The sequence below is a fragment of the Staphylococcus sp. CWZ226 genome, assembly GCF_018986355.1.
Taxonomy (GTDB): domain Bacteria; phylum Bacillota; class Bacilli; order Staphylococcales; family Staphylococcaceae; genus Staphylococcus; species Staphylococcus simulans.
On the sequence record NZ_JAHMSB010000004.1, the window covers coordinates 173,015 to 230,685 of the forward strand.

The 57,671-nt window shown below is 36.2% G+C and carries 56 protein-coding genes and 1 riboswitch (1 of these 57 cut by a window edge); of the genes, 15 read left to right on the top strand and 41 right to left on the bottom strand.

Annotated features, from left to right (window positions below):
* A protein-coding gene (locus tag KRR19_RS05060; RefSeq protein ID WP_002481518.1) for a peptide MFS transporter crosses the window boundary here: on the top strand, positions 1 to 1,398 show its 3' portion. It extends 105 nt beyond the left edge of the window; the window shows 1,398 of its 1,503 coding nt (coding positions 106-1,503); its start codon lies off the left edge, out of view; its stop codon occupies positions 1,396 to 1,398.
* A gap of 125 nt (positions 1,399 to 1,523) precedes the next feature.
* Here the strand turns inward: KRR19_RS05060 and KRR19_RS05065 are convergent, their stop codons facing one another.
* The 13 genes from KRR19_RS05065 to KRR19_RS05125 all read right to left on the bottom strand — a co-directional run bounded on the left by KRR19_RS05065 (position 1,524) and on the right by KRR19_RS05125 (position 16,696).
* Positions 1,524 to 2,060 (bottom strand): 5' nucleotidase, NT5C type, encoded by a 537-nt coding sequence (locus tag KRR19_RS05065; RefSeq protein ID WP_002481517.1) that lies wholly within the window; start codon positions 2,058 to 2,060, stop codon positions 1,524 to 1,526.
* A 141-nt stretch (positions 2,061 to 2,201) separates the two neighbouring features.
* Positions 2,202 to 3,266, bottom strand: a complete 1,065-nt coding sequence (gene hisC, locus KRR19_RS05070; protein ID WP_060804120.1) for a histidinol-phosphate transaminase — start codon at positions 3,264 to 3,266, stop codon at positions 2,202 to 2,204.
* 163 nt (positions 3,267 to 3,429) lie between these two features.
* Positions 3,430 to 4,944, bottom strand: coding sequence for an ABC transporter permease/substrate-binding protein (locus tag KRR19_RS05075; RefSeq protein ID WP_105978140.1), 1,515 nt, complete (start codon positions 4,942 to 4,944; stop codon positions 3,430 to 3,432).
* Complete coding sequence (locus tag KRR19_RS05080) at positions 4,941 to 5,897, bottom strand: ABC transporter ATP-binding protein (RefSeq protein ID WP_002481514.1); 957 nt, start codon at positions 5,895 to 5,897, stop codon at positions 4,941 to 4,943. The genes KRR19_RS05075 and KRR19_RS05080 overlap by 4 nt, the downstream gene beginning before the upstream one ends.
* A 97-nt stretch (positions 5,898 to 5,994) precedes the next feature.
* Positions 5,995 to 7,773, bottom strand: a complete 1,779-nt coding sequence (gene recQ / locus KRR19_RS05085) for a DNA helicase RecQ (RefSeq protein ID WP_156666933.1) — start codon at positions 7,771 to 7,773, stop codon at positions 5,995 to 5,997.
* Between the two features lie 12 nt (positions 7,774 to 7,785).
* A complete protein-coding gene (locus KRR19_RS05090) occupies positions 7,786 to 9,657 on the bottom strand; it encodes an ABC-F family ATP-binding cassette domain-containing protein (protein WP_216733503.1) in 1,872 nt (623 codons plus the stop codon).
* Between the two features lie 222 nt (positions 9,658 to 9,879).
* Entirely contained in the window at positions 9,880 to 11,826 is a 1,947-nt protein-coding gene (ltaS, locus tag KRR19_RS05095) for a polyglycerol-phosphate lipoteichoic acid synthase LtaS (protein WP_002481511.1), read from the bottom strand.
* Between the two features lie 566 nt (positions 11,827 to 12,392).
* On the bottom strand, positions 12,393 to 13,397 hold the full coding sequence (locus KRR19_RS05100; protein WP_002481510.1) for a 5-oxoprolinase subunit C family protein: 1,005 nt from the start codon (positions 13,395 to 13,397) through the stop codon (positions 12,393 to 12,395).
* Entirely contained in the window at positions 13,385 to 14,092 is a 708-nt protein-coding gene (gene pxpB / locus KRR19_RS05105) for a 5-oxoprolinase subunit PxpB (protein ID WP_002481509.1), read from the bottom strand. The genes KRR19_RS05100 and pxpB overlap by 13 nt, the downstream gene beginning before the upstream one ends.
* Before the next feature lie 16 nt (positions 14,093 to 14,108).
* Positions 14,109 to 14,315, bottom strand: coding sequence for a hypothetical protein (locus KRR19_RS05110; protein ID WP_023015399.1), 207 nt, complete (start codon positions 14,313 to 14,315; stop codon positions 14,109 to 14,111).
* A 53-nt stretch (positions 14,316 to 14,368) separates the two neighbouring features.
* A complete protein-coding gene (locus KRR19_RS05115) occupies positions 14,369 to 14,977 on the bottom strand; it encodes an aminotransferase class IV (protein ID WP_023015400.1) in 609 nt (202 codons plus the stop codon).
* A 5-nt stretch (positions 14,978 to 14,982) separates the two neighbouring features.
* Complete coding sequence (locus KRR19_RS05120) at positions 14,983 to 16,119, bottom strand: chorismate-binding protein (RefSeq protein WP_105978137.1); 1,137 nt, start codon at positions 16,117 to 16,119, stop codon at positions 14,983 to 14,985.
* Positions 16,103 to 16,696 carry an anthranilate synthase component II gene (locus tag KRR19_RS05125; RefSeq protein ID WP_070864102.1) on the bottom strand — a complete coding sequence of 198 codons (594 nt, stop codon included), beginning with the start codon at positions 16,694 to 16,696 and terminating at the stop codon, positions 16,103 to 16,105. The genes KRR19_RS05120 and KRR19_RS05125 overlap by 17 nt, the downstream gene beginning before the upstream one ends.
* Positions 16,697 to 17,061: 365 nt before the next feature.
* Between KRR19_RS05125 and queC the strand changes: the two genes are divergently transcribed.
* The 5 genes from queC (at position 17,062) to KRR19_RS05150 (ending at position 20,955) form a co-directional block, all read left to right on the top strand.
* On the top strand, positions 17,062 to 17,733 hold the full coding sequence (gene queC / locus KRR19_RS05130) for a 7-cyano-7-deazaguanine synthase QueC (RefSeq protein ID WP_002481505.1): 672 nt from the start codon (positions 17,062 to 17,064) through the stop codon (positions 17,731 to 17,733).
* A gap of 2 nt (positions 17,734 to 17,735) precedes the next feature.
* On the top strand, positions 17,736 to 18,161 hold the full coding sequence (queD, locus tag KRR19_RS05135; RefSeq protein WP_156666935.1) for a 6-carboxytetrahydropterin synthase QueD: 426 nt from the start codon (positions 17,736 to 17,738) through the stop codon (positions 18,159 to 18,161).
* The gene (gene queE / locus KRR19_RS05140; protein WP_105978136.1) at positions 18,154 to 18,867 is read left to right on the top strand and encodes a 7-carboxy-7-deazaguanine synthase QueE; all 714 of its coding nucleotides are present in this window, start codon (positions 18,154 to 18,156) and stop codon (positions 18,865 to 18,867) included. The genes queD and queE overlap by 8 nt, the downstream gene beginning before the upstream one ends.
* Before the next feature lie 801 nt (positions 18,868 to 19,668).
* The gene (locus tag KRR19_RS05145) at positions 19,669 to 19,932 is read left to right on the top strand and encodes a GlsB/YeaQ/YmgE family stress response membrane protein (protein WP_105978134.1); all 264 of its coding nucleotides are present in this window, start codon (positions 19,669 to 19,671) and stop codon (positions 19,930 to 19,932) included.
* A 183-nt stretch (positions 19,933 to 20,115) separates the two neighbouring features.
* On the top strand, positions 20,116 to 20,955 hold the full coding sequence (locus KRR19_RS05150; RefSeq protein WP_372510758.1) for an aldo/keto reductase: 840 nt from the start codon (positions 20,116 to 20,118) through the stop codon (positions 20,953 to 20,955).
* A 104-nt stretch (positions 20,956 to 21,059) separates the two neighbouring features.
* Here KRR19_RS05150 and KRR19_RS05155 read toward each other — a convergent pair whose 3' ends face one another.
* Positions 21,060 to 23,363, bottom strand: coding sequence for a nitric-oxide reductase large subunit (locus tag KRR19_RS05155; protein ID WP_216733516.1), 2,304 nt, complete (start codon positions 23,361 to 23,363; stop codon positions 21,060 to 21,062).
* A 512-nt stretch (positions 23,364 to 23,875) separates the two neighbouring features.
* Between KRR19_RS05155 and scdA the strand changes: the two genes are divergently transcribed.
* The gene (gene scdA / locus KRR19_RS05160) at positions 23,876 to 24,571 is read left to right on the top strand and encodes an iron-sulfur cluster repair di-iron protein ScdA (RefSeq protein WP_216733505.1); all 696 of its coding nucleotides are present in this window, start codon (positions 23,876 to 23,878) and stop codon (positions 24,569 to 24,571) included.
* A 171-nt stretch (positions 24,572 to 24,742) separates the two neighbouring features.
* On the opposite strand, the gene KRR19_RS05165 is transcribed toward scdA, so the two are convergent.
* The 13 genes from KRR19_RS05165 to norA form a co-directional block, all read right to left on the bottom strand.
* Positions 24,743 to 25,777 (bottom strand): HAMP domain-containing sensor histidine kinase, encoded by a 1,035-nt coding sequence (locus KRR19_RS05165; protein WP_070462504.1) that lies wholly within the window; start codon positions 25,775 to 25,777, stop codon positions 24,743 to 24,745.
* Positions 25,778 to 26,428 (bottom strand): response regulator transcription factor, encoded by a 651-nt coding sequence (locus KRR19_RS05170; RefSeq protein WP_253901111.1) that lies wholly within the window; start codon positions 26,426 to 26,428, stop codon positions 25,778 to 25,780.
* A 13-nt stretch (positions 26,429 to 26,441) separates the two neighbouring features.
* Positions 26,442 to 26,915 carry a DoxX family membrane protein gene (locus KRR19_RS05175; RefSeq protein ID WP_105978131.1) on the bottom strand — a complete coding sequence of 158 codons (474 nt, stop codon included), beginning with the start codon at positions 26,913 to 26,915 and terminating at the stop codon, positions 26,442 to 26,444.
* Positions 26,916 to 26,955: 40 nt separating this feature from the next.
* Positions 26,956 to 27,384, bottom strand: coding sequence for a DM13 domain-containing protein (locus KRR19_RS05180; RefSeq protein WP_002481494.1), 429 nt, complete (start codon positions 27,382 to 27,384; stop codon positions 26,956 to 26,958).
* 193 nt (positions 27,385 to 27,577) lie between these two features.
* Complete coding sequence (locus KRR19_RS05185) at positions 27,578 to 28,966, bottom strand: hemolysin family protein (protein ID WP_002481493.1); 1,389 nt, start codon at positions 28,964 to 28,966, stop codon at positions 27,578 to 27,580.
* 413 nt (positions 28,967 to 29,379) lie between these two features.
* On the bottom strand, positions 29,380 to 31,323 hold the full coding sequence (locus tag KRR19_RS05190) for a PTS fructose transporter subunit IIABC (protein WP_070848291.1): 1,944 nt from the start codon (positions 31,321 to 31,323) through the stop codon (positions 29,380 to 29,382).
* Between the two features lie 13 nt (positions 31,324 to 31,336).
* A complete protein-coding gene (pfkB, locus tag KRR19_RS05195; protein ID WP_105978130.1) occupies positions 31,337 to 32,251 on the bottom strand; it encodes a 1-phosphofructokinase in 915 nt (304 codons plus the stop codon).
* Between the two features lie 4 nt (positions 32,252 to 32,255).
* Positions 32,256 to 33,014, bottom strand: coding sequence for a DeoR/GlpR family DNA-binding transcription regulator (locus KRR19_RS05200; RefSeq protein ID WP_002481490.1), 759 nt, complete (start codon positions 33,012 to 33,014; stop codon positions 32,256 to 32,258).
* A 130-nt stretch (positions 33,015 to 33,144) separates the two neighbouring features.
* Complete coding sequence (ybaK, locus tag KRR19_RS05205; protein ID WP_002481489.1) at positions 33,145 to 33,633, bottom strand: Cys-tRNA(Pro) deacylase; 489 nt, start codon at positions 33,631 to 33,633, stop codon at positions 33,145 to 33,147.
* A gap of 93 nt (positions 33,634 to 33,726) precedes the next feature.
* Positions 33,727 to 34,068, bottom strand: a complete 342-nt coding sequence (locus KRR19_RS05210; RefSeq protein ID WP_002481488.1) for a hypothetical protein — start codon at positions 34,066 to 34,068, stop codon at positions 33,727 to 33,729.
* A 343-nt stretch (positions 34,069 to 34,411) separates the two neighbouring features.
* Positions 34,412 to 35,365, bottom strand: a complete 954-nt coding sequence (locus KRR19_RS05215) for a lactate/malate family dehydrogenase (protein WP_002481487.1) — start codon at positions 35,363 to 35,365, stop codon at positions 34,412 to 34,414.
* Between the two features lie 15 nt (positions 35,366 to 35,380).
* Positions 35,381 to 36,193, bottom strand: coding sequence for a MetQ/NlpA family ABC transporter substrate-binding protein (locus KRR19_RS05220; RefSeq protein ID WP_002481486.1), 813 nt, complete (start codon positions 36,191 to 36,193; stop codon positions 35,381 to 35,383).
* A 94-nt stretch (positions 36,194 to 36,287) separates the two neighbouring features.
* Positions 36,288 to 36,393: riboswitch (SAM riboswitch) on the bottom strand.
* Between the two features lie 133 nt (positions 36,394 to 36,526).
* Positions 36,527 to 37,696 carry a multidrug efflux MFS transporter NorA gene (norA, locus tag KRR19_RS05225; protein ID WP_156666942.1) on the bottom strand — a complete coding sequence of 390 codons (1,170 nt, stop codon included), beginning with the start codon at positions 37,694 to 37,696 and terminating at the stop codon, positions 36,527 to 36,529.
* 286 nt (positions 37,697 to 37,982) lie between these two features.
* On the opposite strand from norA, the gene KRR19_RS05230 reads away from it, so the two are divergent.
* Both KRR19_RS05230 and KRR19_RS05235 read left to right on the top strand, forming a co-directional pair.
* Positions 37,983 to 38,600, top strand: coding sequence for a DUF1361 domain-containing protein (locus tag KRR19_RS05230; protein ID WP_002481484.1), 618 nt, complete (start codon positions 37,983 to 37,985; stop codon positions 38,598 to 38,600).
* On the top strand, positions 38,597 to 38,872 hold the full coding sequence (locus tag KRR19_RS05235) for a hypothetical protein (protein WP_023015416.1): 276 nt from the start codon (positions 38,597 to 38,599) through the stop codon (positions 38,870 to 38,872). The genes KRR19_RS05230 and KRR19_RS05235 overlap by 4 nt, the downstream gene beginning before the upstream one ends.
* 76 nt (positions 38,873 to 38,948) lie before the next feature.
* On the opposite strand, the gene KRR19_RS05240 is transcribed toward KRR19_RS05235, so the two are convergent.
* The 5 genes from KRR19_RS05240 to KRR19_RS05260 form a co-directional block, all read right to left on the bottom strand.
* Entirely contained in the window at positions 38,949 to 40,484 is a 1,536-nt protein-coding gene (locus tag KRR19_RS05240; protein WP_023015417.1) for an SLC13 family permease, read from the bottom strand.
* Between the two features lie 281 nt (positions 40,485 to 40,765).
* The gene (gene mdh / locus KRR19_RS05245) at positions 40,766 to 41,704 is read right to left on the bottom strand and encodes a malate dehydrogenase (protein ID WP_002481481.1); all 939 of its coding nucleotides are present in this window, start codon (positions 41,702 to 41,704) and stop codon (positions 40,766 to 40,768) included.
* 190 nt (positions 41,705 to 41,894) lie between these two features.
* Positions 41,895 to 42,182: a hypothetical protein gene (locus tag KRR19_RS05250; protein WP_216733511.1), complete on the bottom strand. Its 288-nt coding sequence runs from the start codon at positions 42,180 to 42,182 to the stop codon at positions 41,895 to 41,897.
* 25 nt (positions 42,183 to 42,207) lie between these two features.
* Positions 42,208 to 43,116, bottom strand: a complete 909-nt coding sequence (locus KRR19_RS05255) for an aldo/keto reductase (protein WP_070625979.1) — start codon at positions 43,114 to 43,116, stop codon at positions 42,208 to 42,210.
* Between the two features lie 196 nt (positions 43,117 to 43,312).
* A complete protein-coding gene (locus tag KRR19_RS05260) occupies positions 43,313 to 44,242 on the bottom strand; it encodes a CobW family GTP-binding protein (RefSeq protein ID WP_023015419.1) in 930 nt (309 codons plus the stop codon).
* Between the two features lie 248 nt (positions 44,243 to 44,490).
* Between KRR19_RS05260 and KRR19_RS05265 the strand changes: the two genes are divergently transcribed.
* Positions 44,491 to 44,931: a MarR family winged helix-turn-helix transcriptional regulator gene (locus KRR19_RS05265; RefSeq protein ID WP_023015420.1), complete on the top strand. Its 441-nt coding sequence runs from the start codon at positions 44,491 to 44,493 to the stop codon at positions 44,929 to 44,931.
* A gap of 180 nt (positions 44,932 to 45,111) precedes the next feature.
* Here KRR19_RS05265 and cydC read toward each other — a convergent pair whose 3' ends face one another.
* A complete protein-coding gene (gene cydC / locus KRR19_RS05270; RefSeq protein WP_156666943.1) occupies positions 45,112 to 46,779 on the bottom strand; it encodes a thiol reductant ABC exporter subunit CydC in 1,668 nt (555 codons plus the stop codon).
* Positions 46,776 to 48,416, bottom strand: coding sequence for an ABC transporter ATP-binding protein/permease (locus KRR19_RS05275; protein ID WP_156666944.1), 1,641 nt, complete (start codon positions 48,414 to 48,416; stop codon positions 46,776 to 46,778). The genes cydC and KRR19_RS05275 overlap by 4 nt, the downstream gene beginning before the upstream one ends.
* Positions 48,417 to 48,835: 419 nt before the next feature.
* On the opposite strand from KRR19_RS05275, the gene KRR19_RS05280 reads away from it, so the two are divergent.
* From KRR19_RS05280 to KRR19_RS05295, 4 genes are all read left to right on the top strand, one after another.
* On the top strand, positions 48,836 to 49,735 hold the full coding sequence (locus tag KRR19_RS05280) for an undecaprenyl-diphosphate phosphatase (protein ID WP_002481473.1): 900 nt from the start codon (positions 48,836 to 48,838) through the stop codon (positions 49,733 to 49,735).
* 166 nt (positions 49,736 to 49,901) lie between these two features.
* Entirely contained in the window at positions 49,902 to 50,603 is a 702-nt protein-coding gene (locus tag KRR19_RS05285; RefSeq protein ID WP_057510181.1) for a hypothetical protein, read from the top strand.
* Positions 50,604 to 51,056: a YaiI/YqxD family protein gene (locus KRR19_RS05290; RefSeq protein WP_002481471.1), complete on the top strand. Its 453-nt coding sequence runs from the start codon at positions 50,604 to 50,606 to the stop codon at positions 51,054 to 51,056. It begins immediately after the preceding gene.
* Positions 51,057 to 51,068: 12 nt separating this feature from the next.
* Complete coding sequence (locus KRR19_RS05295; RefSeq protein WP_002481470.1) at positions 51,069 to 51,644, top strand: LOG family protein; 576 nt, start codon at positions 51,069 to 51,071, stop codon at positions 51,642 to 51,644.
* 75 nt (positions 51,645 to 51,719) lie between these two features.
* Here KRR19_RS05295 and KRR19_RS05300 read toward each other — a convergent pair whose 3' ends face one another.
* The 3 genes from KRR19_RS05300 to KRR19_RS05310 all read right to left on the bottom strand — a co-directional run bounded on the left by KRR19_RS05300 (position 51,720) and on the right by KRR19_RS05310 (position 53,207).
* A complete protein-coding gene (locus KRR19_RS05300; RefSeq protein ID WP_002481469.1) occupies positions 51,720 to 52,265 on the bottom strand; it encodes a GNAT family N-acetyltransferase in 546 nt (181 codons plus the stop codon).
* 178 nt (positions 52,266 to 52,443) lie between these two features.
* Positions 52,444 to 52,755 (bottom strand): hypothetical protein, encoded by a 312-nt coding sequence (locus KRR19_RS05305; RefSeq protein WP_023015425.1) that lies wholly within the window; start codon positions 52,753 to 52,755, stop codon positions 52,444 to 52,446.
* Positions 52,756 to 52,826: 71 nt separating this feature from the next.
* Positions 52,827 to 53,207 carry an SA0632 family lipoprotein gene (locus tag KRR19_RS05310; RefSeq protein ID WP_002481467.1) on the bottom strand — a complete coding sequence of 127 codons (381 nt, stop codon included), beginning with the start codon at positions 53,205 to 53,207 and terminating at the stop codon, positions 52,827 to 52,829.
* Positions 53,208 to 53,411: 204 nt separating this feature from the next.
* Between KRR19_RS05310 and KRR19_RS05315 the strand changes: the two genes are divergently transcribed.
* A complete protein-coding gene (locus KRR19_RS05315; protein ID WP_002481466.1) occupies positions 53,412 to 54,098 on the top strand; it encodes a DUF1129 family protein in 687 nt (228 codons plus the stop codon).
* A 77-nt stretch (positions 54,099 to 54,175) separates the two neighbouring features.
* Here KRR19_RS05315 and KRR19_RS05320 read toward each other — a convergent pair whose 3' ends face one another.
* From KRR19_RS05320 to KRR19_RS05335, 4 genes are all read right to left on the bottom strand, one after another.
* Positions 54,176 to 54,664, bottom strand: a complete 489-nt coding sequence (locus KRR19_RS05320) for a DUF456 domain-containing protein (protein WP_002481465.1) — start codon at positions 54,662 to 54,664, stop codon at positions 54,176 to 54,178.
* Between the two features lie 14 nt (positions 54,665 to 54,678).
* Positions 54,679 to 55,875, bottom strand: a complete 1,197-nt coding sequence (locus KRR19_RS05325) for a sugar efflux transporter (RefSeq protein ID WP_156666945.1) — start codon at positions 55,873 to 55,875, stop codon at positions 54,679 to 54,681.
* 185 nt (positions 55,876 to 56,060) lie between these two features.
* Positions 56,061 to 56,930, bottom strand: coding sequence for a LysR family transcriptional regulator (locus KRR19_RS05330; protein WP_023015426.1), 870 nt, complete (start codon positions 56,928 to 56,930; stop codon positions 56,061 to 56,063).
* 132 nt (positions 56,931 to 57,062) lie between these two features.
* A complete protein-coding gene (locus tag KRR19_RS05335; protein ID WP_002481462.1) occupies positions 57,063 to 57,635 on the bottom strand; it encodes a ribonuclease FAU-1 family protein in 573 nt (190 codons plus the stop codon).
* Between the last annotated feature and the right edge of the window lie 36 nt (positions 57,636 to 57,671).

The following is a 57,671-nucleotide window of genomic DNA, read 5'->3' on the forward strand; positions in this document are numbered from 1 at the left end:
AGATTCAGCTATTACGGAATGCGTGCACTCTTAATCTTCTACATGTTCTTCGCTATTAAAGATGGCGGATTAGGCATGGATAAAACGACTGCACAGTCAGTCATGTCAGTATATGGGTCACTGATCTTTATGACCAGTGTACTTGGCGGCTGGGTCGCAGATAGAATCACAGGTACACGCAGAGCGACAATGTATGGTGCTATTTTAATTATTATCGGTCACGTTTTCTTAAGCTTGCCGTTAGCACAAACAGGACTATTCATTTCAATGTTCTTTATCATCGTAGGTTCAGGACTTATGAAACCGAATATCTCTAATATTGTAGGTCGCTTGTATCCTGAAAACGATAAACGTATCGATTCAGGGTTTGTTATTTTCTACATGTCCGTAAACATGGGTGCCCTTGCTGCGCCATTAATTTTAGATCAATTCTCTAAAGGTCATATGTTCCACCAAGGTTTCTTAATCGCAGCAATCGGTATGACACTCGCATTGGTTATTTATCTTTTATTCAACAGACGTAACTTAGGTAACGTTGGTTCAGCGCCGACAAACCCATTAAACGCAGTTGAAAAGAAGCGTTATTCAATGATTACAGGTATTGTAGTCGTAGTCATCGCACTTGTATTAATCATCACTGGTTTAACTGGTACATTATCATTCAACTTAGTCAGCACAACTGTCTTAATCTTAGGTATTGCCTTACCAGTCTCTTACTTTACAACTATGATTAGAAGTAAAGAGGTTACAGATGATGAACGCTCACGTGTTATTTCATTTATTCCGTTATTCATTATTGGGGTAATTTTCTGGTCTATCCAGGAACAAGGTTCTAACGTTTTAAACATCTACGCATTTACAGGCACAGATATGAAATTGAATTTATTCGGTTGGACAACTGATTTTGGTAAAACATACTTCCAATCAATCAACCCATTATTCATTGTATTATTTGCGCCAGTATTGTCTTATGTTTGGAAGAAAATGGGAGATCGCCAACCAAGCCTTGCGACTAAATTTATTTGGGGTGCTTGGTTAGCAGGTATTTCATACATCTTAGTAGCGGTAGTCATGATGACTTCTGGCGGCAGCACAGTATCCGTAAACTGGGTTATTCTGTCATACATCATTTGCGTAGTCGGTGAGCTTTGCTTATCACCAACAGGCAGCAGTGCTGCAGTAAAATTAGCACCAAAAGCTTTCAACTCTCAAATGATGAGCTTATGGTTATTAACAAACGCTACTGCACAAGCCATTAACGGAACACTTGTTAAATTAATCGAACCGTTAGGCTATCAAAACTACTTCTTATTCCTAGGAGTTCTAGCAGTAGTTATCGGCTTAATCGCATTTATGTTTGTACCAAAGATTATTAAAGGTATGCGTGGCATACGTTAACACATAAAAGAAGCATCAAACGCTATTCAAAATAGTGGTTTGATGCTTCTTTTTTATGTCATTACTTAATTCAACTATAAATGTAGAAGAAGAAAAAGACGGGCGACCCCGTCTGTAAAATTTGCTTATTTATTTCCTAAGAAATATTGTTCAACTTCTTTCCAGTTATTGACACGATCGAAGTCTTTATTGTGGATGTTATGTTGTGCTGTATACATCACTGGTTTCCCTGTAAAGCGTGCAAGTTGTCTTGGATTGTCATCGATTAAATAATCTGCTTTGACAATATTCTTTCTACCGCAGAAGACAAATTGTTGCGGATCTAAGAATGGGAAGTGTACTCTTAACCATTCATATTTTTCATGGAATGAAGTCGGCACATCCATTGCGGCTGTCGCAATATAAATATCATAGTGTTCAGCTAACTTCTTCACCACTTCTTGTGAATCTTTAATAACTTCTAAATTCTTAAAGAATCCTGGTTGTTTTAATACTTCATCAAGTACCCCTTCATGTTCAGGCATAAAGTGACGTAGTTTATTCCCATCTAATAATGCCTCTTTAATACCTAAATCTGTGCGTTTATTCACTTCTTCAATCAATGCTTTGATTGTATCTGCTAAAACTTCATCCATATCAATCGCTATTGATTCTCTCTTCATTACTGATAGCAACTTCCTTTCCTTTTCTTCTCTTCGAGTATAGCATATTTATTTTATAGAGTTGTGAAGTCTGATTTGAAAATATGTAAAGTAAAAACAAGTATCAACACGGAATTATGTTGATACTTGTTTTGTTATCGGTTATGCTTCAAAATCAAAGTCTTTAAGCACTTCGATCATTTTATCATTTTGTTCTGGGAAGCCAATGGTAATACGTACACCAATTGGGAACTCACGCGTAATACATCCGACTTTTAATAACGCTTTATATAAGTCATGCGGACGTTTCGTATTCACAAAGACAAAGTTCGTTTGGCTGTCAAAGAAATGTTTGCTTTCTGGAATTTCAAAGAATTTTGCACGTTCCTCAGCATTTTTTTGTTGAATGTCTTTTAAGTAATCTTGATCTTGATATGCTGCGACTGCCGCATATTCTGATAAGCGCCCTACGTTAAACGGTGGACGAATAATATTATAGTTATGAATTGCTTCTTCAGTCGCAATGATATAACCGACTCTTAGACCTGCTAGACCATATGCTTTAGAGAACGTACGCATTAAGAACGCATTTGGGAAACGTTCTTGTAACTTTAATGTATCTGGAAAATCTTCCGCAGTCACAAATTCAAAGTATGCTTCATCAACTAAAACTGGAATATGACTTGGCACTTTTTCTAAGAACGCTTCTAAATCATCATGTGTGACATATGTGCCTGTCGGGTTGTTTGGATTACAAATCCATACTAATGCAGTGTCTTCATCAATCGCTTCTAAAATACCATCTAAATCGAATTGACCATTAGATTTTAAAGGTACTTGTACGACCTCTGCCGCTTCCACAATCGCATTATGATAATACTGACCAAATGTCGCTTGGCTTGTCACAATCTTGTCTCCAGGCGTTAATACCGCACGAGAAATCATTAAGATAACCTCATCTAAGCCAGCTCCAAATAAAATACGATTTTCATCAATGCCTAACCCTTCCGCAATTTCCTTGCGTAATGTCGGTGCACCTGTTTCAGGATAATACAACACTTCATCTACATGCGCTTTAATCGCTTCTTTCGCTTTAGGTGAAGGACCATATAAGTTTTCATTTGATGCTAGTTTATGTAATTCAATGTCTAAACCGAATTCTTCTTTTAACGCTCTTGGTGATAAGCCTGGTTGATACGCTGAGAGCTGTTTAATTTGTTCTTTCATAGATACATCTGCCTCCTCAAAATGTTGTTTCTAATAATTTTAAATTTACTGACAATTATATACCTTTAAGCAACCCTTTGGCAACGACAAATTTATTGTACCTCGATTATGTTAAAACTAAAAAGAAAGCCTGAGTTACAATACCCAGACTTTCTTATTCATATTACTTAACTAAATTGTGTTTCTCTAAATACTCTTTCGCCACATGATACGGATCTTCATCTTTCACTGTGACTTTGTAGTTCATTTCTTGCATTTCTTCATCAGTGATTTTACCTGCTAATTTATTGAGCGGTTTGATGATTTCAGGATGTTCTTTGAGATATTTCTCTTTAAACATCGGTGCACCTTGATATGGTGGGAAGACGTGTTTGTCATCTTCTAAAATGACCATATCGTATTGTTTCAACTCTGCATCTGTTGAATAAGCATCAATTAAATTGATGTCACCTTTTTCAACAGCTTGATAACGTAATTTCGGTTCCATTGTACGAACTTTATTAAAGTTTAAATCATATGCTTTAGAAATAGCTTTATAACCGTCAGGACGGTCATTAAATTCTAAAGTGAAACCAGGTTTGATATCATCTTCAACTTTTTGTAAATCACCAATTGTTTTCAATCCGTGTTTCTTCGCAAAGTCACGCTTCACAGCTAATGTGTAAGTGTTGTTGTATTTCATCGGTTTCAACATCGTCATGTTTTCTTTTTTCTCTAGACTTTGTTTTGCCTGTTCGTACACTTTAGCTTCTTCTTTGGATTTCAGTGGTTCTTTAGTTAATTCACCTAAAACTGTTCCTGTAAATTCTAAATAGCCATCAATATCGCCAGATTTTAAAGCATTGAATAAGAATGATGTTTTACCCATGCCATCTTTAACATCCACTGTGTTGTCTGTTTCTTCTTCGATTAAAATCTTATACATATTCGTAATGATTGATGGTTCTGAACCAAGCTTGCCGGCAATCGTGATTTTATCGCCTTTGCCGCCTAACATTGGGATAACAATGACAAGTGCTACAACTAACACGATAGTGCCTAAAGTAATCAACAATTTCTTATATGATAGTTTCTGCAAGAAACGTAAGGCTAAGTCAAAGACAATCGCCAAAATAGCAGCTGGAATCGCACCTAATAAAATTAACGAACTGTTGTTACGGTCGATACCTAATAGGATTAAATCACCCAGGCCGCCTGCACCGATTAATGCTGCAAGTGTTGCAGTACCAATGATTAACACCATTGCAGTACGAATACCTGCCATAATAATCGGCATCGCAATCGGCAACTCAACTTTCGTCAAACGACGTCCAGGTTTCATTCCGATACCTTTCGCTGCTTCAACAAGAGACGGATCAACTTCCTTAATACCAGTATATGTATTGCGGAGAATTGGCAGTAACGCATATACAACTAATGCAATAATCGCTGGCACTGTTCCAATACCAAACAATGGAATCATTAGTCCTAATAAAGCTAGTGAAGGAATCGTCTGCATCACAGCGGCAACGTTGATGACCGCTTCAGAAAAATGCTTTGTTTTCGTCAGTAAGATACCAAGCGGTACTCCGATTAAACAAGCAATTAACAATGCGATAAAGGAAATTTGCATATGTTCTAACAGCGTGCTCAGCAATTCCTCTTTTCGCTCTGAGAATGTTTGAAAGAATGCATTCATGATACGTCACCTCTCTTACTTTGAGCTAAAAACTTAAAGACATCTTCTCGTGTTAAGAGATGGTGTTGATCATGTTGTTTAATTACGACACTAGGATAGTGTGTTAAATCTTCATATACCTTGTTTAAAGGTGTATCTGGCAACAACACCGGTAAATCATTTGGTGTATCAACTGTTTTAAGTTGTTTGCCTTGCAGAAGTTTTTCAAGCGTTAAGTGAGACGTATCCGCATGGTCATATTGATTAATAAATTGTCTCACAAAATCATTCTTAGGATGTTGCATAAAGCCATCAGGTGTATCGATTTGTTCTACACGTCCATCATTAAATAAACAAATGCGATCTGCTAATTTCATCGCTTCATTAATATCATGTGTCACAAAGACAATGGTTTTTCTGATTTTAGCTTGCAGCTCAATCAAATCTTCTTGTAAATTCGTACGACTGATTGGATCTAAGGCACTAAATGGTTCGTCCATTAAAATCACTGGCGGATCTGCAGCTAATGCACGTACAACACCGACACGTTGACGTTGTCCGCCTGATAATTCATCTGGTTTGCGATCGCGATATGTATCAGGATCTAGATTCACCATCTCAAGCAACTCATCAATACGCTTGTCTATCTTAGCTTTGTCCCAACCTTTCATTTGCGGTACTTGCGCAATGTTTTCCTTAACCGTCATATGCGGAAATAACGCGATTTGTTGAAGGACATAACCCATATCCCATCGCATTTCATAAACAGGAAAATCACTGATTGGTTTACCTTTGAAATAAATATAGCCTTTCGTTAAGGGAATCAATCTGTTAATCATCTTTAACGTTGTTGTTTTACCACTGCCGGAAGGACCAATTAAAACGAAGAACTCACCTTCTTCAATGTTAAAACTGACATCTTCGACAGCCATTTTATTACCGTATTGCTTCGAAACGTTTTTTAACTCAATCATGCATAGGTCACCCACATTCTATTTCTATTTTAAAAAAGAACAGCAAGCTCACACTATCGTTAGCACAGTGAAACTTGCTGTTCTGTATTTAAATCTATTAAACTTGCGCTTTATAATTATGAATCGTTTCAATAAATTGAGGACAGTAATGTTTCAATTTATAACTACCGACACCGTCAATCGCAATCATTTCTTGTTTAGATTCAGGTTTACGTTTGGCGAATTCTTCAAGTGTAAAATCAGTAAAAATACTAATCGGTGCTACATTTAATTTCTCGCTGAGTTCTTGTCTGACTTGTACTAATGCGTCAAACAATGCTCTATCGACACCTTCAATAGTATTGATATTGACTTTTTCACGAGATTTTTTCTTGAATGGTACAGTATAAATTTTTAAATCCTCACTTAGTATTTGCTTAACCTTTTTATCACAAGTTAAAACCTCATCATTTTCGTTTAAGAAGCCTTTGAAGCGCAATTCATCAATTAAATGACTACATTCTGATGTCGTATACTCTTTCATAATACCGAAAGTTGATAATTTGTCATATTGGTTATACTTGATGTAATCAGACAACTCGCCTCTCAGCACTTGAATAATCACACCATAAGTCTCTTGTTGACCCATACGCACCACACAACTGATGATTTTCTTCGCTTCATTCGTCATATCATACGTTTTATTTTCATTACGACAATTACTGCAGCGGCCACATTCTTCTAATTTTTCATTTGGCTCGAAATAATGAACCAATGTAGCTTCTAGACACTTTTTTGTTTTGGTATATTGAATCATTTTATTGAGCTTCTCACCCATTTTTTCTTTATAGTCATCATCACCCTTAGAAGATGAAATAAAGAATTGATGCAGATTAATATCACGTTCACTAAACAGTAAGATACATTCACTTGTTAAGCCATCACGTCCTGCACGTCCAGCTTCTTGATAATAAGATTCTAAATCTCCTGGCATATTGTAATGAATGACATATCTCACGTTAGATTTATCAATCCCCATACCAAACGCATTCGTCGCAATTACAACTTTAATGCGATCAAAGACAAAATCATTTTGTGCTTCATCACGCTCTTTATTCGTTAAACCTGCATGATAAATGGCACTGCTGATATTTTGATCTTCAAATACTTGTTGAAGTTCTTCAACTTGTTTTCTTGTTGAACAATAAATAATCCCTGCTTGTTGTTTGTGTGCCTTTACATAATCCATCACAAATTTTTGCCTCTGATATGTCGGATTGACTTTAAAGACTAAATTAGGACGTTTGATACTTGTTTTTACTCGGTTCACACCTGAGATATGCAGGCGTTCCATAATATCTTTTTGTACTTCAACAGTAGCTGTTGCGGTTAAAGCAGCAATCGCAAAGTCTTGCGGCAAGCAAAGGACTTTATCAATGACTTGTTGGTAACTTGGTCTGAAATCATGTCCCCACTTAGAAATACAGTGTGCTTCATCAAAAGCAACTAAGTGAATATCTAATCCGAATAACAACTGCATAAATTGACGATTCTCAAAACGTTCAGGCGCCGCGTATAAGAATTGAATCTTACCTTGACGTAAATCTTCTTCAATCGCTCGTTGTTCTTTTTGCGATAAGCTGCTGTTTAAAAATGCAGCGTTAATGCCCATCGCTTTTAATTGATCGACTTGGTCTTTCATTAATGAAATTAATGGGCTGATCACAATTGTCACGCCGCCCATTATCAATCCAGGCACTTGATAACATAATGATTTACCGCCGCCAGTAGGTAATACCCCTAGCACATTCTTTTTGTCTAGTATTTTGGAAATAATTTCCCTTTGTCCTGGACGGAAATCTTTATATCCAAAATAATGCGATAATGTCGTTTCCATAAAATTGACCCCTTATTGTTCTTTTAATTCTTCTAATTCGCTCCATCGTGTCATATCTTCTTCATATTGTGATTCTAATGCTTCTTTTTCAGTATTCAGTTCTTGAATTTTCGCATAATCATCACTTGCGTCTACCATCTCTTGTTCAATCACTTCTAGACGCGCTTCAGTCTCTTCAATACGTTCCATAATCGTATCGTATTCACGTTTTTCTTTATAAGACAATCCCTTACGTTGTCTTTCTTTTTGAACTTTTGGTTGAGCTTTAGCAACTGCTTGTTGTTTCTCTTGTTCTTGCTTATAAGCTTCATAGTCTTCAAAGCTTCCAATAACACGCTCAATTTGACCGTCATGCACATACCAATATTCTTGTGCAACTTTATTTAAGAAATAGCGATCATGGCTGACAGTAATAACTGTGCCGCCGAAAGTTGCGATATAGTCCTCAAGAATAGTTAGCGTTTCAGTATCTAAGTCATTTGTCGGCTCATCAAGCAACAATACATTCGGTTGATGAACCAATAATCTTAGTAAATATAAGCGTTTTTGTTCGCCACCGGAAAGTTTATATACTTTTTTACCGTGTGTAGCACTTGGGAATAAGAAACGCTCTAACAATTGTGTTACTGACACCGTCGTACCATCTTTTTCTTTCGCAACTTCACTTTCTTCTCTTAAGAAATCTATCACACGGATATCTCTATCTAAACGTTCATCCGTTTGTTTAAAGTAAGCTGTTTTGACTGTTTGGCCGATTTTCAGTTCTCCACTGAAGTCAGTATCTTCACCAGCAAGAATATTTAACAACGTCGTTTTGCCTGCACCGTTAGGTCCGACAATCCCGATTCGTTGACCGTTTTGTATGATTTGCGTCACATGTTCAAATAACGTTTTATCCGCAATGCTTTTAGATACATCATCTAGTTCAAAGACTTGTTTACCTATACGAGAATGCGCTAGGTTCAATTGTCCGCTTTCACGTGTTGTTTGATTTTTTACTTGTGATTCTAAATCACTAAAGCGATTAATACGTGCTTGTTGTTTTGTTGTTCTTGCTTTTGCACCTGCACGCATCCAAGCAAGTTCTTGTTTATATAAAGCACGTGCTTTTTGGTTTTGTTGCTGCTCTATTTGTTCGTTCTCCGCACGCATCGCAATATAGTCTTCATAGTTACCTGGATAGGTCGTTAATTTACCTCTATCTAATTCAATAATACGTGTTGAAACTTCATTTAAGAAATAACGATCATGCGTTACAAACAACACAGTATGTGGATATTGTTTTACGTAGTTGATCAACCATTTAATTGAATCGAAATCTAAGTGGTTGGTCGGTTCATCGAGTAATAATAAGTCTGGTTGTTCAATCAATGTTTTAGCCAAAATAACACGCTTTTGTTGACCGCCTGATAAAGATTTAACCGATACAGACGTATCATGAATACCAAGCTTTGATAAAATCGTTTTAACTTCTGCACTATAGTCCCATGCTTCTGCTTGGTCCATCGCCTCTTGCATTTTCATCATATGATTCAAGTTTTGGTCATTTTGCGTTTGGCTATACTGTTGTACCGCTTTTTCATAGTCTCTGATTAACTTCACAGTATCTGTGTCCGCACTCAAGACTTCTTCAAGTACTGTTCTGTCTTTAGTTAAATCTTGCTTCTGAGAAGAATAACGAATGCGATAGTCATTCGGACAATTCACTTCTGCTTCAAAGTCATCATCCAGCCCTGCGATAACTTTCAATAATGTACTTTTACCTGTACCGTTAATCCCTACAAGTCCGATACGCTCATGCGCTGAAACAGATAAGTGCAAGTCATCAAAAATCACTTTATCTGCATAAGATTTATGTAAATGTTCAATTTTATACGCTTCCATGTTATGCCTCCACTTATGTTCAGTCCGTTCATTCAATTGAGTTTTCAACCTTTATCTCAATTTTCAGTTCTATATATTATACACCCTTTGCGCGTCAAAAGATACTGTTACAGGTTCATCTTCAGCGGATAATTGTATAAGTTTTGTAAAGGCGTAAATTCCAAAAAAAGCGGGCAAATCCTTAAGAGGATTCACCCGCTGTTGAAATGACTAAGTCATTGTTTATTTTTTCTGAGAACCTTTAGGTCCTGTTTTATATTGATATTTAGATGGATTTACTTTATCGAAATCCGGATTTTTGTAGAATCTGAATAAGTCACCATTAAGAACACTGTCGCTCATTTCTAAGTCTTTTTCAACTTGTTGTTTATTTTTCTCTAAGTCAGCAGGTTCTTTTTCTAATGGTTCATTTGTTTTATTATCAAATGCTCTACCATTCACATATTTATATTCAGGTGTAATAAAGTCACCGTTTCTGAATGGTACGACTTGTTTATGATCCTTAGATAATAAATCTGTACCTAACATTAAGAAGTTCTTAGTATCGATACCTTCTAAGTGAAGTAATGTCGGCATTACGTCGATTTGTCCACCGTAAGTGTTGTCAACGCCGCCTTCTTTACCAGGAACTTTCATCCATAAACCAGTACGGTTCAAGTCCATAAATTTCGCTGGTGTAATTTCTTCACCTAATAATTTTTCCATTGCTTTATTATGGTTTTCAGAAATACCATAGTGGTCACCGTAGATGACAATCACTGAGTCATCATAGATACCTTTTTTCTTCAATTCGTTGATATATTCTTCTAAAGCACTATCCATGTAGTTCGCTGTTTGAACATAGCCATCTACTGTCGCATCGCCAGTGTTAGGTTTTTCAATTCCCGCTTCATCTGGTGATAATGTGAATGGATAATGGTTTGTCAATGTAATCAAGTGTGAATAGAATGGTTTTTTCATTTTAGATTGATATTCTGCTGATTCTTTAAAGAACGGTTTATCTTTCAATCCTAAGTTTTCAATGTTTTCAGGACTCATATCGTAGTAAGTCGCATCGTAGAATTTATCAATACCGAAATGTTTGTAAACTTGATCACGGTTCCAGAATGTTTTGTAGTCACCGTGCATAACGTTGCTTGTGTAGCCGCGTTTTTGATCAAGAATTGCTGGTAATGATTGATACGTATTAGAACCTTTCAATGAGTACGCTGAACCTTGTGGTAAACCATACAAGCTGTTATCCATTGTGAATTCCGCATCTGATGTTTTACCTTGTCCAGTTTGGTGGAAGAAGTTTGGATAATATTTATAACCTTCTTGTCCTGAAGACAATTTGTTAAGGAAAGGTGTCACTTCTTTACCATTGACTTTTTTGTTAATCAAGAAAGTTTGGAAACTTTCTAAATGAATTTTAATAATATTTTTCTTTTTACCTGCACCGTAATATTCCGGATTAGGTTCTACTTCTGCTTGTCTTTGTTTTGTGTAGTTCAATACTTTTGTTAAATCATCTTCAGAAGCCATTGCTTTCTCTTGATGGTTTTGAATTGATTTCACACCATCATAAACTGTGAAGTTATATGGTCCAAGATATTTAACTAGGTATTTATGGTCGAATGTACGAGTTAATAATTCAGGACGATCTGTTTCTGCAAATGCTAAGTTCAAGAAGAACAAAGCAACTGAAACTGCCATTACGACTGGAACAAATTTCTTGCTGAAAGTACGTGTATCTAACCATTTTGATTTAAAGATCAAAATAAACAGATAGATAATTGTATCTAAGAAATACACGAAATCATACCATTTGAATGACGCAGATACTGCGCCTCCCATAGACTCAACGTTACCTACTTGGTTTAAAGTACTGAATGTTAAAAAGTCTGAGAAGAATCTAAAGTAAACAACGTTTGCATAAAGCAAGAAAGTTAATAAGAATCCGCCGATGAGCATAAACCAAAACGCCTTCTTACCTTTAAAGAACAAGAATACGCTAAGTATTAATGCGAGTAAGCTGTATGGATTCATTAACAAAATTAAATTTTGGACTAATCCCTTAACTCCTAAAGAAAAATCAACATAATAAGCAAAATAGGTCTTCAAACTAACTGTTAAAACAGTGAGTAAGAAAAAGACAAAAATGCTTATTTTCTTTTTCTGCAGACTCATGTGTGTCTCCCCCGTTATTGTTATTTAGTATTCAATCAATCATCAAACAGTACCATTTCCCGTCTACTTTTTAATGTTTCTTATAGAAAAGATTGCTGCTCAATGGCCAATCAATTAAAAGCGAAGCAGTCTCGTGCTGCTTCTTATCTCTGTATTTTCAATAATTGCGTCATGTTTCATTTAAATTGCTCTAATTTATATTCATCAAAAATTTACATTGCCTACTTCTTTGTAACACTATTGTAACAAAAATTACGTAGTACAGTAACTAAATATAGAACATTTCACACGACATTTCAAGCGAAAACCTATCCAAAATTGACATATTACACTATATTTTTTCTATGTTAATTTATTGCTAAGAAAAGATAAAATGCTTTCATCATGCATGTTAAGCTTGTTCACTTTTATTTTGAATTCGCGTTAATATTATAAAATTATACAGGAAATCACACACGATTAAATCAGACTCCAGCCTTAGAATGTAATTGTGCATTTTGCACATTAAAAAAACTGAGAAAGTAACCAGCTTTCTCAGTTGAATTCATTTAAATTAATGTGTCATGTTATTTATTCATTTCTTGCATCATACGATATTCAATACCATGGAATAGCTGTTGTAACCAACTGCTGTATTTCATTAAGTTATTTTCTGCAGTATAAATATCAATATATTGGAACTTTAAGCGCGCACCTTGTGGTTTTTGCGCAAGTTTTGTTAAATGATAGCTCGCAATTGTACCTAATTGCGGATAGCTTCCTAATGTATAGTGGTCATTTAATAAGATGATTGGTGAACCATCACGTTTCACTTGAATCGTGCCACGTTTTACAGATTGATGTGGCGGCATGTCTTCATAAAAGGCCTTTACTGGATCGCCTTCTAGAATCATCCCTGCACGGTTCGCTTTGCTGGTTACTTTGTATTCACCATATGTAAAGCGATTTAAAGTTTCTTCATCAAAGTCCTCTGCTCCTTTATTTAACACTACATGGAACATATCAGACATATAGTTGAAAGAAAGTGCATAACCATCAATACCCCAATCCGTTTTATGTGTAACCTTCAAGTTATCAAATAATTTCAGATGACGTTTAGTATAGTTACGTTTCATATTAATCGCATCACCTGCTTGCAATGCGCGTCCTTCGTAACCACCTATTTTAGATAGGAAGTCTGTTGAAGTTGAACCTAGCCACTCTTCAAGTTCTACTCCGCCGCCGATTGCTAAGTAAACACGAGATGTACGGTTAGATTCAGAGAACTGTAGGACATCTCCTTTTTCTACTAAATACAATTTGTTCGGCAAAATGCGCATGTTTTGTGTCCATGCTTTGAAGTTGCCGCCAGAAAGTGCAATTAAAGTCGGCTCAGTGAAGCGAATACGCGCCATTTTTGTCGTCATCTCTAACGTTGCTTCATTTTTATCATTCGCAACCAAGCGATTCGCAATTTCATGTGCTAAGAAATCAATTGCACCGCCAGGAATAACGCCATCATGCTCGTAACCTTGTCGTCCAAAGTCTTGGAAGCTTGAAAAAAGTCCTGGATTTTCTATTATGATTGACATGATTCACTGCCTCCTTCACTTTCATTTTCAGGTTCAGCTGGTTTGAACCGTACAGTATCACCTAACTTCAATAAAGTGAAGTCTTCTTTTTCTGGGTTGAATAAACGGACAGGTGTATAACCGATAACAAGCCAGTCACCGTATGTATCAGTTGTGACTACACCACATTTCTTTCCTTCAAGGATGACAGATCCTGCTGGAATAAATTTTTGTTCATCTCCTGTATGGTTAACATAAATACGTTCATTTAATCCTGTTAGATACGGGAATCCTGGTGAATAGCCCATCATCGATACGAAGTATGTTTTATTCGCATGCAATGAAATAAATTCTTCTTCACTCATTCCGAAGTATTCTACCAACTCTGCTAAATCCGGACCGTATTCGCCACCATAGTAGACAGGTAATTCTACAGGCATTTTTACAGCATCCCCATGTCTGACTTCGATTTTGATAGAGTGCAGTAAATCCGTCATATATTGGAATGGTGATGTAATATGATGATGTTTCATCATATCTCGCGCATTATAGACAATCATCATATCAGATTCAGTCGGCACGATTTCTGTAATAAATGGATAGTTTTGTTCTAATAAATACGAACGTAATGCTAACAGGTCTTCTGTTGTATGTTGCGTGACTTCTTTCTCCACAGAAACCACAATTGCTTTGTCACCTTGACTATAAATTTTCATAATGCACCTCTGGTCTTCATTGATTATAAAAGATATTTAGTAACCTTAAAATATACGTCATCATCATCTTCATAAAGTAATATACGAGCACGAGTTGGATAAGCAGCATTATACCTACGACGGCTTTTGCTGCTAAAGGTTTCTGCTGTTGTAGGAAATAGCGTGCCAGCCGCTTCGCAACCCAAATTACCACAATGATTAATATCAGGACTATTCCAATCATGCTGCCACCTTTTTAAACCCTTCTGCTACTTATAAGTTTAATCATACTTAATTTTAAAGATTAATCTGTATCTCGGCAACCTCTCGCAAGCTATTTATCAAGAAAAGCTCCGCTTCATGTGCCTCCAATTTTTCTCTCAACTCATCTATTGTATAATCTCTTTCTTCTGCTTTACCTTCATCTAATAACTGTGCACGCATGCACCCTTTTAAGAAATCATTATTAAAACAAGGTGTGTAGTATTTACCTTGTTCTTTGATCAGCACATTACCGATATCAAACTCTAAAATTTTACCTTGCAGATTATAAAAAAGAACAACATCTGTCTCATGAAGATGTTCTACATGTTCACGATGAGACGTTTTATTGACATATTGCCACTTTGGGTAATCCGAACGCATCAATTGCGCTTGAGCAGTGAAACTACTTTTTTCAGGTAAGTCGACACATTGATAAGTCAATTCGCCAGATTCATCTGCCATGACTTTCAAACGATAAGTGCCTGTTGGATATTCCTTTTTAATATCTGCGATAAATGCTTCCCACTGAATTTCAGGTAATGGAATAGAAAGCTCCTTAGCTGACTGTAAAATACGTGCTTTGTGATAATCTCGACGTGGAATTTTACCTTCTGATAAACGCATTGTCTCAAATAAGTACATCATTATCACTCCAATATTTTAGTTTTCGCTTCAAACTCTGCGACTTCTGCTTCTGGATCTGAATCAATCGTAATACCTGCACCTACACCATAGACTGCTTCGTCTTCAATATATTGCACCGTACGTATCGGTACATTAAATATTGAGGGACCGTTTGGAATCATTAACCCGATGGTACCACAATATACATGTCGCGGTGTGCCTTCTAATGCTTTAATATAGCGCATCGTATTTAATTTAGGTGCACCAGTAATCGAACCGCATGGAAAGAGTGCAGTCAAAATACGTTGTAATGACGTTGCTTGCGGTAATTGTCCTGTGACCATACTCGTCATTTGAAAGACAGTTTGATAACGTTCAATATGAAACGGTTGATACACTTTCACACTGCCTGGTTTTGAAATACGTGCAATATCATTACGTAATAAATCTACTATCATCACATTTTCAGCTTGATCTTTTTTAGATTGTGCGAGTTGTTGATAATAATAGTCATCCTCTGCTTTATCTTTCCCTCTTGGCATAGTGCCTTTCATCGGTTTACTTAATACCACGTCCTCCATCGTTTTAAAAGAACCTCTTTGAAAGAACAATTCAGGTGAAATCGAGGCGATTTGTAATTCATTTGTATCAAGCAACGCTGTATAGTTACCGTGACTGCTTTGTGTTAAATAATCATACATTTCGCTAATAGGCATACGGATACGATCATACATACGTGTTGTATAGTTCACTTGATATGTATTCCCTTCTACAATCGCATCTTGAACTTGTTGGATATGTTGAATCATAGTTGGCTTCGACAAACGAAAATGAAAGTGCGGACGTGCTGATACAGCCTTATCTTTTACTTCTTCCCTTGTTTCAGGTGCTTCAAATATATAGGCTGCCGCATAAACATAATTGGAAGTTTCTGGTAGATGTACTGCCATTTCAGAATTAAAGGCAGGTGCCGCTTCGTAAGGTAAATACAGACAAACAAAATGACTTGCCTGATGTGCTTGTTCAGCAAAATCAATGACTTCATGTACCTCATTTAAATCATAAGCAATCTTTTGATCAAGAATTGTCTTGAAACAATATTGGTACTGCTTATAATCTGTTTCATCTGTGTAATATCGATAATTAAAGTGCGCGCGCAATGTTTTCACCTGCCTGTTGAAGAAATAGTCGAATTTGCGCATGGCCATATTCACTCAATATAGATTCAGGATGATATTGCACACCATAAATCGGATAACTTCTATGCGCCACTGCCATCACAATTTGCTCTTCATTATATGCTGTGACTTCTAGCGTACTTGGCATGCGCAATGCATCTGCACATAAGGAATGATAACGCATCACATGAAATTGTTTAGGTAACCCCGCAAAAATACCTTGCTCATTTGTGGTAATCAGCGTGGTGTGTCCGTGTACAGGTCGCAAACTATGAATAATAGCACCACCGTAATGTTCAACAATGAGTTGAAATCCTAAGCACACACCTAAAATAGGTACACTATCTTCAAACGTGCTAAGGACTTCATGTAAAATCGGATAATCACTTGGACTTCCTGGGCCTGGGGAAATCACAATCGCATGCGGCTGCATCGTTTTTAATGTTTCTATATCTACGTCATCTACATCGATAACTGTCACACGTTCATTACTTTCTGTCTTCAGATAATCTACTAAGTTATATGTAAATGAGTCTTTGTTATCTATCATTATAATCATACTCAACTTGTCCCCTTACTCAACATTCTATTTGTTTCGTCGAACAATGCTTTTAACTTCATTTTACAAGATGTCACACGATTTTGTAATAGCAGAAGCAGAGACACCTTGATTTTACTTAGGAAATATATTATTCTATCTATCGACATAGAAACACAGAGGTTCCTAGCTGATACCCTCTATAAAAAACTAGACTTTTACTTTCAATCGTCTATCTTTTATAGAGATAGTCAATATACTACGTCATTGTCTATATCAACTCGAACCTAAAAGCGTTATTTTGAATCATCAAGATACACGCACTTTAGCGTTCGAGTTTTTTTATTGATCGAGCTAGGTCATCACTTTAAAGGAGAGATTGACTTATGGCACCCCATAAACTTGATGATGATAAAGCACTCGTCGTTTTCAGCGGCGGACAAGACAGTACGACTTGTCTCTTTTATGCGAAAGCAAAATTCAAAGAAGTAGAACTTGTGACTTTCCAATACGGTCAACGTCACGATACTGAAATTGAAGTCGCTAAACAAATCGCACAAGAACAAGGATTAAAACATCACATTTTAGACATGTCTTTATTATCTCAACTCACACCGAATGCGTTAACTCAACATGATTTACAAATTGAAGATACTGATGATGGTGTACCAAACACCTTCGTTCCAGCACGTAACTTATTATTTTTATCGTTTGCGGGCGCGTTAGCTTATCAGATTAAAGCACGTCACATTATTACAGGTGTCTGTGAAACAGACTTTTCTGGATATCCAGACTGTCGCGATGATTTTGTGAAATCCATGAATGTCACATTGAATTTATCGATGGATAAAAACTTTGTCATTCATACACCATTAATGTGGTTAGACAAAAAAGAAACTTGGGCATTAAGTGACGAACTTGGCGTCTTAGATTATGTAAGATATAACACATTGACTTGCTATAACGGGATTATCGCAGATGGCTGCGGTGAATGTCCGGCTTGTCAATTACGCGCACGTGGTTTAAATGCTTATTTAGCAGAAAAAGGAGTGAACTGATTTTGTTACAACAAATTTATCCAACAGTTGCCCATCCCTATGCTTTCGAATTAAATAAAGATTTCCATTTTGCAGCTGCACACTACATCCCTTGCGAAGATGCAGGTAAATGTGTACGTACGCATGGTCACACTTATTTCGTTAATTTAACTATCGTTGGTGACGAACTTAATCATAGCGGTTTCTTAATCAACTTTGCAGCGTTAAAAAAACAAATTCATGAGCAGTTCGATCATTATTTATTAAATGATTTACCGCAGTTCAAAGATAAAATGCCATCTACTGAAGTGGTCGCACAAACTATTTGCCAACTTACAGAAGAAATTTTAGAGAAACAGCCGAACCGTCCAAAATGTGCACAAGTCTATTTACGTGAAACTCCATCTAGCTATGTGGTTTATCGTCCTAAGGAGTTCCGTCATGGCTAAAATTCCTGTATTAGAAATTTTCGGACCGACCATTCAAGGTGAAGGCCGTGTCATCGGACGTAAAACAATGTTCGTACGAACTGCTGGCTGTGATTATCGATGCAGCTGGTGTGATTCCAGTTTCACTTGGGATGGCAGTATGAAAGATGAAATTCAAATGATGACTGCAGAAGAAATTTATGACCGACTTTATGAAATCGGCGGCGATTGCTTTAATCATGTCACAATTTCAGGCGGTAATCCTGCATTAATTAAAGGTATTCAAGATTTAGTGTATCTCTTTGAAGAAAAGAACATTGAAAGTGCATTAGAAACACAAGGAAGTCGTTTCCAACCGTGGATGCGCCAAATCAATGATTTAACAATCAGTCCTAAACCACCGAGCTCAGGTATGAAACCAAATATACAAATACTTGATGAAGTAATTGAACAATGTGTTAAAGAAACATTAAATCTTAAAGTTGTCGTTTTTGATGATGACGACTATGAATTCGCTAAATATATACATCATCGTTATCCAGATCTCCCATTTTATTTACAAGTCGGTAATCCTTACTTAGATGATGAAGTAGAAAATCATACAGCACGTTTGCTTGAACGTTACGAAAATCTTGTAGATAAGGTTATGCAAAGCAATGATATGAACCAAGTCTATGTTTTACCACAATTGCATACTTTACTTTGGAGTAATATGAAAGGTGTATAAGTTTCGGGCTGCAGAATGCCCGAGCTTTTTTAATTTTAAAGTGTTTTCAAATGCTTAAATGTACTGAAATTGGTATAATATTCCAGTGAATATTAGAAGTCAGGAGACGCACCCTATGCTCATCTACATAATTATCAACATTGCGATTATATCAGCTTCCATTTTGATTGATATGTATTTACATTCTAACAATCAAGTCAAATTAAGTACGATTCTTATTGCAGTTTCTATAAACAGTGTGATTAATCTTATCGTTATCGGAAAGTTTGATTTTATTTCGCATGCGATGGTGGCTTTTATACTAATCTGGACATTACTTGCGCTGTTGACTGATCGAAAGTTTAAACCCATTACCTTTAAAACTCAAAAATTTATGGCCTTTATAGTCTTCACTTTATTGAGTCTCTCTTTATTCATCGTATTCAATACAAGTGAGAAATCCTATTATATGTCAGTTCCATATTTAGCACCGGTTTTCTTCATAATCGGCGCATCTTTCATCTTCTTAACCATCTTTCAAAGTTCAGAAGACACAACTTTTCGTAGTTATTTTATGAAAAGCAAACCTAAATCACTAACAATCGGCACACTGTTAATTATCATTTCATTCCTTGTAATGAATTTATTAACTCCTTTTTGGTATGTTTACCTAATTATTTACTTAATATTAATTTTATTTATGTTGTGGACAAAACCTTTCTACAATAATTTTGATTAATGATGATTATTCTATACGAATTAGTGGTATTAAATAACAAGCACAATAAAAAAGTATTGTCAGTATTGAATTAGGAGGCTACTATTATGGGATTAATATTAATGATTATCGTCGGAGGCCTAATCGGTTGGTTAGCCGGCGCAATTTTAGGTAAAGATATTCCAGGAGGAATCTTAGGTAACATCATCGCTGGTATTGTCGGCGCATGGTTAGGCTCAGCAATCTTAGGTAGTTGGGGTCCATCATTAGGTGGCATTGCGATCTTCCCAGCGTTAATCGGTACAATTTTATTAATTGTAATCCTTTCATTAATCTTGGGTGCAATCCACAAAAACAAAAGAAAATAAGACTTAATACTTAATGAGTATTAATTACTAACTTGCAGCAGCATCATTCATTTGAATGGTGTTGCTGTTTTTTGTTTCATTTTATTAAATAACCTTTAATTTAATTGCACATCATTTTCTCTTTAATAGTATTACATATCTTTTGTTTGATACAATGAAGAAAAAGTAGAAGGAGTGCGAATCATCTTGAAAAAGAAAGTAAAGTTGAATAACGATGTTAAAATCCCCCGTATAGGCTTAGGAGTTTACAAAATTGATGAAACACATATGGAATCTGCTGTAAAAGCTGCTGAAGATTCAGGTTATCGTGCTTTCGATACAGCTTATTTCTATTTCAATGAAAAGGAATTAGGCGAAGCAATTAAAAAAAGCAAAGTTCCACGCGAAGACCTCTTTATTACGTCAAAGCTGTGGAATGATTATCAAGGTTATGACAGCACAAAAGCTTACTTTGAGAAATCATTAGAAAATCTTGGCGTAGATTACTTAGATATGTTTTTAATTCATTGGCCATGTGAGGCAGACGGCTTATTTATTGAAACATATCAAGCAATGGAAGAACTTTATAAAGAAGGACGCGTTAAAGCAATCGGTGTCTGCAACTTCCAACAACATCACTTAGAAAAATTAATGGAACATACTGAAATTGTGCCGGCGGTTAACCAAATCGAATTCCACCCATACTTAAACCAACAAGACTTACAAGACTTCTGTGATAAACATGGTATAAAAGTTACCGCTTGGATGCCTTTAATGCGTGGACGTGGTTTATTTGAAGATCCGGTTATCGCAAAGCTAGCTGAAAAATATGAAAAAACACCTGCGCAAATCATCTTAAATTGGCATTTAATGCATGATAGAATTGTGATTCCTAAGTCTCAAACTCCTTCAAGAATCAGCGAAAACTTTGAAGCAATTGACTTTGAATTACGAGATAAAGACGTTAAAAAAATCGATCAGTTAAATCAGGACTTACGCCAAGGTAAGCACCCTGATGACGTTAAAATCGGTACGTTAAAATAACTTAATTCAAGTTCATATATAACGAAAGGACAGTGCAGAGCGCGAAACTCTGTACTGTCCTTATTTTTACTTTTTCCGCTTATGTGAAAGCTATTTACTGTCTATCAGATTTTATTTTGATATTCATTATTTTTAACTTTTTTAAGATGCATGACTGCACGAACTGTGATCACAAGCAAAATAACTACACCGGCTGTGAAGATTAAGTCCCAAGGCAATCTGCCCCATAATAACCAAAAGACTGAGTCTTTTTGATAGAACTCTGTCAATCTTGCATGCCAGTAACCATGTTTCAATGCATCTGTAAGTTGAATATAACCTACTGGAAGCAATGTCATAAAAACCATGCCAGCTAAACCAATATTTAATAACCAACATGAAATAGAAATCCATTTTTCAACTTTCTTCGTCCAGAATTCAGGTTTAGTAATACTTCTTAATACATATAACATAATCGCAATTGAGAACATACCATACACACCGGCCATTGAGCCATGTGCGTGCGCAGATGTCCACTGTGTTCCGTGTTCAAAGTAGTTAATGGCTGGCGCATTAATCAAGAATCCTAGTGCACCCGCACCAATTGCGTTCCATAATCCTGTAGAAGCTAAGAAGATGAATGTACCTTTGTATGGGAATTCAATTTTACTGAATTTATAAACACGATAATGGGTGTAAGCTTCCCAAATTAATAAACATAACGGTACAACTTCTAAAGCAGAGAAGCTTGAACCTAATGCTAACCAAATTGAATGGTCGCCTTGCCAGTAATAATGGTGCCCCATTCCTACAATTCCTGTACCTAGTAATAAAATGATTTGGAAGTACAATGCACGAATTGTAGAATGTATTGTCGTTAATTTCATATCTACCATTAAGAAACCAATTAAAATAACCGCAAAAGCTTCAAAGATGCCTTCTACCCATAAGTGTACAATCCACCAACGCCAATAATCTGCGAAAGTGACATGTGAGTTAGGCATAATAAAGAGTGATGCTAAGTAGAACATTGGAATTGCGATTGCGCCAATAAACAAGAGCAAGATTAAACGTTTACGATGTTGTTCACTGCCATCTTTAATCGCTGGGATGAAGCCTCTGGCTAAAATAATCATCCATAGCACCATACCGATGATAAATAAAATTTGCCAGAATTTACCAAGCTCAATATATTCCCAACCGAAATGACCGAATAACCACCATTTATCGTTAATCCAACCAAGAATATTGCCCCATTCACCTATCATACTACCGCCAGTAACAATCAATAATGCGACGAATAAGATATCGACTAATTTACCTTGATGTTTAAGCTCTTTACCGAGCACCCTCGGCACAATATAGATCCCTGTCGCAAGCCATGTTGTAGCCACCCAGAAGATCACCAACTGCAAGTGCCATGTCTTCGCAATGTTGAATGGGAATAGTTTTTGAAGCGGAATACCAAAGAATTCATTTTCCACATAATAATGGGCCATTAATTCACCTAATAAGATTTGAATTAAAAACAGCACCATCACAATCACAAAGTATTTGGCTGTTTTGGCCTGACTTGATGAAATTGTATCTTGAATTTTAATTTCAGGTAAACGACGTTCACTATCATATGTTGATTCCATGTCGAATTGATAACGTCTTTGGAAGTAAATAATAATCGCAACACCAGCGACTAATATCGCAACGGAAATTGCTGACCATATCAATGCTTCACTTGCCATTGTATTACCCGCTTGTTCATCAAATGGCCAGTTGTTTGTATATGAGAAATCTCTATCTGGACGGTCTGTTGAAGATAACCATGCACCCCAGAAGAAGAAATCACTCAAATGCTCAATTTTATTCCCTTTGACCATATAATCATCTGTCTTGATTTGATCAATCATATTTTGTGGTAACCCTGCTTGCTTGGGATTATTCACAAACTCTTTATGATAATAATCTCTGACATAATTCAAGCCTGCAACTTGTGCATCTGTTAATACAAGTTCATCTTTAGCTTTTGAATAGCGATTCACCCGTATTTCTTTTTTAACTTTGTCTTCAATGCCTGCTTTCTGCATTTGGTTTAATTGTTTAAAAGGTTTATCATAAAGATGTTCAGCATAATAGTAATGCATCCCTTTTAAATAATGATGCAATGTTTCTGCAGTATAATCAGGACCTAAATAAGATCCGTTTCCTAAATATGAACCATAATCCGTCAATCCATATTTTTCATAAATAGCTTGACCACTGATTAGTTCGGATTTAGAAATGACCGTCTGTCCACTTTCATTCACCACTTTTGTTGGACGAGGCGCTTCATTTTTAAATATCAACCAACCACCAGCTAGCAAAACACCGAATACGACGACTAAAATTGTTACTAAGACCTTCGACAATCTACTGTATGGATTTTTCATCCCGATTTCTCTCCTCAGTAACTTCGACTCTCAACTTCAGAATACGCCTACTGCAATTGATAGTAAATATCATTCTCGATTAGTTCTTAATTTTGTCATAAATGTATTTATACATAAATTGTTGTTTTCTTCGATTTTAGTTTTATTTTAATATGTTTATTGTTAAGCAAACTTTGTGTTCTACAAATATTTTAATAAGCGGTATGGTCTCTCCTTCTTAATATTTTTCATTAATCTACTGATATTGGGAATCATTTTCAATTATTCAGAAATTTGTCACAAATGATTGGTTTACGGTTTATTTACACTTATAGTATCTAAAGTAATATTTTTCTTGTGCATTTTAATATAAACGCCCCTTCTTCGAGTTACTTTAATCTCTATACGGGTAAATTTATAATAAATTTTCTTGAAGTTTTTATGAAGATTACAATAATACTTTTAATTTAGAACACTTTTTGTTTTTATTTATCACTATTCTTCTTATAATAGAGATGAGTCGAAAAGGAGCGTATATTATGATTACTAAAACTGATATTGTAGCGAACGTTGTGACAGACTATCCGAAAACTGCTGATACCTTCAAACGTTCTGGTATAGATTTTTGTTGTGGCGGCCAAGTTTCTATTGAAGAAGCTGCGAAAGATAAAAAAAGAGTTGTTTTAGAAGATTTATTAGCTGAACTTGATGAAGCAAGTAAACAAAATGCCGGAGGACAAGGCTTAAATCCTAAATATTTAAGCATCCCTTCTTTAATTCAATACATCCAAGATGCATACCACGAACCAATGAAAGAAGAGTTCAAAAACTTAACACCTTATGTGACTAAACTCGCAAAAGTTCACGGTCCAAGTCATGAGTTCTTGTTAGAATTAAAAGATTTATATACAACATTTAAAAACAATATGTTAGAACATACACAAAAAGAGGATGAAAAAGACTTCCCTCAACTTATCGCATTTGCGAATGGTGAGAATGTTGATAACGTAGAAGCTATTATCGAAGATTTAACTGCAGATCATGACAGTACAGGTAACTTGTTACGTAGAATGGATGAAATTACGAATGATTTCCAACCGCCTATCGAAGCTTGCGGAACATGGCGTTTAGTGTACACTCGTTTAGCTGCGTTAGAAAATGCGACATTACAACACGTACATTTAGAAAACCACGTTTTATTCGAAAAATGTCGCGAACAATTACAACAAAGCTAATTTAACTTTATATTTAGCGTGAATATCTTATAAAACTAAACAGACAAGGTTGAAGATGTGATTATATCTTCAACCTTGTCTGTTTTTTCTTTTCAAATTCATTAGGGATTAGTTCTTATCTTTTATCTGTAATACTTACTTTTACTTTCTACGCTTTTCTTTTCTACTGTTTTATAATTTTGGCAAAGATACGATCATCGTAGTTCCTACTTCAGGTTCACTTTCAACTTGAATCGTACCGCCGATTTGTTTCACCAGTTCTTGTGTGATGTATAACCCTAAACCAGAACCGCCTGTATGGTAATTTCTAGAATCTTCTACTCTGAAAGTACGCTCAAAAATACGCTTAATATCTGCTTTCGCAATTCCGATGCCTTTATCTTTGATGTAAATTTGGATATGTTTTTCGCTTTCAGCAAGACAAATATAAATTGGACTACCTGATGGCGAGAAGTTCATCGCATTATCAATTAAGTTCGTAATGATACGTTCTAACGGTTGCGGATATTGTTTGAAAGGTGCCAACTTATCACAAAACTTCACTTCTAAATGTCTGTTGTCTATTTTCATACGTTGTTCATAGCCATTTAGTATATTCAATAATAATTGGTCGATTTGAATTGTTTCTACTACATAAGTATTCGGAGCATCTAATGTTGCGACATGCGTTAACTCGTCAAACATTTTGGATAGGCGATTAGATTGTTTGATTAAGGTGTCATAGGCTTCCTGACGATCTATTTGTGAGTGAACGACACCGTCTTTTAATGCTTCTGAATACGAAATAATACAAGCGAGCGGTGTTTTTAAATCATGTGCTAAATTTTGAATCAATTCATACTTCTCTTGTTGTTCTGACTTGATTTGGACCATTTGTTTGGTAATCTCATGGGCCATTTTATTAAAAGAGTGACTCAGTTCTTTAATTTCTCTCGGTGAAGTAAATTGCGTAGGTTCCATCTCGTAATTACCATCTGCGAATTGTTTCGTTCTGACATTGAAATGTTTAATCTTTTGAACGAGTGGTGTTAAAAAGAAACTGCAGATGAATAAGGTTAAACAACTCGATACTATAGCGCTAATCGTCAATAACACTGTGGTATGACCATTGAACAACATCAGTTTATAAGCAATACCAAGGATGGTAGAGGCCAATAATACACTAGATAACACTCCGATAATCACTTGTGTTCTGATTGAAAACATTTAGTCTGCTTTCCTTTCGAACTTATAACCAAGACCCCATACTGTGGTAATCGTGTAAGCGTCGAAATGAAATTGTTCGAACTTTTCTCTGATGCGATGAATATGTACATTGACTGTACTTGCATCTTCGTAATAATCATAACCCCATACTTCTTCTAACAATTGCGATTTAGATATCGCTTGATTTTCATGCGTTGCTAAATACCACAACAATTCAAATTCTTTAATTCTCAAGTTCACCACAGCACCATTAATTTCCACACTTTTTTGTTGATCATTCAACTTTAAAGTATCAAAAGTTAAAGCTGTTTGTGCTGACTGACTGCGCTTAACGCGGCTCAACAAATTATTCGCACGTAACACGAGTTCTCTTGGACTGAAAGGCTTCTTTAAATAGTCATCTGCGCCGAGAGTCAAAGCATAAATGGTGTCATGTTCTTTTGTTTTTGCGGACATATAAATAAACGGAATATCCAGTTGTCGTTGTTTCATTTCCTTAATCACTTCATAACCATCTACATTCGGCATCATGATGTCTAAAATAATTAAATCAATTGATGGATCAAGTTGGTTCAAAGCATCTTCCCCATTATGTGCAGTTAATACTTTATAACCTTCATATTCGAAGTACGTTTGGCAGATGACGACCATGTCTTGTTCATCATCAACGATTAAAATTGTGTTCACGTCTTGTATCACCTTTTTCTTTAATATATGCGATTACAGCACTCAATGAAATTTGTTTTAATAAGTTTTTATTCATTAACAATATAATAAAGAGTGCTAATTGAACAGGATACGTAAATATCATATCTGATAAAATATAATTTAGCATAACAAAGGCGCCAAAGAAACTTGCAATATGTGACAGAATTCCTAATATTAACCCTAAACCAATCGCAATTTCCCCTAAAGGTACAATTACATTAAAGACGGGAGCACTGTGCGCAACGATGTGTTCAAAAAAGAGTTTGAACCACACTGGAGAATCTTCATTCTTAATCACAACTGGGATCAGCGGTTCTATTTTAAAACCACCTGTTAACTTCTCCCAACCTTGAGCTAAAATGTAGCCGCCGGCTATAATACGAATTAAAAATAAAATTACGAGTTCAATCGTACGTAGATAATGTTTCATGAAATCACTTCTCTTCTCGTTGAATTATCACTTTAACCTTCTATTTTACTTTTGCGGCACCGAAGATAACGTGCGCTTTCTTACAATAAATCGTCACTTCATTATATTGATCTAAGTCAGCGTCTTTGATGTCGAAAGTTTGTGTTGGTTTATTGTAGTCGACCATTTCTAGTTGTTTGCCCTCTTTAATATTGCCATCCTTTGTCAGATAGACGTACAAATCTGGACCTTTCGCAGATTTAAAATCTGTTAACTTAATTTGGTGATTTTCGATTTTAACGTGACCAGACACTTCCTCTTCACCTGATTTAAATTCACCTGTCAGCACTTTATGGTGATCGTGTTTATGTTCATGTGATGTCTGTTCTGTTTTTTCTTTTGGCTGTTCATCTTTTTCATTGTTACAACCTGCTAAAGTAATACTTGTTGCTAAAAGTGTAGTAGCTAATAAATATGTTTTACTATTCATCATAAACCCTCATTTCATTTTATTTTTGTAATGATTAAGCTTATTATAAATGAGCGATTTATATCATACCATTAACTATTTATTAACTAAGTTATAACTTCAATTCATGTCGGATTTGTGTCTAAACATTAAAAAATCCCTTTTAAACCTAGTACTTTAAGTACGGTCTAAAAGGGATTTGACAGTATTACGATTATTCATCGTTATCTTTTTTATCTCTTTTGTTTCTTTTATTATTGTTGTCATCGTCTTCATCTTCTTCTGAAAGAGACTGACGTTCAGCGTTATATTCATATTTTAAAATGACTGTGATGATTTGGTGATTTTCAATATCTGAAATAATCCAGCGATCAAAATACGTATCGACGTAGTCATTTTTCTGTAAGTTTGTATTATGTGCTTGTAACCATCCGCCGATTGTATCGATATCTTCAGAGTCATCAAACTCGATACCTAATTGATCTGTTAAATCTTCTAACAACACACGACCATTGATTTGGTATGTGTCATCATTTAATTTAATCACATCATTCACTTCATTATCATCGAATTCATCACGGATTTCACCCACGATTTCTTCTAAGATATCTTCCATTGTTAAGATACCAGCAGTTCCGCCGTATTCATCAATAACCAAACTGATGTGTACACGTTCGCGTTGCATTCTGATTAATGCATCACTGATGCGTGTTGTTTCTGAAATCAATGGCAATTCATGAATATAATTTGCAATCTTGATAGGTTTGCCTGAAGCATACTCTGTCAAGAATTCTTTCACATTAATAAAACCTTTGATATGGTCTTTGTCGCCGTCTTCTGTAATTGGGTAACGAGTGAATTGGTATTCTTTAAGTGTCTCTAATAGTTCGTCTACAGTAAAAGGTTCATTTAAAGTGACCATTTGTGTTCTTGGGACCATGACATCTTTCGCTTGTCTCTCATCAAATGAGAAGATGTTTTGCATATAAGCAAGTTCTGTCTGGTTAATCTCACCGCTGTTATAGCTGTTGTTGATAATCATTTTAATTTCTTCTTCTGACATAGCGTCATTGTTTTCATCTGGATCAATACCAAATAGACGGATAATCATTCGTGCAGAACCATTCATTAACCAAATTAATGGTTTCATGATTAAGCCGAAGTAGTAAAGCGGACGTGCATAAAGTAACGCAACTTTCTCAGTGTGCTGAATCGCAAATGTTTTAGGTGCCAATTCACCTAATACTACATGCAGATATGTCACAACTAAGAATGAAATAACGATTGAAATGGTTGTATTCAAAGCATCGGGTAACGGTATCAGTTCAAAAATAGGATGTAATAATTTAGAAAAGACAGGTTCACCTAACCAACCTAGTCCTAAAGATGTAACAGTGATACCGAGCTGACATGCTGATAAGTAGTAGTCAAGATTTGAAATCATTTTCTTGACGACAGCCGCACTGCCGTTGCCTTCTGCAACCATTTCTTCAATTTTAGTAGCTCTGACTTTCACCAAAGCAAATTCTGATCCAACAAACACAGTAGTCAGTGCGATTAAAAATATAAATATTAACAAGTTTATTATGGTCGTACTATCCAATTAGTTCCCTATTGCTAGGGATTCACCTCCAAGTTATATGCCGCTATGTACGGCAATGATGTTTAGCGCATCGTTTTGAGCAAAGTGACAAATGCCTAGTTCATCCTTCCCATTTCCACAGCGACACCTCCCAACTAGCGTAAAATCTAACAAGATTATCATATCATAATCACCATTCAAATAGTAATTTTTTCAGACTGAATTTAAGTTATTTTTTGGTATTTTATGATACCTCTTTACAAATAAAAATAAACAGCTAAGAAGCGAGTCAGCCCGATAAACAGGCTGTCTCTCTCTTAACTGTTTATTCGAATATACATTTACCTACCACAGTAAATTAGATTCGTGATGCGTGTCATTTCTAATAGCACGCCTTTACTATAATGCGCTAAATTCTCGTAAAATTCAACTCATTATTCATCCATTGATTCAGATGCGGCAATTTCGTCTGCTGTCGGTTTACGTTTGATGAAACCGTAAATCACTGCAGAGATGGCTGCGCCGACTAAAATCGCTAGAATTGTTTGTAATGAATGGGAGAAGTCAGTACCTAAGATAACAAAGATACCACCATGCGGTGCTCCGATAGATGAACCTAAGCCAAGTGCAATGGCACCGCCGATACCTGAGCCGATCATCATTGACGGAATTACGCGAATTGGGTCAGCTGCCGCAAATGGAATAGCACCTTCTGTAATGAATGATGCACCCATCACAAAGTTAGGTACAATTGAACCACGTTGTGTTTTTGTAAACTTACGTTTAAAGAACAACATTGAAAGTGCTAATGCAATCGGTGGAATCATACCGCCGACCATAGCTGCTGTAATTGGTGCAGCGTTACCTTCGGTTAATGCCGCTGTTGCAAATACGTAAGCTGCTTTGTTGAATGGACCACCCATATCAATAGCCATCATGGCACCAATCACTAAACCAAGTAACATAATGTTTGCTCCTGATAAACTGTTTAAACCGTTTAATAATAAATGGTTCACCCAAGCTGCTGGTGGGTTAAATACATAAACCATTAATAGACCTGTAATAGTGACAGATAAAATTGGATAAATTAATGTTGGTTTTAAACCTTCAAGTGATTGTGGCATACGACGCGTCATCACTTTGATGCCTTCTGTTAAATAACCTGCTAAGAAACCGGCAATAATACCGCCGATAAATCCAGAGTCACCGCTCATTGCTAACATACCGCCGACTAAACCAGCTGCCATACCTGGTTTTTCAGCAATGCTGCGCGCGATGAATGCTGATAAAATTGGAATAATTAAGTAGAACGCACTGTTCTTACCAATGTTCCACAATTGTTCAGCAAATGCATTATACTCTGAAGATTTCGGATCGAATGAGTTTGGTCCGAACAAGAATACAATTGCCATTAAAATACCACCGGCAATTACAAGTGGCAACATGTTAGAAACACCGTTCATTAAGTGCTTATAAATTGTTTTGCCGACACTTTGTTTTTCTTGTTTACCGCTTGCTTGACCTTTACCTCTGCCTTCTCTTGCTTTAAATGGTGTACGGTCAGTTGCTAAAGCAAGGTCGATTAATTCTTCTGGACGTTTGATGCCGTCAGCAACAGGAACTTCTACGACGTTTTTGCCATCGAAACGATCTGTTTCTACATGCACGTCCGCTGCAACAATAACACCTTGTGCTTTATCAATATCTTCAGTAGTTAAACGGTTTTTAATACCACTTGACCCGTTTGTTTCAACTTTCATTTTGACGCCCATTTTTTTCGCTTGTTTCAATAAAGCATCTTTTGCCATATACGTATGTGCAATACCCGTCGGGCAAGCTGTCACACCGATAACATATGGCTCTTCAGATTCAGCGTCTTTATTCGCTTCAACTGGCGCTGTTTCCTCTTCTTCATCTGGTGCTTCATCGTCTGCACGATCAATAATTGCCAAAACTTCATCTGGTGTTTCTGCGTTTAATAATGATTTTCTGACCTCGTCATCCATTAAGACACCAGATAATTTAGCTAACGCGTCTAAATGTGTTTGTGCACCGCCTTCAGGTGCTGCAATCATAAAGAATAAGTGTGCAGGTTGTCCGTCTAAACTTTGATAATCTACGCCGGCTTTTGATTTACCGAAGGCAATAGCCGGCTTTTTCACTGCGTCAACTTTCGCATGGGGAATCGCAATCCCTTCACCGATACCTGTTGTACTTTGCCCTTCACGTGCCATAATCGCTTCTTTGAACGCTTTGACATCGCTTAAAATACCTGCATGGTCTAATTGATCTACTAAAGCATCAATGACACCTTCTTTTGATGTCGCATCTAAATCCATCGCGATTGTCTCTCGCGTTAATAATTCAGTGATTCTCATATTTTTCTCACTCCTATTTCAAGTCCGTTAATTCAATTTCAGAACGTACTTTTTCTATCATTTCTTTGTTTGCTAAATCTTGACTGAATGCTGTTGCTGTTCCAGAGGCTGCGGCATTACGAAATGCTTCATGTACATCAAAACCTTGTGCTAAACCTGCTAACATACCTGCAACAGTACTATCTCCAGAACCCACTGTATTTAATACATTGCCTTTTGGTACAGAAGCTTTAATACAATGTTCAGCATCAATGTAAATTGCACCCTCACCGCCAAGTGAAACAATCACTGCTTGTGCGCCTTTATCAAGAATAGCTTTTCCGTGTGTCACTACATCATTATCAGAAGTGATATTTGTATCAAACATGACTTCTAATTCATCTTTATTCGGTTTAATAAAAAACGGGTTATATGGCAATACAGTCTCAACTAAGTCTTTTTCTGCATCTACAACTAATTTTGCGCCAGTTTTTTGTGTGATTTTCGCAATTTGTTCATAGGCATTATCAGGAATACTTTTCGGTACACTTCCTGCCACAACAACAGTGTCATCAGCATTCGTGTTTTTAATTTGTGTTAATAACGCTTCAAACGCTTGATTTGAAATAGTAGGTCCACCTGCATTGATTTCTGTTTCTTGACCTGATTTTAATTTCACATTGATACGTGTATCTTCTTCTACTTCAATAAAATCATTTTTAATACCAGCTTGTTGTAAAGCATCTTGGATAAATTTCCCAGGAAATCCACCAACAAATCCCAATGCAGTCGAAGGTGTTTCTAAAGTGTTCAGCACACGCGAAACGTTAATCCCTTTGCCTCCTGCAAATTTATACGTTTCTTTCGCACGGTTAAGTCCGCCTTCTTGAAACGTGTCTACTTTCATAATGTAATCAATCGATGGATTGAAAGTTACTGTATAGATCACTTTATTACACTCCTCTTATCGAATAATGGTTGCGATATGCTTTCATATCTGAACGTTTTAACGCTTTTGCTGAAGTCAAAATTTCAAACGGTACATCTTTCGGTACATTGACACATGCAAAATACGTAGGTCCGAATTTAGAACTATCAAGCAAGACGAAAATATGATGTCCCACTTTCATTGCAGTTTCTTTCACATAAGCTTCTTGTTCATCTGGTGTTGTCAATTTACCTTCTGTATTCATCCCATTCATGCCGATGAAAACTTTATCAAAATGATAATGTTTCAAAGTTTCAATCGCTCGCGGTCCGACAGAAGCTAATGTGCTTGCTTTTACATCTCCGCCAATAATCAACGTTTTAATTCCACGCTGTAATAATGCTTCGACATGGGTTAATCCATTAGTAACTGCGACAATTTCTTGTGCTGTAATGTGTTCTATCATTTCATAAGTCGATGTCCCTGCATCAATATAAATACAATCACGGTCTTCAATTTGTGCAGCTGCGATTTTTGCGATTTCACGTTTTTCTTGTAAATTACGTTCTTTCTTCTCTGACATTTTCGGTTCACTCAAGGCTGTTGTTTTGAGCGTGGCACCGCCATGAACGCGTTGTAATTTACCCATTTTTTGTAACTTAGATAAATCTCGGCGAATTGTCGAAGCGCTGCATCCTGTTAAATCAATTATTTCTTGTAGTGTTAAAAATTCTTTTTCTTTTAATAGTTGTATGATTAGTTCAAACCGTTTCTGCGTTATCATATCGCCACCTCATTTCTTCTTTATTATAAGCGCTTTCTTAATCGTTTTCAATCAAAATCTTTCAAAATCATTCAAAAACAATCATAAACTATTAAAAAAGATGAGCAAATGCTCATCAACACTGCTCATCTTAATTTGCTTCATGTGTCGCAACATCCGCTACTTTTGCTTTCGTTGCTTGAATTAATTCTGAAACATTCACACCCATTTGGACACCAGGCAGACCTCCGCTTACAAATATTTTCTCATGTTGTTGCGCAGATTGGTCAATCACTGTTGGAAATAGATGTTTCATACCAATTGGGGAACAACCGCCACGAATATAACCTGTTACTTTCGTCAACTCATCTAGCGGAAGCAAATGCAGTTTCTTTTCATCTACTGCTTGTGCCGCATGTTTCATATCTAAATGATGTTCTACTGGAATCACAAACACATACGGGTCGTGATTATTGTTAATAAATAAGAGTGTTTTAAACACTTGATCCGGATTAGCATCAATTAGTTTTGCGACTTCTTGTCCTTCAATATGATCTTTACCCATTTTAAATGTACGCATTTCATAATCGATGCCTTCGCGATCTAAAATACGCATCGCATTTGTTTTCTTCTGTTTCATTGCGTTCACCTCACTCTTAATATAGCATGCGAACACAAATCATGACATAAAAAAACAAGGCGTTCTGACATAACTTCAACTCTATAAGTGAGTTCAGTTGTCATAACTGCCTTGTTTTGGAAAATGCTGAAGCCATTGATGGCTTAATTCATTTGTGATGGACGTTAATGAAATCACAAATAATGAACTAGATTCAGCTTCACTCTTATGCGCTGCGTCTGCATGTTGTGTTGATGGTCCCCCTGCCGCTTTACGATATGTTGGCGGTGCATCTGAGGCTGAATGATCAGATGAGACCTGTTTGTCACTTTGCATAAATGTAGATACTCCATTTTGGAATTTCGCGAGTTCATTTTCATTTGTGACTAATACTAATAAGAAAATCAAACAACATGAAAGAATGGCAGCGGACACCCATAAAATAAACGCTCTCATTCCTAATACCTCTTAACCTCTATTTCGTGATTTCAATATTAACATAAAAAACATGACATTTTGGTAGGTAGTAAGCTATTTAAACCAAATGTAATATACGTAACATATGTAACAGAACCGACACGAAAAGAAGCAGTTTAATGTTTAATTGTGTAAGAGCTTTCAATAGTGTGTTAACTGTCTTTCAGAAGTTAAATTAAATTATATTCTCTTTTTATCATACTCATAAAATGACAAAGCAGCGTCTTGTATGACAATATATTACGATTGAGTATGATTATCAAAGAATTATTACAAAAATAAAACGAGCAACCTGATGTTAGATTGCTCGTATATATAACGGTTATACTTGTGCTTGAATTGCCGCTTCGCCCTGTTCAATCGCAGTTTGAATGAAGTTATGTGCCGCTTCCAATTGTTTTTGTTCTTCATTAGACAATTCAATCGGCAAACGCTGTTTCACACCGTTTCTATCAACTAGTGTCAATAAACTTAATGCACCATCGACTAATCCATAAGCACCTTGAACTAATCCGCTGACGGGTTCAATACTATGTTCATCAAATAAAATCGACTGTGCAAGTTGAACAGCCGCTCTTGAAATCGCTGAGTTTGTCCAACCTTTTTTCTTAAAGACATCAAACGCGACTTCGTCAATTGCCGTAGAAATCGCTCCGCGGTCAATTGGCGCATGACCCGTTAATTGTTCAAATTCTGGTAATTCAATCCCATGAATACGCACGCGACTCCAGATTGGCACACAATGTGAACCATGTTCTCCTAATACAAAACCTTCTACATCTTTAGGATCCACATTGTAGTGATCAGCAATTAAAGTACGAAAACGTGCTGACTCTAAAATGGTACCTGTACCGATCACTTTATCAGATGGGTAGCCTGCTTGATGTGCAAGATACGTCATCGCATCCACTGGATTTGAAATTAAAATGACGATAGCTTCTTTCGTCACAGCTGATAATTGTCTAAACACATCATTCACAATAACGCTATTCGCTTTAGTGAGTAAGGTACGATCTTTCATGTCTGGTGTCGAAGCCGCACTCGCTGACACAATCACCACATCCGCATCCACTATATCTTGATAACTGCCTACATGAATTTTTGTGCGATGTGTATGATTCAAACCTTGTATATGATGATGATCCAACACTTCACCTTGTGCTAAGTTTTCATTCGTATCAATCACGACAATTTCTGAAAAGTGCCCTAAATATTGTGCATCAGTTAAGACTTGGCTGCCTACACGTCCTACACCAATAATTCCTAATTTAGCCATATTCATTCGACTCCTTTACTTTGCTTCATATGGTATTACGTCTTTACCGTATTCTTTCTTAATGAATTCTTTCATGTCTTTAGACTGTAATACTTTGATGAGTTCTTGGAATTTTTTATCGTCTTTATGACCTTCTTTAACTGCTAAAATATTCGCAAATGGTGATGATTCATTTTCCATCACAATCGCATCTTTCGAAGGTGTTAAACCATTATCAATCGCATAGTTTGAGTTCATAATAACAGCAGCACCTTCACCGCTTTTATATGTTTTTGGTAAGAATTCTGCACCTTGTTGATTATTGAATTTTAAATCTTTTTTATTTTCAACAATGTCATCGAATTTCGCATCTTCAATTTTCACGCCATCTTTGATTTTAACTAAGCCTTCATTAACGAAGAAAGATAAGAAACGTCCTTCTTCAGCGGGGTTGTTTGAAACATAGATTGTTGAACCTTTTGGAATATCTTTGATGTTTTTATATTTTTTACTGTAAACACCCATTGGTGTTGTGAAGACTTTACCGACTTCTTCAATTTTATAACCATGTGACTTTCTTTCAGCCTTTAAATAAGGAACGTGTTGGAAAAGGTTCGCATCCACGTCTCCTTTATCTAATAATTTATTAGGTACTTTATAATCATTAACGACTTTAACTTCTAAATCATACCCTTTATCTTTCATAGCTTTTTTCGCATGTTCTAATACCTCACCATGCGGAGCTGGAGAAGCTGCTACTGTGATTTTCTCCTTGTCTCCACCTTTGCCGCACGCTGCGAGTACGACCAGTAATACCAATAACCCGATTAAACTACTTACTTTCTTCATTTCCACTGCACCATCCCTATGTAATATTTATCAAATCACCCTTAACAAAAGAAAAAAGCCTTCTCATTAAAATAAGAGAAAGCTTTCATTCTTTCTCTCATCTTCAAAAGTCTATGACTTTTTGTGAATTAGCACCACTTCGTTTACACGATGGTTGCTGGGCTTCGTCGGGCACATCCCTCCGCCTCTCTTGATAAGAGTTCTATTTGATTGAATTGTATTAAGGTTACCACCAGTGACACATTTCGTCAATGTCATTTTCAAATTTTTCAGATAAATAAATATTAAAAGCATGCTGTTGCAAACACAACAGCACACTTTCTATATCATACTCTAACTTTGTTTCAACTTTCTGTTTTTTCTAATGGTCTTCTCAACCATAATAATCACAATCCCTAATAACATGACTGTCACGGACATATACAATGGAAATTCTAAGTTCACATCATATAATGTACCTGCAACGAGCGGGCCTGCGAAGTTCCCCATACTTGTGAAGGTAGAGTTCAAGCCTCCTGCTAACCCTTGACGATTACCCGCAATATTCGAGAAGTAATTCGTTATAGCTGGACGTATCATATCAAAACCGATAAATACTATAAAACTGATAATCATAATTGACCAGTAATGATGTGCAACAATCAATAAAAACAATATAATTGCTGAATAAAGCAGTGATAATTGTATAAATGTTAATTCTTTAAAGTACTTCATAAATTTATCGAACAAGAAGATTTGGAAGATCGCACCTGCTAAGCCACCGCCTGTGATCGCGATAGAAATATCTTTTGGCGCGTAATGTGCTTTATCTGCAGTATATAATGGATAAAGTGTTTCAAATGCTGCAAGTCCGAATGCTAAAACGAACGTAATGATTACCGGGGTAATAAAAGCTTTGATATTAATTTTAGCTAAATCTTGCGGTTCGATAACTGTATGGAAACCATCTGTCGTTTCGCGTTTTGCACCTTGGATAAAGAATAAAGAACAAAAGAATGCTACGACACCTAGGCTCCCAGCGAAGTAGAATGGCAAACGGTGAGAGAACTCTGCCATAAAGCCGCCAAAGCCAGGTCCTAAAATGAATCCGGAGTTAATAATTGCTGACATATAGCCGAAGTTTTTCGCTTTGTCTTCAGGACGTGAGATATCTGCGATCATACCTGTAACCCCAGGCATTACCATACCTGCACTGAAACCACCGATAATTCTTGAAACAATCAAAAGCGGATAGTTGCTGCTCATCGCAAAGATGAACTCAGAAACAGCGAATAATACTAAACCGATACAAATAATTAATTTCTTCCCTAATTTATCAGCTAAGTTGCCTCCGAATGGCGAAATTACCATTTGCGCTAACGCAAAGGCCGCAACAAGAATACCTAAATCACTTCCATTTAAACCTAAGTCCTTTAAATAGACGGGTAACACCGGTACAACTAATCCGATACCTAAGAAGACTAGAAAAATATTAAAATATAAGGTGATTAATTGCTTACTCATGATTTCCTCCTTTATTGCGTTGTTTGATTCAGTCAAATTTTTCGTGACTACCTATTATACACCATAGTTATTCTGCGGCTCAATCAAATAATATTGAATTATTTTAGTCTAATTCTTCCCTCATTTCTTTTTTCTATGCTTAACATGTCTTTTAAATGCTATACTTTTAATTGATATCTAGGCTGAAAACCTGTAATATATTCATCTAAATACGTCTGAAACACGAGTATTGTTGTTTTCAGATAATCCATCCATTAACAGGGATGTTTAAAGAGAGGACTTTGAAATGCAATCACGTTATATTGCACGCATATTATTTGTGATATTAATGCTGCTGACATTGCCTTTAAATCAATTTTACCAATTCATGGCATTAAACTTATTCTTAGCATATATTCCTTTCGAACTCGTTTGGTTACTTAAGTTATTTATACCGAAGCGACGTTTCGAATGGCCGCTATTTATTGTTTTCGCAGCAATCTTTGTCTTAATCTTCCCGAATACCTTTTATATGGTGACAGACCTTATCCATCTTAATCAATTTGCATTTACGATTATGGAAGGGGTCAGACCTATAGAATGGTTGTACTTTACCTTCTTAGTCGGTGGCGTCTGTTTTGCAGTTTATTGTTATATTTTGATTAACATTGAGTTATTCCATTTAACCAATAAACCTTTATTCAATTACATTATCGTCATTGGCTTAATGTTTGCGAATAGTTTAGGAATTGCGATGGGACGATTCTTGAGATTCCATAGTGTCTACTTAGTCACTCAACCACTTTCTATTATCAGAGATGTTGTTCAATTCTTAGACGCGAAAGGTCTTTTCTTCTTATTCGTTATGACCTTGCTACAAGCAATGATATTGATCATGGTGAAAGGAGTGCGCATGGCAAAATGACAATGCAACTTCTTGTTTTTATTGCGGTACTGATAGTTATCCAATTGATTATCGGACACTTTATCCATGAGATTGGTTTTTCATTTCTTGTCAGTATCGGTTTAATGCTGCTGCCATTAGGTATCGGTATCTACTTGCTTCAAATCGCTTATTTTGAACAAAAGTATCCGAATTGGGAAGTACCATTCAATGTAAAACTACGTTTGAAATATATGTATCTTTTAACGTTCGTAGAATATATAGCACTTTATGTGTGTTTCTTTGTATGGTAACACTAAAACCTACATGTTATTTCTATAGAAAAGACGATGGACCTGATGCCATCGTCTTTTTGAATTCATTATGATTTTATATTAAACCTAACCATTTCCAGTATGTGAAACTGAAGATCAGAATCAAGACATAACCTACTACTGTTAATGGAATACCTGCTTTCAAGAAGTCTTTAACTGTAAATGTACCTGAACCATAAGCTAACATGTTTTGTGGTGCACTTACTGGTAATAAGAAACCGAAACTAATTACAAATTGTTGGATCAACACAAAGCCGATGCTTTGATCGCCTAAATGTAATGTTGCTGTTAAAGAAATAAAGACTGGAATCAAAGCAGAAGATAAACTTGTTGCACTTGCGAAACCTAAATGAATTAAGATATTAAATAAAGTAATCAATGCGATTGTCGCAATCAATGGTAAATGTTGTAAGCCCATTAAACCGAACGTCTTATCACTTAACCACTGCGCACCGCCAGTATTTAATAATACGTTTCCGAGTGAGATACCAATACCAAAGACAATAATTGTTCCCCATGGAATATGTTTCTCCGCTTCTTTCCAACTCATCACACCAATTTTAGGTGTTAACATAATTGCCATCGCAACTAAAGTGATTGAAGATGAATCAATCGGATGTAATATTTTCTCAGTTGACCAGAATAATAATAATAAAACAGAAATCACAATCAAACGCCACTCACGTGGTGACACTGGGCCTAATTTATTTAATTCTTTCTGAATTAATTCTTTACCGCCCTTCACTTCTTTTTGTTCTGGCGGCATAACTTTCAACATAATGAAGTAAAGTGCAATCGACATTAAAATAGACCAAGGTGCTGCATATAAGAACCATTGTCCCCATGAAATATCATGACCAAAACTTTGGTTGATAAAGTTGACCGCAACGATATTTTGAGCCGCTGCTGTCTTAATACCGATGTTCCAAATAGATACTGCTTGTACTGCAGTGATAATTAATAAACCTGCAAGCTTACTTTCTTTAGAAGCTTTAAACGCCGCAATCATCCCTAACAAAATAGGTACAACTGCACCGGCACGCGCTGTCGCAGATGGTACGAAGAACGCTAAAATAATAGATACTATAATTGCACCCGCCACAATGCGATTAGTCTTATTACCCACAATCGATAAGACCAATAATGCTAAACGTTTATGCAAATTAGTAATCTGCATGGCAGCTGCTAAGAATAGTGCTGCTGCTACTAAAGCAACTGCTGAAGTTGAGAAACCACTGAATGCTAACTTCAAAGCATTGCCTGTTCCGAATAAATCCGCACCATGTAAAGCGGCACCATTTGCTTTAGGATTCCCTAGTTTTTCTGCTAAATCTTGTACAGGACTAAATCCTAATAATAGTATGATCAAAGCTACAATCATCGTTGAGGATACTGGATAAGAGACCGCTTCCGTCACCCACATAATGACCGCAAAGGCTAAAATCGCAAGTGACATTTTAGCCATTACCGGAATCCCGCTCACTGGTATCAACACAATCGCTATCAATACGATAAAGCTGATGATAATCCATAGCGGCTTCACACCCTTTTGCTTCTTGTCAGATTTTACTGATGCTTCCTTTCTTGCCATATTGATTTCCTCCCTTATTTGCTTAGTGTACTCAAGAAGTACGTATTTTAAATATTTGAAAAGACGGTACGCTTATCCAGTCCCATACATGCGTTCACCATTTTTCGAAATATTTAATCATTTTCAAGTCCATTATAACAAGAATGCGGTTACAAAAAGAGGGTTATTCGAAAATTTGTAGATTTTTTCACAATAAAACGAGAAAGTACAAAAAAGAGACGAACGCGTTAGAATCGTCCGTCTCCTGTTCCAATATATAATAATTTACTTTACCACATAGTTTATGAATATTTTAAAGCACTTTTTACTTCTTCTACCGCATCTGCTGAAGCTTTTAACTGTGCTTTTTCATCATCAGAAAGTTTTGTTTCAATGACTTGTTCGACACCATTTTCACCGATTAATGTCGGAACACCTAAACAAATATCATTAAAGCCATATTCGCCTTCTAAATACGTAATTGCAGGTAATACACGTCTTTCGTCTTTAAGTATCGCTGCAGCCATTTCAAAAATCGCAGCGGCTGGCGCATAATATGCTGAACCGTTGCCAAGCAAGCCGACAATTTCAGCTCCGCCTTTACGCGTACGGTCCACAATCGCATCGATTTTATCTTGTTCCAATAGTTCAGTGATTGGCACACCACCTACTGTAGTCGTACTTAATAACGGTACCATTGTATCTCCGTGGCCACCTAGTACTAATCCTGAAACGTCCGTACGCGCAACATCTAATGCTTCTGCGATAAATGTACGATAACGTGCTGTATCTAAAATACCTGATTGCCCTAACACACGATTTTTAGGGAAACCTGACAATTTATATACTGCATATGTCATCGCATCCACAGGATTCGTCAACACGATAATCGTGCTGTCCGGCGCATAAGTTTTAATACCCTCTGTCACTTGTGCCATTACCGATTCATTAATTTGAATCAAATCATCACGACTCATTCCAGGTTTACGTGCGACACCTGCAGTGATCACCACAATATCTGAACCAGTAATATCTTGATAATCAGATGTCCCTTTAATTTTGTTGTTGAAATTAAAAATCGGTCCGCTTTCCGAAATATCCAACGCTTTGCCGCGTGCTGGTTTTTCATTTTCAGGTTTATCTAATAACACCACATCTGCTAAAGTTTTTTCAGCTAACATAAATGCTAAGGTTGCACCTGTATGACCTGCACCAATAATTGCGACTTTTCTTTTCCCCATCTTGAATCCCCCTCAATACGAATTTATTTTTCTTTATACATTCTTATTTACTTTAAGAATATCAAAGCTAGTCCTATTAATAAAGAAAACGTTTTCATTTCTTTTGAATTCTTTATGACAATACAAAACTCCCTCTATATAGAGTGTTGAAAAACACTTATAGAGGGAGTTATTTTACTTATTTAATTGCTTAGTATCTGCCCGCAAATTGCGCAGTTGCTGAGATGGTAAACATGAGACCGACGAAGATTGTTAACACTAATAATAAAATCATCGTACGTGTGTAATGCTTAATAAACGCAACGAATAATAACACTGCGTTATAGATAAAGAAAATACCGAATAATGTCAGTACAACAGTTGGTGCTGAAAAAATCGTTGCAAAGAAAAAGACGATAATCGCAAAAATAATATATGGAAAGACGATAAGGTTACGTTCAAAGCGCATGCGCGCACGTGATTGTTCTTCTGAATTCATTTCTTATTCTCCTTTATTTCACTTATCAAGGGATGTCTTGACCTAAGACTGCAACATAAATATCAAACCATTCTTGATCTGTTAAAGTCAGTTCTAACCCTTTTACCGCATCTTGCATACGTTCAATTTGACTTGTACCCATGATTGGCATTATCGTAGCTGGATGTTTCACCAACCACGCTGTGACAATACTGGCTGGAGCCACATTATATTTATAAGCAAGTGGGCTGATGATAGACATGACACGTTTAGATTTAGCATCTTCTACATTCAGTAATTTACCGCCTGCAAGCGGACTCCATGCCATAATCTTAACGTCATCTCGATACATATGATCAATTGTTCCATCATAAATAGGTGCTGCATGATACGGTGAAACTTCTAGTTGATTCACTGCGATATGCAGTTTATGTGATTTGATACCTTGGTTCAGCAAATCATACTGTGTGTTATTAAAGTTAGAAACACCGAATGATTTAATTTTACCTGCTTCTACTAAAACATCAAGCGCATCTCTGACTTCATTTGGATCCATGAGCGGAGATGGACGATGAATCAACAACGTATCAAGTACGTCTGTTTGTAGATTCTGCAATGAACGGTTCACCGCTTCTACAATATGTTGTTTGCTTAAATCGTAACGATGGCCATCAAATTGTGCGAATTGATCGGTCGGCAAGATAATACCGCATTTCGAAACTAATTCAATTTGGTCTCTGAGTTCAGGTGACAAAGCCAATGCTTCTCCGAATAACTGTTCACAACGATAATCACCATAAATATCTGCATGGTCCATTGTCGTTACACCTAATTCGACTAACTGGTGCAAATAACGGTTTAAGTCTTGGGTTGTCATCTGCCAATCATTTAATCTCCAAAAACCTTGAATCATCTTTGAATAAGTTACGTTACGATTGATTTTAACACGATCCATTGTGTTTACCCCTCTCACTCATTTCATTTTTATTACAACTTATGTTAGCGCTTGCTAAATTTAAAAATGAGGTTCACTATAGTGTAGTAGGGATGCATAATGGATTAAAATATTTTAGTATTGTATTCCCTACAAATTCCTTGTACTATTAAACGTTGTATTCATTATAGTGTTACCTTGATATGCACGTCAATTTTCAAGTGAACTGCAATGCATCTAATTGATTGCGTAAACGCTCTTTATCGAGTTGTTCACCAATCAATACAATAGTATTTTGCACCTCATCTTGAATCGGCTCGTAATCTGGCAGCCCATTGGCGAATTGGAATAAATACGTTGTTTCTGGTGCATCTCTGAATCTTACATAACCTTTCAAACGATAGACGTTGTCTGGCAAACGTAAGATAAACTGGTAAAACATTTGTCTATCTATAGGCGAAGTAAAGGTATACGCAATTGAGCTGATACCATGGTGATGTAAATGTTGGTGTTTTGGCTTCATATTGACTGGCTCTAATGCCTGCAATTCATCAATATTGACTTGACCATAGGTTGTAAAATAGATGGCATCATTCGAATTGATTTGTTTTAAAGCTTCGATCAGCACTTGCTGCTCATCTTGGCTGATTAAATCTGTCTTATTGACAATCAGCGTTTGACTGACTGCAAGCTGTTCTTCCATCAATGCTTGCGTTGATTCAGAATAATCCGCACGATGTAAAAATCTAGGTGCGTCAACTAAACCGACCACAAGCGGCGGATTCACATAGTCAGTAAGCAATGGATCATAGCAAGCTTGGATGAGTTGAAGTGGATGTGCAATCCCTGTGGCTTCAATAATGACGAATTGTGACTGATTTTGATTGATTATTGCTGATAGTTGCGCGATAAGGTCTTGTTGTAAATCACAACAGACACATCCGTTCTGCAAGGAAATCGTTTGAACTTTATCTCCTAAAATTTTACTATCGACATCGAAATCACCAAATTCGTTCATAATTACAGTGATTTTCTCATCTCTTTTTAATAATTGCTCAGTATAATATTTAAGGAAAGACGTTTTACCGCTTCCTAGAAAACCTGTTACAATACAAATAGATAATTTACTATTATTATTTCGTTCCATTTTTAACACTCATTTCTAAAGGACTTAATGGTACAATCATTAATGGACATATTATATTATGTTACAACTTGATTTAATGCAAGATATCTTCTAAAATCAATGCATGCTTTAATTTTAACATGGCTTGTGAGGAGTCGACAAAATAGATAAAATTTCCATTTTTGTCACTGCTCAAACTTTCACAACAAGACGGAACGAATTCCGGTACACAGAAAAATATAACGGATAGAATGTCTGGAGGAGAACTTATGACTGAAAAACTTAATTTAGGCGGACGTTTATGCTTTAGTTTGTACAACGCTCAAAGACAAGTAAATCGCTACTATTCAAATAACGTTTTTAAGAAGTACAAATTAACTTACCCGCAGTTTTTAGTATTAACAATTTTATGGGAAGAATCACCAGTTAATGTGAAGAAAGTCGTTACTGAACTTGCATTAGATACTGGTACAGTATCCCCACTTTTAAAAAGAATGGAACAAGTAGATTTAATCAAAAGAGAGCGTTCTGAAGTCGATCAACGTGAAGTGTTTGTTCACTTAACTGAAAAGAGCGAAGCGATTGAAGAAGATTTAGGCGGTGCTTGTAACCACTTAGGCGATATCTCAGGATTAAACAAAAAAGAAGAAAAAGAATTGAATCGTTTATTAGATAAACTGATTGATTCTTTAACTAAGCAAAACTCATAATTTCGAATGCCATTAAAATTAGAGTGATAACTTGCATTTTTAGTTTTTTCACTTTTAAATAAAGCAAAAACAAAGCGGTTGAGACTTCTGTTATAGAGGTCTCAACCGCTTTTTCTATTTCTTCATTTTACTTCTCAGCGTTGGATTCAGTGTGCTTATCTTTTGAGTAAATACATAGTCTTATCGGTTTAAAGTCACCATGTCATAAAGTGCACCATGTTGTTGAAGCAAACTGTCATAAGTGCCACTTTCAATAATTTGACCTTCAATCATGACGATAATGCGATCAAATTGCGGTAACAATTCTAAATCATGCGTTGCGACAATAAGCGTCTCACTTTCGGTAAAGAGACGTTGCATCACATGATGGCTATTATGCCAATCTAATGCACGTGTCGGTTCGTCTATCAGCCAAACAGGTGCTGTTCTTAAGAATAATCTCGCAAGACAAATCCGCTGCAATTCTCCACCTGATAGTCCTTCCCCACTCATGGTAATTTCATAGTCTAAATCAATATACGCTAAACCTAAGTCATCTAAGACAGCACGCATTTCATTATCGCTGTAATCTGATAATAAATTATCACGCACTGTACCATCAAAGAGTTGCTGGTGCTGCAATAAGACATTAAACGTTTCTGCTTTAGACGCTTCAGACATCTCATATACTGATTGACCTTGATAAGTAACAGAACCTTGTGTTGTTTGATATAAACCAGCCAGCACTTGCAGTAAAGTACTCTTACCTGAACCTGAAGGTCCGATAATCGCAAGCTTTTCACCAGGCTGGATATCTAATTGAATGTGTTCTAATACCTTTGTAACTTGATGTTCATATTGGAAAGTCACATCGTCAACTGCTAGTATCTGCGTATTATTCACTTGTTTTGAACTTTCAGGTGTTTCTGGCACTTCTTGCAAGACCTCTTCAATTTCTACTAATGCTTGGTCTGTATCTGCTTTAAAGTAAGCCACATTACTCATCGTTACTGCTTGTTCAAATAACGTCAACAACATCAATACAATACTTGTTAAATAGATGACATCTAATTGTCCATTTTGAACTTGTATGACACCTAACCAAACACAAAAGAACAAGGCCAACATAGAAACTAAATCTAACATAAATTCATAAAGCGTTAAGAAACGTTGTTCATTACGTTGTTGATGGCTGTATTTAGAGAGTGCCTTAAGTACAGATTGATGATAGGGTTTTAATTGTTTGAATCGTGCTAGTTCTTCATAGCCTTCTTTATAGTCGTAGAAGCGGCTTAAAAATGATGATTCATCTTGAGCTGCTCGTGCGTTCAATAATTGTGCACGCTTCGCAGAAATCCAAGGTAAGACACCTAATGAAATTAACATACTGACTAATAATAAGACGGCATGCATCCAAGAAAAGAACCACAAGGTTAATATCGTAATAGCTGCCGTGATACCAATAACCACAGGCGGATAATAAACGCGTAAATAAATATTCTGTAACGCTTCTACGCGTGATACCATTCGTGCAATCAAATCACTGGATTTAAATTTACGATAAATATCCGGTACAACTTGAATCAAGCCTTTGAAGAATTGTGTTCTGACGTCTCTTAACATCGTGAAAGTTGTTCGATGTGAGTATAAACGTTCAAAATAACGCATAATCGCACGGATAATCCCAAACATTTTCACGCTGACCACTAAGACAATCAAACCATATAACGGTACATTTTTCGCAGCTTGCGCAATCATTAAACCACTTAAAAAGAACATACCGATTGCGACTAAACTACCGATGACTCCAAACAATATCGCTAAAGCTAAATCTTTATCTAACTTAAATTGAATGCCGCGTCGTTTCATTGTCTATCACGTCCTTTGGCTCTTTGCGTGGAAATGACTTGATCATCTGTAATCATATGGCCACCTTCCATATAAATACGACGTTGTGCCATACGAATTGTACTTTCACGGTGTGCAATCATAATAACGGTACTTTCTTTAAAATAAGTATTCAGTGCTTCTTGAATCGTACGCTCTGTCCAAACATCTAAACCTGTGGCTGGCTCATCAAAAACAACCAATTCTGGTTGTGCTAACAATACACGCGATAATTCAATACGTCGCATTTGCCCGCCTGATAACATCTCGCCGCCTTCTCCGATATACGTTTCAATACCTTGAGGCAATTGATTGATTTTTTCCATTAAACCAACCGCTGCTAACACCTCAATCACCTTTTCATCCTCAACCGCTTCAAACATTGAGACATTTTCTTTAATTGTCGCATTGAAAATATAAGGTTGTTGACTTAACACACCCATTTTTAAGTGTTCGAATTGAAAAGAAACATAGCCAGCTGTCGGTTGTCTGTGCTGTAAAATCAATTCAGAAAGTGTCGTCTTCCCTGCACCGCTTGGACCGACTAAGGCAATCTGTTCACCTTCATAAATATTAAAGCTCACATCTTTAACTGCTGCTCTATCTGCTTCTGGATAACGATAAGATACATGTTCCAACTGAATCAACGCCTCTTGTTTAGGATTGACGTGTTGTTTGGTTAAAGTAGCGTTATCCATTTCTTGATCAAGCGCATCGAATACGACATCTGCTGCTCCTTCACTTTGTTTACCAATATGGAATGCTTGGCCAAGGTCTTTAATAGAGTTGTAGAACTCTGGTGCTAAAATAATCGCAATCGCAGCTGTTTCGAAAGTAAGATTATGAAAGAGCACCAAACCAAGCCCTGCTTCTAGCGCAACTAAGCCAATACCTAACAAACTGATAAATTCCAATAGCAACCCAGATAAAAAGGCGCTGCGTAAAATATTCATTGTTAAATCTCTAAAGCGTGTGCTTTCTTGATAAATAGCTTGTTCAGCTTGTTTAGAACGGTTGAATAATTTTAAAGTGACTAAGCCTTGCGCTAAGTTTAAGAAGCGCTGGCTGAATTGTGTTAAATAAGTCATTTGTTCCTTAGATTCATCACGTGTTTTTAATCCGAAAATGATATAGAACACAGGAATAAAAGGTGCTGTCACCATCATAATAATCGCAGTATTCAAATGAATAAAACACATCGCAATAATAATCACTACAGGTACAAGTACTGCTTTAAACACTTGAGGTAAGTAATCTTGATAAAATGGCGTAATTCCATCAATACTTTCAGTCATCACACTCATTTGAGCACCGACAGGTTGTTTCGTGTGATGATCTACCATACGACGACGCAGTGTGCCTTTCACTTTATATGCGAGTTCTGTCCCCATCCATTGATTGGACATATTCAATACTGCACGTAATAATAAAGCGGCCAATAAAATCATCAATAACGTTGAAATATGGTAATGATGCGAATTCTGAATCAGCATTTTATCTAACACTTTCGCAATGGTCACATTTTGTACGACTACAATCACAGCTAATAGTGCACAAATGATACCCATGACGATGGGGTATTGCTTGTATTTCAGTGCGTAACGCATTAAATGTTTCATCTTTTTTCACCCTTTTTATTTAATCAGGCATCGATTAATTTTGACACAATAAAGGTGGAACACGTATGTATGTCATGCATACTTGTCCCACCCACTTTACTATCGTTTCATCTTTAATTAATAGATATCAGGACGTCTTATGTCCTTAATAGTCATTTGTGTCAAAAATGTCTTATCTTCAACTTAAAACATATAAGTAGAATTTTCAATTTATTCGACTCAAAATTAATTTCAAATAAGAAATTAACCTTCAAAGTTTTGTCATAATTTTTGAAAGACCTACATCTTAAGTCTTATCTTTCAATTTACTACGAGAATTAGTAGCACAAAGATTTTTTTATGTGCTATCATAAAAGTTGTTTCAACTGGTATTTACATACATTCATACAAAATATATTTTGAAATAAGGAAGGTACACTATGTTATTGTTAGAATTACTCAAAGCGCTGATTTTGGGGATTGTCGAAGGTTTGACAGAATTTGCGCCTGTATCCTCAACAGGACATATGATTCTTGTAGACGACATCTGGCTGAAATCGACGAGCTTCTTAGGATCAGAATCCGCATTCACCTTTAAGATCGTCATACAGTTAGGTTCTGTATTTGCGGCAGCGTGGGTATTTAGAAACCGTTATTTTGAAATGTTCCGCCTTGGAAAGTATAAACATACTGCACCATCTACGGAACATACTGAAGGAGAAACTTTAAGCAGAACGGCTCAATCTAAACACAAACGTCTAACGATTTGGCACGTTTTAGTAGGGATGATTCCTGCTGGTGTTTTAGGTTTATTATTCGATGATTTAATCGAAACATACTTATTCAGTGTGCCGACTGTTATGATTGGACTTTTATTAGGTGCGTTCTATATGATTTTCGCACAAAAGTTCAGCCGTCGTTATGCACACCGTGAGCATCTTGATCAAATTACTTATGTTCAAGCATTTATTATTGGTTTATCACAAGCGGTTGCGATGTGGCCAGGGTTCAGTCGAAGCGGCTCAACAATTTCAACTGGGGTATTAATGAAATTAAACTATAAAGCTGCCTCTGACTTCACATTTATTATGGCTGTACCAGTTATGTTAGCCGCAAGTGGTTTATCATTGGTAAAACATATGGAATATATTCATTTAAATCACATTCCGTTTTACTTAATCGGCTTTATTGCCGCATTCTTATTCGGATTATTATCTATCCGCTTATTCTTAAACTTAATTAACCGTATTAAATTGGTACCTTTTGCGATTTACCGTATTATTTTAGTTATCTTTATCGCAATCCTTTATTTCGGATTCGGAATCGGAAAAGGCATTTAATTGATACACTCGCCAGCATTGAATTTCAATGCTGGTTTTTTTCATACCTTCAATTACTGATGCTTTAATCGATGGAAAAAGTTATGTATGATACAAGGGTATTCGTTTATCCCCTAATCAGTCGGGGTATTTAAATGTTATATACTAATAAATGGAGGCCATTCAAATGGAGAAGAAACGATTAATTAGAACATTGTTAACGGTATTACCTATCATTCTTGTACCTTTAATTGTGGAAAGAAAACGCATCAAAGATCATCCTGATGTACAAAAATTGAATGATAAAACCGCAGGTTTAAGACAAAGTGTTTCTGACAAGTCTTCACAATTTGCGAGCGGTGTATCAGATAAATCTTCTAAAGCTGCGTCAGCGGTTTCTAATAAATCTTCTGACCTTAAACAATATGTAAGCGAGAAGAAACAAGAAATCGAAGAAAAACGCCAAGCTAAAAAAGAAGCGAAAGCCAATGACCCAGAACGCATCAAAGCTAAAGGTGACAAATTAGAAAAACAAAACGCTAAAGAAGCTGAAAAAATGGCGAAGAAATTAGAGAAAAACATTGAAAAACGCCATAAAAAAGAAGATAAAGATTCAGAAGCAACTCGTAAACGTCTCGTGAAAGAATTAAAAGACGCTCAGAAATACGAGAAAAAAGTCGGACTTGTACCAGGCGGTCAATCTGACAAACAACTTCACAATAAAGGTGAAGAACTTGAACAAGAAAATAAAGATGAAGCTTATGACATGAACCGTATTTTAGAAGATCGCATTGAACAACGTTTAAAAGCTGAAGAAGAAGCTAGACGTGCCAACGAAGAAGAACGCATCGCAGAGATTCAAAAACATGAAAATAAGCCGAATCTCTAAATGACACAAGTCATTATTGATGGTGATGCTTGTCCCGTTACAGATTCAATTATTCAATTGACTGAAGGGACAGGCATTTTTGTTGTGTTGGTACGTAGTTATGCACACTTTTCAATGCGAGATTATCCTGACCATGTTCGTGTCGTTTACGTCGATGATGGTCCTGATCAAGTGGATTATAAAATTGTTCAATTAGCCAAGCCAAATGACATTGTAGTCACACAAGATTATGGTTTAGCTAACCTATTGATTAATAAAATACAGTACGTGATGCATCATAATGGTATGCTATATAGTGATAAGAATATTAATTCCTTACTCGAACAACGTTATTTGAATGCACAAACCAGACGTCAAGGCGGACGTCATAAAGGTCCGAAAAAGTTCTCAGAAGAGACACGCAATCATTTTGAGCAAGCATTTAAACGTGTAATCAATCAGATTTCTTCTTAGGAGATGACATTTATGAGTAAATTAAAACGTATTGCAGTATTTTGCGGCGCAAGCAGAGGGAAAGATAAAGTTTATATGGAGCAAGGCTATGCTTTAGGTAAATACATGGCAGAAAATGGTTATACTTTAGTCTACGGTGCCGGCTCTGTCGGTGTAATGGGCGCAATTTCTAATGGCGTCTTAGATAACGGTGGAGAAGCGATTGGTGTGATGCCGAAAAGCTTAGATGATAAAGAAATTACGAGTCAACGCTTAACAGATTTAGTGTTAGTAGATTCACTTCATGGTCGCAAAGCCAAAATGAGTGAATTAGCCGATGCATTTATCTTAGCACCTGGCGGCGCTGGTTCACTTGAAGAGTTCTTTGAAACATATAGTTGGGCACAAATCGGTATCCACGATAAACCGATGGCAGTTTTTAATATCAACAATTTTTTCGAACCGCTTCAACAACTCATTGAATCTATGATTGAAGCTGGTTTTATTGATGATAAATATCGCGGCTTAGCTCCGCTTTATGATAACTTAGATGATTTATTCGACGGTTTAGAACACTATCGTTCTGTCGGTACACGTACTTATGATTAACACTTCTAAATTAAATAACATACTCTATGTTCATTCCAAACAAAAAGCGAGAAACGTCACCTTGAGTTTCTCGCTTTATTCATTCAGCTTTTTATAATATCTGACTTGTGTTTTTAATGGATGTGCTGCTGACACATTCGGTAATTCATAGTCCTCTAAATATGTCATACCGATTTTTTCCATCACTCTTCTTGAAGCCATATTTGTTTTGGCTGTCAGACTATAAACTTCTTCGATACCTTTTTCTTTGGCATATTCAAGCACTGCTTTTGCCCCTTCTGTTGCGATACCATTGTCCCAAACCTCAGGTATCAAACGCCATCCAATTTCAAAGAAAGGCAGATCTTTAAATGGATACTGACTGCGTTTAGGGAGATAATTCAATCCGATAAAGCCAATCCATTCTCCGCTTTCTTTCAATTCTACCGCAAATAAACCAATGCCTGATTGTTTCAGTTGTTTCTGCATCGCCTGCATATCCAATTCAGAACGGCGATAGCTTAATATACTTGGGAAGAATCTGCGAACTTGTCGATTCGCATTCATTTTTTGAAATGGCAATAAATCTTTATCTTCCCAATCTCTTAACTTTAAACGTTGTGTTTCCAAATATACACTCATTTGATTCCACCTCGTACACCCATTCAATCTCTTGTGCTCTATCTAAAAAATCGATATACAAAAAAGCACTTTAGTAAAGTGTTCTCTAATCATGATAGTAATGCAAAGCGATATGACTTCACTTATAAGCGCCTTTTTGTATACTTTATAAGATTGTCGAAATTACTTATAGTTGCGATTATGCTTGAGGAAATTCAGAACGCGTATTATAACTGATTAATTGAACAGTTACAGGCACTTCTTGTAAACGATCACGTTCGCTTTTAGGTGCTGTAAATACTACGTCAACAAAATCGCCTAAATGACTTAATTTATAAGTTGCTTCAAATGTATCTGTATCTGATTCAAAATTAGGCTTTTGCGCAACTCTGCGTCTTACTTGTGCTGAAGGCGCATCATGTTGGTAGCCTGTAATTTTTTCGATGGCTTTGCCGACTTCTCTTAAAGTCATCTTATTACCTTCTAATTCAAAAAATTGTTGTTCGTACATGATTCAATCGACTCCTTTAGTTCGTTTATCCATTACCTATTTAATACCCTTCTGACTTTTCAAACAAACGCTTAAGACGGTTTGTTTTCTTTCTTGTCAGAATGCGGTGTGTGTGATTTTTGATCACTTTCTTTTGTTGTGTTAGATGACGTTTTTGCTGCTTTTTCCTTTTTATCTTTAGCTTCTTGTTCTTTTTTAGCTTTGTCTTCTGCTTCAGATTGTTGTTTTGCTCTTTCTGTCGCAACTTTATCTTTCACTTCATCTTCTAACTTATCTACACGTTCTTTCACTGATTTTTGTTCTTTTTCCAACTTCTCTTTTTTATCTTTCAACTGTTTATTTTCTTTCTCTAGTTGTTTGATATCATTCTCAAGCGCTGTCTTCTCGTCACTTTTACCGCAAGCACTTAACATTAAAGTTGAAGCTAACAGCACCATCATCACTTTTTTCATGTATCTTTAACTCCTTTTACCATGAATCCAACGCCTATGTAACGTCAATTTGCTATGTATATTTTACCATGTATCCGGCTTCGCTCATAGTTTCCACGCATACACTAAAAAAAGAAAGCGAGATATTGCTTCAATCATTGATTTATGCGCGCAATTTAGTCATAATATGCTTGATTGTATAATATGAATCGGAGGGCAAAAGCAATGGCTAAATCTACAGAACAATTGATGCGCGAAAATAACGTAAAAGCGTTGCATCTTAATAATACAGACCGCGAAATTTTCGAAAGCTATATGACTTATATTCGTGCTGATTTACGCGTCAACCCTCATGATTCTGAATTAATGTTGAATCGTATTTTAAAAGAACTGCTAAAATCAGAAAACCAGGGTATGTTAGCCATGGATTTCTTTGATCATAATCCTCGTGCGCATGCGAAAGAAACGATTAAAAAACTAAAAAACGAAACGGTACAAAATATTTTCAAATATATTTGGCATCACATTTTGTTTTTACTTGGTATTTTTGCGTTCTTTAAAGGATTTATAGGCTTCTTCATAGGTGAAAAACCTATCTATTATTTCACATTCCCAATCATCGTTTTAATGGGATTATTTATCATCTTTTTATTCGTATGGTGGATTTTTAAAACGGTACAAATACAAGCTTTCAATAAGTCTAACTGGGTTTGGCTTTTAACTTATGCGGTTATTTTCGGCTTAATTGCGCTGTTATTTTATGTCTTATATATCCCGCAATCTTACCTTACATTTGGTCCGTCCATCCATATTGGTAATTGGACATTTATTATTGTCTCATTCATCATCACGCCAATTGCGTTTTATGTCGACCATCATTTTGTGAAGAAAAACAGCAATACTTATTTATGATAAATTAAAAAACAGCCTCAAAAGCAAGATTATCTTTGCTTTTGAGGCTGTTAGTGTTTGCACTATTTCTCAATAATTTAGTTAATTAAAATTGCTAAGAAGAACCAAATGACCATAATGATCATGACCATGGCTTGAGCTGCAGTGCTTGCTAAAAAGCCGACAACTGAACCAAAACTGGCTTTAAGTGCAGTCATTGGGTCACGTCTTAATACCATTTCTACAATAAACACTGCGATTAACGGAACTAAAATAATACCGAATGGTGGGAAAACAAAACAACCGACAATCACACCGATTAAAGCTGTGATTTCCCCTGCTTTAGAACCGCCAAAGCGTCTAGTGAAGTATTGGCTCATCATCAGATCAGCCACAAAAATAAAGATTGTTAAAATAATCATTGAGATATAAAAGACCCAAGATAATTTTCCGTTATGAAAACCGATTTGATAAATTAAAAATCCAATCCACATCATTGGCATTGATGGGATAACAGGTTTAATCAAACCAATAAATGCGGTAACGAAACACGCAATAATCAATAGCCATAAAATTGTTGCTAGCATGGTAAACCTCTTTCTTATTCAATAAATTTCTGCTCTTTCGTAAAGAAGATTAAAATCATTCCTAATGCTAAAGAAGCAGCGGATACATAGAATACATTCCCTAATCCTACGATTTGACTCATCACACCGCCAAGTAAATTCCCACATAATTGACCTATTACAAGCGCATTCGCAAAGAGTGTTGAAGAATAACCCGGGAAATCAGGCAGGATGTCTTGGAAGTAACTGATACCAATCCCTAATAATACCGCTAAAAACATTGCTAAAAAGACTTGCCCAAGCATCATCATATAAATGTTATCAAACACTCCGATACTGAAGAAGAAGAGTGCACCAAACAAGACGCCGAATATCAATAAGGTTCTTGTTTCAAGTTTCGCAGACAAAACACCTAGGATAATCATAAATGGCACTTCTAAGCCTGCACACAAGCTCGCAAGCACTCCGACATAGTCTTCACTCTCATGAAGATAATTCGTCACAAATAGAGGCATATTAAGCGTGTACATCCACTGTCCAATATGGAGTAAGATAAATGCAACAAATGGTACGATTAACTTCTTGTGTGTCAACATACTTGGGGCTTTACGCTCGATATGTGTCCCTTCTTCAATTGGGCGATTTGTTTTCACTTCTTTAAAGAAGAAGACTTGAAGTAACAGTGTAAATAATAAAATAACTACTGTACCGCCGAACAAACCGGCATAGCCCATACTTTTATTTAACAAAGCTCCGATTAACGGACCAAATAAGAATCCGAACGAGAACATAGAACGTAATACTGTATTAGCAAATTTTGCACGACCGCGTGAAGAGGATGCATTAATAGATTCACGAGCTGAAGCATAAAGTTGAGGCATTGCAGGTGCGAACAAACCTTGGAACAAAGCATATAACGCAATATACAGCCAGATTGTATGAACATAGAAGTAAATACCGAAACTCATTGCGCCCATAAACAGCGCACCGATAATTAAGACTTTACGGTTTACATTCCCTCTGTCAGAAAAACGTGCCACAATGGTATTAACAGTAAACTGACTGATTGCGGCTAGTGCTAATAAGACACCGAACTGAGTAGTTGTCATACCAAGTTCATTTGTCGCAAATAAAACAAGATAAGGAATCGTAATCGCAATCCCCATACCGACCAGCATCATATTAACTACGAATAATTTATAATTTTTAATGTGCAGTAACGCTGCAAACATAGTCTAACCTCTCTTAAAACTTATTTAGATAATCTCTAGTTTAATCAATTTTCTTACCTTTTGGAATAGATGTACAAAGATTTCCATTAAAACAGCATATAATTTCAAAAAGCGGCGTTTCTATATAGAAATCTTCACACAAGAGAAAAAGACACCCTAGCTAGGATGTCTTATTTACACATCAGTTAATTCTGCGGAGCTTTCGCAATATCATTTACGACTAATTCTACAAATGATTCCACTTGTGGCAATTGCAACATACTAGAATCGTAACTTAGATAGGTTGAACGCACTAACGGATGTGTTTCTATATCAACTTGCTCAAAGTCAAAACGTTCTGTGTCTAAATCTTTTACCATAATTTCTGGTAATACAGTTACACCTACACCGCCGACTAACATTTCTTTACAAGTCGCAACTTGGTCTACGGATATCATCGCATGATAATCACGTCCTAAATTACGACCATACCATTCTTTAATCTGGTTAATATAAATCGGATCAGCTTGAAACTCAATAAACGGCAGTTCTGGTGCTTTATCTCTTTGACCCTTAGGATAAATAAAATAATGTTTATCATTAAACAAATGCTGATTGTTCAAATTCAAAATCTTGCTTCCACGGATAATCATCACGTGATAATCACGATGATGCGCTTTTATATGATCAGTAGAACCTACTTTTACTTGAATTTCAACATTGGGGTATTGATCGTTATAGTGACTAAGTATTTGGGGTAATAAAGTTTGGCCGATTAAAGAAGAGCACCCTATAGAGATAGTGCCATTTACTTCGCCCATATGTGCTTGCATCTTATCAAAAAATAAACGCTCGCGCTTCAACATGTCGCGCGCATGTTCAATAACCATCGCACCTTCAGTTGTAGTGATCAACTGCTTCTTAGTACGAATAAAAATATCAACGCCGAAGGCACTTTCTATGGCCTTTAATCGTTGTGTTACAGCAGGTTGAGAAATATAAAGAATTTCAGCTGCTTTACGCAATGTACGTGTTTCATCCAACGTGATTAACAAACGGTAATCCTCAATCTTCACGTTTTATCCTCCTACTTCCTTCAATCCTTTTCTACTATGAAATAAAAACCATGCGGCAGTCTTATGACAGCGACAGCATGGTACCTTTCATACAAACACTCTTTCACACTGTATGCTGGGTTCTCCTGACTGTTATCCTCGGTGATGATGCGTCGTATGTTTATCGTTTAAATACTTATGTTTAATCTTATTATAGCAATACATGATATTTTCTTGCATACTTGGAAAATCATGATCAATCTTCATCATTAACTGATGTGCAATGATGTATGCTTCGTGATATTGTTTCTTCGAAATTTGTTTTGTTTCTAATGCTCGTAATAAATCATCCTCGTCAACCAACTCATATTCTCCATTAGGCAATACAATAACATCTAAGCATAAATCTACTGTGCGTGCTTTACCTTTTTGCGTGATATTTTTAATATTGATATCGAAATAATATTCAAGTGGGTTGCCTTTTTCATCTAGCATCACTGTTATACTGTAACGTTTCTTATCCGGTACAATTTGAAGCCATTGATAGTTATCATCTGCGACTATCATGGTTTTACCGACGACAGAAACTTTTAAAGGTTCCTTTACTTTCTTCATTGTGATTAAGCCAATGATTCCTTTGAATTTATTATTATTCACCTTAACTTCAGTATAATCTCTTTCAATCAGACGACGCCAGTGACGTTTGTCGATGTATTTTACTTTCACTGTCACCAACTCCTTGACATTATTATATAAAACTGT

Excerpts from the sequence above, each read along its gene's own strand:
- KRR19_RS05090 (WP_216733503.1), bottom strand. The coding sequence starts at position 9,657 with ATGGAAGCGTATAAAATTGAACATTTACATAAATCTTATGCAGATAAA.
- KRR19_RS05175 (WP_105978131.1), bottom strand. The coding sequence starts at position 26,915 with ATGAAACATTATCTACGTACGATTGAACTCGTAATTTTATTTTTAATT.
- KRR19_RS05075 (WP_105978140.1), bottom strand. The coding sequence starts at position 4,944 with ATGAATGCATTCTTTCAAACATTCTCAGAGCGAAAAGAGGAATTGCTG.
- KRR19_RS05265 (WP_023015420.1), top strand. The coding sequence starts at position 44,491 with ATGACTGAAAAACTTAATTTAGGCGGACGTTTATGCTTTAGTTTGTAC.
- KRR19_RS05065 (WP_002481517.1), bottom strand. The coding sequence starts at position 2,060 with ATGAAGAGAGAATCAATAGCGATTGATATGGATGAAGTTTTAGCAGAT.
- recQ (WP_156666933.1), bottom strand. The coding sequence starts at position 7,773 with ATGGAAACGACATTATCGCATTATTTTGGATATAAAGATTTCCGTCCA.
- KRR19_RS05080 (WP_002481514.1), bottom strand. The coding sequence starts at position 5,897 with ATGATTGAGTTAAAAAACGTTTCGAAGCAATACGGTAATAAAATGGCT.
- KRR19_RS05275 (WP_156666944.1), bottom strand. The coding sequence starts at position 48,416 with ATGAAACATTTAATGCGTTACGCACTGAAATACAAGCAATACCCCATC.
- KRR19_RS05305 (WP_023015425.1), bottom strand. The coding sequence starts at position 52,755 with ATGTACGAACAACAATTTTTTGAATTAGAAGGTAATAAGATGACTTTA.
- KRR19_RS05235 (WP_023015416.1), top strand. The coding sequence starts at position 38,597 with ATGACAATGCAACTTCTTGTTTTTATTGCGGTACTGATAGTTATCCAA.
- cydC (WP_156666943.1), bottom strand. The coding sequence starts at position 46,779 with ATGAAACGACGCGGCATTCAATTTAAGTTAGATAAAGATTTAGCTTTA.
- KRR19_RS05320 (WP_002481465.1), bottom strand. The coding sequence starts at position 54,664 with ATGCTAGCAACAATTTTATGGCTATTGATTATTGCGTGTTTCGTTACC.
- scdA (WP_216733505.1), top strand. The coding sequence starts at position 23,876 with ATGATTACTAAAACTGATATTGTAGCGAACGTTGTGACAGACTATCCG.
- pxpB (WP_002481509.1), bottom strand. The coding sequence starts at position 14,092 with ATGAAAATTTATAGTCAAGGTGACAAAGCAATTGTGGTTTCTGTGGAG.
- KRR19_RS05285 (WP_057510181.1), top strand. The coding sequence starts at position 49,902 with ATGGAGAAGAAACGATTAATTAGAACATTGTTAACGGTATTACCTATC.
- KRR19_RS05200 (WP_002481490.1), bottom strand. The coding sequence starts at position 33,014 with ATGATAACGCAGAAACGGTTTGAACTAATCATACAACTATTAAAAGAA.
- KRR19_RS05190 (WP_070848291.1), bottom strand. The coding sequence starts at position 31,323 with ATGAGAATCACTGAATTATTAACGCGAGAGACAATCGCGATGGATTTA.
- KRR19_RS05110 (WP_023015399.1), bottom strand. The coding sequence starts at position 14,315 with ATGATTGGAATAGTCCTGATATTAATCATTGTGGTAATTTGGGTTGCG.
- KRR19_RS05325 (WP_156666945.1), bottom strand. The coding sequence starts at position 55,875 with ATGTTTGCAGCGTTACTGCACATTAAAAATTATAAATTATTCGTAGTT.
- ltaS (WP_002481511.1), bottom strand. The coding sequence starts at position 11,826 with ATGAGTCTGCAGAAAAAGAAAATAAGCATTTTTGTCTTTTTCTTACTC.
- KRR19_RS05210 (WP_002481488.1), bottom strand. The coding sequence starts at position 34,068 with ATGAGAGCGTTTATTTTATGGGTGTCCGCTGCCATTCTTTCATGTTGT.
- KRR19_RS05220 (WP_002481486.1), bottom strand. The coding sequence starts at position 36,193 with ATGAAGAAAGTAAGTAGTTTAATCGGGTTATTGGTATTACTGGTCGTA.
- KRR19_RS05280 (WP_002481473.1), top strand. The coding sequence starts at position 48,836 with ATGTTATTGTTAGAATTACTCAAAGCGCTGATTTTGGGGATTGTCGAA.
- queC (WP_002481505.1), top strand. The coding sequence starts at position 17,062 with ATGGCACCCCATAAACTTGATGATGATAAAGCACTCGTCGTTTTCAGC.
- hisC (WP_060804120.1), bottom strand. The coding sequence starts at position 3,266 with ATGAAAGAACAAATTAAACAGCTCTCAGCGTATCAACCAGGCTTATCA.
- norA (WP_156666942.1), bottom strand. The coding sequence starts at position 37,696 with ATGAGTAAGCAATTAATCACCTTATATTTTAATATTTTTCTAGTCTTC.
- KRR19_RS05295 (WP_002481470.1), top strand. The coding sequence starts at position 51,069 with ATGAGTAAATTAAAACGTATTGCAGTATTTTGCGGCGCAAGCAGAGGG.
- KRR19_RS05255 (WP_070625979.1), bottom strand. The coding sequence starts at position 43,116 with ATGGATCGTGTTAAAATCAATCGTAACGTAACTTATTCAAAGATGATT.
- KRR19_RS05230 (WP_002481484.1), top strand. The coding sequence starts at position 37,983 with ATGCAATCACGTTATATTGCACGCATATTATTTGTGATATTAATGCTG.
- KRR19_RS05240 (WP_023015417.1), bottom strand. The coding sequence starts at position 40,484 with ATGGCAAGAAAGGAAGCATCAGTAAAATCTGACAAGAAGCAAAAGGGT.
- KRR19_RS05250 (WP_216733511.1), bottom strand. The coding sequence starts at position 42,182 with ATGAATTCAGAAGAACAATCACGTGCGCGCATGCGCTTTGAACGTAAC.
- KRR19_RS05315 (WP_002481466.1), top strand. The coding sequence starts at position 53,412 with ATGGCTAAATCTACAGAACAATTGATGCGCGAAAATAACGTAAAAGCG.
- KRR19_RS05165 (WP_070462504.1), bottom strand. The coding sequence starts at position 25,777 with ATGTTTTCAATCAGAACACAAGTGATTATCGGAGTGTTATCTAGTGTA.
- KRR19_RS05115 (WP_023015400.1), bottom strand. The coding sequence starts at position 14,977 with ATGTACTTATTTGAGACAATGCGTTTATCAGAAGGTAAAATTCCACGT.
- KRR19_RS05300 (WP_002481469.1), bottom strand. The coding sequence starts at position 52,265 with ATGAGTGTATATTTGGAAACACAACGTTTAAAGTTAAGAGATTGGGAA.
- KRR19_RS05100 (WP_002481510.1), bottom strand. The coding sequence starts at position 13,397 with ATGTCAATCATAATAGAAAATCCAGGACTTTTTTCAAGCTTCCAAGAC.
- KRR19_RS05215 (WP_002481487.1), bottom strand. The coding sequence starts at position 35,365 with ATGGCTAAATTAGGAATTATTGGTGTAGGACGTGTAGGCAGCCAAGTC.
- KRR19_RS05125 (WP_070864102.1), bottom strand. The coding sequence starts at position 16,696 with ATGATTATAATGATAGATAACAAAGACTCATTTACATATAACTTAGTA.
- KRR19_RS05170 (WP_253901111.1), bottom strand. The coding sequence starts at position 26,428 with ATGGTCGTCATCTGCCAAACGTACTTCGAATATGAAGGTTATAAAGTA.
- mdh (WP_002481481.1), bottom strand. The coding sequence starts at position 41,704 with ATGGGGAAAAGAAAAGTCGCAATTATTGGTGCAGGTCATACAGGTGCA.
- ybaK (WP_002481489.1), bottom strand. The coding sequence starts at position 33,633 with ATGAAACAGAAGAAAACAAATGCGATGCGTATTTTAGATCGCGAAGGC.
- queE (WP_105978136.1), top strand. The coding sequence starts at position 18,154 with ATGGCTAAAATTCCTGTATTAGAAATTTTCGGACCGACCATTCAAGGT.
- KRR19_RS05180 (WP_002481494.1), bottom strand. The coding sequence starts at position 27,384 with ATGAATAGTAAAACATATTTATTAGCTACTACACTTTTAGCAACAAGT.
- KRR19_RS05290 (WP_002481471.1), top strand. The coding sequence starts at position 50,604 with ATGACACAAGTCATTATTGATGGTGATGCTTGTCCCGTTACAGATTCA.
- KRR19_RS05310 (WP_002481467.1), bottom strand. The coding sequence starts at position 53,207 with ATGAAAAAAGTGATGATGGTGCTGTTAGCTTCAACTTTAATGTTAAGT.
- KRR19_RS05260 (WP_023015419.1), bottom strand. The coding sequence starts at position 44,242 with ATGGAACGAAATAATAATAGTAAATTATCTATTTGTATTGTAACAGGT.